This is a genomic window from Antrihabitans cavernicola, from assembly GCF_008297975.1.
GTDB classification, from domain to species: Bacteria; Actinomycetota; Actinomycetes; order Mycobacteriales; family Mycobacteriaceae; genus Antrihabitans; species Antrihabitans cavernicola.
The window spans coordinates 569,229-626,212 of sequence record NZ_VLNY01000002.1; the positions used below are offsets into that span (position 1 = coordinate 569,229).

A 56,984-nucleotide genomic window follows, 5' to 3' on the forward strand; every position below is an offset into this window, starting at 1 on the left:
CGGCACCATCGTGTTCGCCACCTACGCGGGCATCTACTTCTGGTTCCCGAAGATGACCGGACGCATGATGGACGAACGTCTGGGCAAGTGGCACTTCTGGCTCACGATGATCGGCTTCCACAGCACGTTCCTCGTCCAGCACTGGCTGGGTAACGAGGGCATGCCGCGTCGCTACGCCGACTACCTCCCGTCGGACGGCTTCACCTTCCTGAACTCGTTCTCGACAGTCGGTGCCTTCATCCTCGGCGCCTCGACGCTGCCGTTCATCTGGAACGTCTTCAAGAGCTTCCGGTACGGCGAGGTCGTCACGGTCGACGATCCGTGGGGCTACGGCAACTCCTTGGAGTGGGCAACCAGCTGCCCGCCGCCGCGGCACAACTTCTACGAGCTGCCCCGAATTCGTTCGGAGCGTCCGGCATTCGAGCTGCACTACCCGCACATGGTGGAGCGAATGCGAGCCGAAGCGCATGTGGGCTTCGGGTCGAGCAAGCACACCAGTGCCGTGCTCGAGGACGTTCGTCGCGCGCCGCTGACCGTCGGTGACGAAGGCGACCCGGGTACCGACTCCAAGCCGTAACAGCTGAGCGTGGACAGGCCCCGCCCGATCCGTCGGGCGGGGCCTTTCGCGTGAGAAGACGTATGCCTTGCCACAATGAATCAGCTTCCCCGCAACGATCGGAGTATTCGAGTGGGTCCGACTGACACCACCGTGCTCGTGACGGTGACCGGACAGGACAAGCCCGGCGTCACCTCAGTGCTGCTGGCCGCGCTGTCCCGGCACAAGGTCAGCCTCCTCGACGTGGAGCAGGTGGTGATCCGCGGACGACTCACACTGGGTGTGTTGGTCTCCTGCCCCAACGATCCCGAGGCCCTGCAGGAAGAGCTGGAAGAGGCGATGAACACCGTCGGCGTGCACGTCGACGTGGAGATCGGCGCCGACCCGGTTGGGCGGACACCGTTGTCCACGCACGCGGTGGTGGTGCTCGGAAGTCCGGTCACAGCCAAGGCCTTCAGTGCGATCTCGCGCACGCTGGCCAAGCAAGGCGCCAACATCGATTCCATCCGCGGTATCGCCGACTATCCGGTGACCGGCCTGGAGCTGTTGGTGACCGCAACCAGCACCGGCGCGGAAGCTGACGCGCTGCTTCGGACCGCGCTGGTCGAGGTGACGGTCGGCGAGCACATCGACGTTGCCGTCGAGCGGGCCGGCTTGGCCAGGCGCGCCAAACGACTGATCGTCTTCGATGTGGACTCGACCCTTATTCAGGGTGAGGTCATCGAAATGCTCGCAGCGCATGCGGGTGTCGAAGACGAGGTTCGCGAGGTCACCGAGGCGGCGATGCGCGGCGAGATCGACTTCACCGAGTCGCTGCACAGGCGGGTGGCGACCTTGGCGGGACTGGACGAATCCGTGCTCGACGAGGTGGGTGACAGTCTGCAACTCACCGCGGGTGCCAGAACCACCATCCGCACGTTGCGCCGACTCGGCTTCCATTGCGGTGTGGTCTCCGGCGGATTCCGTCAGGTGATCGACAAGCTGGCGCACGAACTCGAACTCGATTTCGTGCAGGCGAACACCCTCGAGGTGATCGACGGGAAGCTGACCGGCCGCGTCATCGGCGACATCGTCGACAGGCAGGCCAAGGCCACCGCGCTACGGCGATTCGCCGCAGAGGTCGGGGTGCCGATGGAGCAGACAGTTGCGGTCGGGGACGGCGCGAACGACATCGACATGCTCAACGCCGCCGGACTCGGCGTCGCGTTCAACGCTAAGCCCGCGCTGCGTGAGATCGCGGACATGGCGCTCTCGCACCCGTTCCTGGATGCGGTGCTCTTCATTCTCGGCGTCACTCGGCACGAGGTAGAGGCGGCCGACGCCGTGGACGGTCTGGTGAGCCGCGTCCCGTTGGAGCCTGCAGCCGGTGCCTGACGAGGGCTTTCTTGCCAGACACGGTGTGCTGGCGGCGGGCTACGGTGGTCGCGGTGACCCGGCAGATCCCGCAGCTGTGCTGGCCATGCCGATCGTGCTGCACCTGCCGAAAACCGATCCGCCACCACGCAGTGCGCTTCTGGAGGCCGCGGCCGCTGCCACGATTGCGCTGTGTCTCGACGAGCGAGTCGGGGTCGGCGGCGAGTGGCACGACGCGTTCGTGAACTGGACTGGCGCACGGATTCGCAAGGTGGCTCGGCGGGCTCGCGGGGCGCACTGGCGTGCTGCCTGCGAGGTGCCGGGCGTGACAGCCGAGATAGCAGGTGCCCAGGCGCGTGCGTTCGTGCCGGGTCCGGTGGGCGAACTCGATTCGCGTATCCACCGCCTGCAGATCGGTGGCACCGATCTGGAGCACGACGACCCGGGCCCGACACGGCCCGATCTGCCTGTCCTGTGGGTGAATTCGGCCCTGGACATGACTCTCGGCAAGGCTGCCGCTCAGGTCGGCCATGCGTCGATGCTGCTTGCGGGTGCGATGAACGTCGACGACGTGTTCACGTGGTCGCAGTCCGGATTCGATTGCTCGGTTCGCGACGCAGGCTCCGATCTGTGGCATCGCCTGGAAGGACTGGTTACCGAGCGTCGGGCCATCGCGGTACGCGATGCGGGCTTCACGGAAGTGGCACCGGGATCGATGACGGTCATCGCGGTGCCGGGCGAGCGACCGTGACCAGCGACGAGGTTCGCGAGCGATTCGCGAGCAGCCCGGTCGCGCGGTTGGCGACCGTAGGCGCCGACGGGCGACCGCATCTGGTGCCGGTGGTGTTCGCGCTCGTGGACGACACCGTATGCATGGCGGTGGATCACAAGCCGAAGACCACGCGCGCTCTGCGACGGCTCGACAACATCGCCGCGACCGGCCACGTGAGCCTGCTGGTGGACCATTACGAGGGTGACTGGTCGCAGCTGTGGTGGCTGCGGGTGGACGGCAATGCGCAGGTGGTCGACGCGGACTCGCCGGACGGCGTGACGGCCATCGACGCACTGGTCGCGAAGTATCCGCAGTACGACGATGCGCGACCGGAGGGTCCGGCGATCGTAGTGCGGGACCTGCAGTGGCATCACTGGCTGAGCAGGTAGCAGTCCAGTAGTTGTCGATTGGCTCTACATTGTGGTGCCAGTCAGGTCGACACTCGTACCATGCTGGTTCGTCGACTGATCGCGTTGTATGTGGGCCTGTGGCTCTACGGCACGTCCATGGCCGTGATGATTCGCGCCGGCTTGGGCCTCGACCCATGGGATGTCTTCCATCAGGGTGTCGCGTTGCATGTGCCGCTGACCTTCGGAACGGTCACCGCTCTGACCGGTCTGGCAGTGCTGCTGCTGTGGATTCCGCTGCGGCAGCGACCGGGGTTGGGCACCGTGAGCAACGTGATCGTGATCGGTGTTGCCGTGGATGTCGGTCTCGCCGTACTACCCGATCTGCACGGGCTGGTCTGGCGATTCGCTGCCATGATCGGTGCCGTCGTGCTCAATGCCATTGCGACGGTGCTGTACATCGGCGCTGGCATGGGTCCGGGGCCGCGCGACGGCCTGATGACCGGATTGGTCAAGCGCACCGGTCGCTCGGTTCGCCTGGTACGCACCGTGATCGAGATCGCGGTGTTGACAACCGGGTGGCTGCTCGGCGGTTCGGTGGGCGTGGGAACCCTCGTCTACGCCTTCGGCATCGGTCCGTTGATCCAGCTGTTCATTCCGCTTGCTTCGCGCTATCTGCCCGGATTCGACGACAATGCCCGCAGCGCTAGGAAAGTCGGGCCTGACAGCTCGATCACCGAGCGCGGCGGCAGTGCCGCCGAATTGGCCGGTGCGCCATCAGGTGTCGTCGAATCGAACGCCACTTCCAAAGTGCCGTCGAACCATTCGGGGCATGCGGTGGTAATGCCGACGGCGTCGCCGGAATGAAGGATCAGCAGCCAGTTGTCGTCCTGATCCGGGGTTTCGCCGGACGAGCGGACATCGGATTCGTCGATCCACGCCTGGAGGCTGCAGCGGGAGTTGTCGTTCCAGTCGTCGATGGTCATCTCGGTGCCGTCGGCGGCGAACCAGACGAGGTCGGGATGGCCGGTCGGGGTAGCGCGGCCGTCGAAGAACTCGGGCTGGCGTAGCGCGGGCGACGACTTTCGAAGTTGTAGCAGCCGAGTCACATAGGCGATCCGGTGCCAGTCGGCGTTCGGCCAATCGATGGCCCACGCGTCCGCTGCCGGCGTGTCGGTCGGGACGCAATACGCGTTGTTGTTCCCGCCCTGGGTGTGGCCGAGTTCGTCGCCCGCCAACAGCATCGGTGTCCCCGTCGACAGCAACAACGTGGCGAGCAGTGCCCGCACATGTCGTCCTCGTGCCTCCTCGATCGACGGGTCGTCGGTGGGCCCTTCGACACCGTGGTTCACCGAATAGTTGTTGTTCGTACCGTCTTTGCCGTCCTCGCCGTTGGCGTCGTTGTGCTTCTCGGCATACGACACGAGGTCGGCTACGGTGAACCCGTCGTGAGCGGTGATGAAGTTGACCGACGCCCACGGTCGACGGATGTCGCCGTAGATGTCCTCGGATCCAGCAAGGCGGGAAGCCAATTCGCGCACTTCGCGGCCGCCCGCCCAGAAGCGGCGAACATCGTCACGGAACTTGTCGTTCCATTCGGACCACTGCAAACCGAACTTGCCGACCTGATATCCCGCGGCCGTCGCGTCCCAAGGCTCGGCAATCAGCTTGCTGCGCTGCAACATCAGGTCGGTCGTGATCGCGGAGAGCAGAGGTGCTCGCGCATCGAACGGTCCGTCGCCGGTACGACCCAGCACGGACGCAAGATCGAAGCGAAAGCCGTCGACGCCCATCTCGGTGTACCAGTAGCGCAAGCTGTCGCACACCAGCCGGACAGCCGCAGGCGAGTGGGCATCGACGGTGTTACCGCACCCGGTGAGGTCGATGTCTCTACCGTCGCCATCGAGTGCGTAATAACCGCGGGCATCGAGTCCGCGCCAGCTGATCGAGGGCCCGTCGACAGCCCATTCGCAGGTGTGGTTGTAGACGACGTCGAGCAGCACCTCGATGCCCGCCGCGTGCAGTCGATCGACCATCGTGCGGAACTCGGCGATCTCCTCGCCCGGTCGGCTCGCGTAGCCGGGATGGGGTGCGAAGTACGCGGCGGTCGAGTAGCCCCAGTGGTTGCGCATGCCGCGGGCGGCGACGGGCGGCTCGGTCAGAAATGCCTGCACGGGAAGGAGTTCGACGGCAGTGATGCCGAGCGAGACCAGATGCTCGATCACCGGATCGGCGGCCAAGCCGAGGTAGGTGCCACGGTGTTCGGGAGCGACGGCGCTGTGCCGTGCCGTGTAGATGACCGTCTCGGCCCACGGGGTTTCCAGTTTGGCCGCGGCAGCGGTCGTGGGTTCGGTGACAACGGAGAGCGGTACGTGCCCGAGCGAGTCGACGGTCGACGCGGTACCGAACGGATCGTCGGCGTGAGCAAGGAGTGCGTTCGCGTCGCCGACCCCGCCGACGATCTGGCGAGCCCACGGATCGATGAGCAACTTGTTCGAGTTGAACCGCAGCCCGCGCTGCGGATCCCAATTGCCGTGAGCTCGGAAGCCGTAGCGCTGCCCGATCGATATCCCGTCGACGATTCCGTGCCAGATCCCGTAGGTCTGCTGCGGCAGATCCAACCGGCGCTCGGCGCCGTCGTGATCGATCAGACACAGCTCTACGCCCTGCGCATCGGGGGCGTGAACGGCGAATTGGTGCCCACCCGGCACCGTGGAAACGCCGAGGGGAAAAGGGGACCCCGGCCGCAGCCGGTCGGTTGCAACGCTCGGCGACGACACGAAGTCGATCCTGCCGTGAAACGTCGATCGATGTGCGACATCATGGTTACGTGCCGGAACCCGATCCCGATCTCCTCATCCACTTCACCGACGTCCTGATTCGGCGATCCGGGGTGACTCTGGTCGGTCCTGTTTCGTGGCAGGTGGAACTCGACGAGAAGTGGGTGGTGCTGGGGCCCAACGGCGCGGGCAAGACCTCGCTGTTGCGGATCGCGGCCGCCGAGGTGCACCCGACGTCCGGCACCGCTCACGTGCTCGGTGAGGTGCTCGGCAAGGCTGAGGTTGCCGAGCTCCGTCCGCGAATCGGGTTGACGTCGGCTGCGCTGGCGAGTCGTATCCCCGCCGACGAGAAGGTCAGCGATCTCGTGGTCTCCGCGGGATACGGGGTGCTCGGTCGGTGGCGTGAGCAGTACGACGCCGTCGACACCGATCGCGCCGTCGACACCTTGGAGAGCCTGGGCGCCGAGCATCTGGCGGATCGCAATTTCGGGACGCTGTCGGAAGGCGAGCGCAAACGTGTCCTGATCGCTCGTGCGCTCATGACCGATCCCGAGTTGCTGCTCCTGGACGAGCCTGCTGCAGGACTGGACCTCGGTGGCCGCGAGGAATTGGTCGCACGGTTGACCGACCTCGCCCAAGATCCCGATTCGCCTGCCACCGTGCTGGTGACTCATCACGTCGAGGAGATTCCGCCGGGCTTCACGCACTGTCTGCTGCTGAAGGAAGGCGGCGTCGTCGCACAGGGTCTGCTGGACGACGTGTTGACGAGCCAGAACCTGAGTTCTGCCTTCAGCCAGTCGATCGCGCTCACCAAGGACGACGGTCGCTATTTCGCGCGTCGCACCCGAGTTCCAGGGCGGCATCGGCACCGCTGACCCACCCGGCTACCGTCACTCGGGTGACCGAAATTCCGGTGAAGGATGCATCGACGGTAATGCTGCTGCGCGACGGAACCGCGGGGGTGGAAGTCTTCCTGCAACGTCGTGTCGGGGGCATGGAGTTCGCAGGTGGGATGACCGTGTTTCCCGGCGGCCGAGTCGACCTGACCGATGCCGACAGCGCCATCGAGTGGGCGGGTCCGCCGGTGAGCTGGTGGGCTGAGCGCTTCGCGACCGACGATGCGCGCGCGGTCGCGTCGGTGTGCGCGGCCGTGCGCGAAACCTTCGAGGAATGCGGCGTTCTCCTGGCAGGCCCGACATCCGACACGGTCGTCGCGGACACCTCGGACTACCGCGAAGCGCGCACGCAGTTGGAGAACCACGAGCTGACCTTCGCGAACTTCCTTGCGAGCGAGAAGTTGGTGCTGCGCGCCGATCTGCTGCGACCGTGGGCCAACTGGATAACCCCGGTCGGCGAGAAGCGTCGCTACGACACTCGTTTCTTCGCCGCGGTGGTTCCCCATGGGCAGATCGCGGACGGTGCTACGTCCGAAGCGGACACGGTGGTGTGGCAGACGCCCGCCGACGCGCTGGCTCAGTGGAAGTCAGGCGGCAACGTCCTGTTGCCACCGACCTGGACTCAGCTGACGTCCCTGTCCGGTTTCGCCACGACCGCCGACGTGCTCGCGGCCGAACCGGAGATCACGACGATCCTGCCGCTCATGCACAAGGTGGACGGGACGTTGCGCATCGATTTCCCCGATGACGAGGGCTATTACGAGGCGGGTCCGCATCCGTGGGCCTGACGCACGGGCGCTAGCCTGCCCTGATGGCTGAATTCGTTTCGCTCGAGGTGGCCGAGGACATCGGGACCATCCGCATCACCCGGCCGCCGGTGAACGCGCTGAACCTGCAATCGCATGCGGAATTGCGGACTGCCGCGCGAGCCGCATCGGAGAACGCCGACGTTGCAGCGGTGATCGTCTACGGCGGCGAAAAGGTGTTCGCAGCAGGCGACGACATCAAGGAACTCGCCGAGCTGGATCCGGCACAAGTGGCGTCGATGGCCGCCGACCTGCAAGCCGCGCTCGGCTGCATTGCCACCATTCCCAAGCCGACGGTTGCCGCGATCAGCAACTACGCGCTCGGCGGCGGCCTGGAAGTTGCGCTCGGCGCGGATCGTCGCATCGTGGGCGATAACGTGAAGCTGGGCCTGCCCGAAATTCTGCTCGGTGTGATCCCTGGTGGTGGCGGCACGCAGCGGCTCGCGCGGCTGATCGGACCGAGCAACGCGAAGGATCTGATCTTCACCGGTCGCTTCGTCGACGCCGACGAGGCGCTGCTGATCGGGCTGGTGGATCAAGTGGTGGCACCGGACGAGGTCTACAACGCCGCGCGAACGTGGGCCGAGCAATTCGTCGGTGGCCCCGCCAGAGCGCTGGCCGCGGCGAAGGTGTCGATCGATGTGGGCCTTGCAGGCGATCTGGTCACCGGGCTGGAACTCGAACAGCGGCAGTTCGCCGCTCTGTTCGAGACCGCGGACGCCGCGATCGGACTGCGCTCGTTTCTCGACAACGGGCCCGGTAAGGCCAAGTTTACCGGCGAGTAAGATAGCCGGAAATCATCGGTCCGCGCCCAGCGATGTCACCGGACCCTGAACACCCCTCAACCACTAGTAGGCTGCCCTCATGACTGCAAGCTCCAACGAGCCCTCCCGTCGCCTCGCTGCGGTGCCGGACGTGGACCCCGCGCCGAACCCGCATGCGACCCAGGAACAGGTCGAGGCTGCGCGTACGGACACCAAGCTGGCCCAGGTGCTCTACCACGACTGGGAAGCCGAGACCTACGACGACAAGTGGAACATCTCCTACGACGAGCGCTGCATCGATTACGCCCGCGGGCGCTTCGACCTCGTCGCGGGCGATCAGCCGCTGCCGTACGAGCGCGCGTTGGAATTGGGCTGCGGCACAGGATTCTTCCTCCTCAACCTGATGCAGGCGGGCGTTGCGAAGACCGGCTCGGTCACCGACCTCTCGCCGGGCATGGTGAAGGTTGCGCTGCGCAACGCCGAGCATCTGGCCCTCCCGGTGGACGGGCGGGTCGCCGATGCGGAGACCATCCCGTACGAGGACAACACCTTCGATCTGGTCGTCGGCCATGCCGTGCTGCACCACATCCCGGATGTCGAGCAGTCGCTGCGTGAGGTGCTGCGCGTGCTCAAGCCGGGTGGCCGTTTCGTCTTCGCGGGCGAGCCCACCACGGTCGGCGATTTCTACGCGCGCTGGCTCGGCCGGATCACATGGGAAGCCACCACCCGCGCGACCCGTTTGTCCGCGCTGAAGAGCTGGCGTCGGCCGCAGTCGGAGCTCGACGAGTCCTCGCGTGCTGCCGCGCTGGAAGCCATCGTCGATCTGCACACCTTCGATCCCGCCGATCTGGAGAAAATCGCGGAGTCGGCCGGTGCAGTCGAGGTCAAGGCTCGCACGGAAGAGTTCGCCGCCGCTCTGCTCGGCTGGCCGCTGCGCACCTTCGAGTACGCCGTGCCGCCGGAGAAGCTGGGCTTCAACTGGGCCCGGTTCGGATTCACCAGCTGGAAGCGCCTCACCTGGCTCGACGAGACCATCCTGCGGCACGTCGTTCCGCGCCGCTACTTCTACAACGCGATCATCACGGGTGTGAAGCCCAGCTAGCTTCTCGCGCTCCAGCCGTGAGCTACAGCTTCACCCTCGCCGATGTCGAATTCCTGACCGGCTCGGACGGCATCGGTACGCTCGCCGATGCCGACCGGCTCGAACTCTCACCGGGGTCCTTGCTGCGTGATCTCGGTCGTGCGCGTCAGCAGTTCGGCGACCGATCGACCGCCGTGGTCGAAACTGTGCTGCTACGACGACGATCAGCGGGCAAGATCGTCGGCGGCAGCAACTGGCTCTACACCGACGACGGGTTGCAACAGGCGACACCGTCGGCGGTCGCTCGCAATCGCGCACGCAGACTTGCCGGCCGTGCCGTCCACGACGTCACATGCTCCATCGGCGCCGAGCTGGCCGAATTGGTCGGTGCCGCAACGGAAGTGTTGGGTAGCGACCTCGACCCGGTGCGGCTGCGGATGGCCGCGCACAATGTTCCGGGCGCTGGATTGTTGCGTGCCGACGCGTTGCATCCGTCGTCGCGGGGCACCGTCGTCATCGCGGATCCGGCCCGTCGATCGGGCGGTAGGCGCACGCACGATCCGGCGCAGCTGCAGCCGCCTCTGCCCGATTTACTCGACGCTTACCGGGGTCGCGATCTCGCCGTGAAATGTGCTCCCGGACTCGATTTCGACAAGCTCGAATGGCCCGGTGAGATCGAAGTGGTGTCACTGGACGGTGGAGTCAAGGAAGCGTGTCTGTGGTCGTCGGGCCTGTCCGCCGGGATCGGCAGGCGCGCAAGCGTGCTCGCAAGTGATGGAACCGGGTGGGACATCACCGACGCCGAGCCTGACGATGTGCCCGAGCGCGCCCCGGGGGAGTGGATCGTCAATCCGGATGGCGCGGTGGTGCGGGCGGGTCTCGTTCGGCACTACGGCGCGAGACATGGTCTGTGGCAGCTGGATCCGCGGATCGCGTACCTCACCGGCGATCGCGTCCCGGACGGCGTGCGCGGATTCCGAATCCTGGAGCAGCTCAAGTACACCGAGAAACTGGTTCGGCAGGAGTTGGCGCGTCGTGATTGTGGGTCGCTCGAAATCTTGGTGCGCGGCGTCGACGTCGATCCGGCGACACTGCGGCCGCGACTCAAACTGCGAGGCACCCGGCGGCTGAGCCTGGTGATCACCCGAATCGGCCGCACCGCAGTGGCATTCGTGTGCGACGCGCGAACTACTTGAGGACGAACAGTTCGCCGATCAGGGTTGGGGTGACCACTTCACCCTTCGGACCGATCGACGTGCCGACTGTGAATCCCTTCGCGTCGGGCAGCACGTCCTGGTCGACGGTCGCGCCCGACGTTGTGTCGAACGTCAGCATCGCGAGATCGGGATTGTCGCCGGCGCCGCTGCGCACCACCGTGTAGCCGGTGGATCCGGCGGCTTGAGCGGGAACGCCGAGCTGCACCAGATCCATACGCTCCCAAGCGACTTCGGCCTTGTCTCCGGTATCGCGCAAGGCGATCAGGTGGGCATCCTTGCCGCCGGACGGGATGATCAGACCGTCCGCCGACACCGATGAACTGCCAAGCGGTGTGAAGCCCAGATCGTAGCTCCACTTGGTCTTTCCCGATGCGGCGTCCACGGCGAGCAGGTGTCCCTGGTTGTCAGTGACGTAGACGGTCTTACCGTCGTGCGACAGGCTTGGGCTCGACGCACTTCCGCCCGGGAGAATGTCCGAACTCCAGTTCTGTGTGATCGTCGGGTTGTCGCCGCGCGTGTACGTCAAACCGACAAGCGACGCTGTCGCTGCGCCAGTGCGCCAAACGGTGATGAAGAACTTGCCCGTCGCCGGATCGATCGCCGGCGTGTTGGCGACCGGGCAGCCGGCGGTGCCCGCGAAGCATTCGTTCAGGCCTTGTCCATCCGGAGCTACCGGCAGATTGGGATCGGCAAGGTAGTCGGGTGGCGGCATCAGGCTGAACGGCGGCACGATGCGATCACCGGTCTGCCTGCTGAACACGTCGACCTCGCCGAGCTGGCTCACCGACAGCACGTTGCCGTCGCCGGTGAACTGCGCCGAGATCGGCGTGCCGACCAACTGGGTGCGCCAGCGGAGTTGGCCGTGCTCGTTGAACGAGTTCATGCCACCGTCGTCGCCGACGTAGATGTTGGTCGCGCCGTCCACGATCGGGGTGGACGCCGCCGCCCCCGGCCCCAGTACCGCACAGAAGCGCTTTCGCCCGTTGTCCATCTGAAAGGAGAAGAGATTGCAGCCGCCGTTGGACTTCGTGGTCACGAACAGCTGCCCGCTCGCGGCGATCGTCGCGTACGTGGCGACAGGGCTGCCGATCGGCCGAGACCACGCCATCGAGAGATCCCGCGATCCGGTGACCGTGCTGGTGTCGCTGTTGTGTCCGTCCGAGTGCATCCCGGGCCAACCACCAGCGGAGAGGATGTCGGAATCGCTGTCGCCGGCGCCGCAGGCGGCAAGAACCAGCGTGGATACGGCCAGGAGAACCATTGCCGCCGACCTGCGGAAGCTGCGCTCGAGCGGCAACGATGTCTCCTTGTCTGATCTGAGCAGTCCTGGGCCGATGCTCGGCTCGACCCTATCCCGACCCCGGCGGGGTGTCGGCGACCACGCGGGCGAAAGTAGGCTCTCAGCCCATGACCAGCATGTGGGGCGCACCTTTGCGCACAAGGTGGCGCGGTTCGCGTCGTAACGACAGCGAGCAGGCCAAGTTCCTCACTCTGGAGTCGCTGCGCTGGGTGATCGACAACAAGGCGTACACGCTCTGGTACCTGATTCGGTACTACCGCCTGATGAAGTTCAAGCTCGCCAACCCGCATGTGGTGCTGCGCGGCATGGTGTTCCTCGGCCGCAATGTCGAAATCCACGCGACGCCCGATCTGGCCCGACTCGAGATCGGCCGGTGGGTCCACATCGGCGACGGCAACGCGATCCGCTGCCACGAAGGGTCGCTGCGGATCGGCGACAAGGTGGTGTTCGGTAAGGACAACGTGGTCAACACCTACCTCGACATCGAGATCGGCGCGTCGACGCTCGTCGCCGACTGGTGCTACATCTGCGATTTCGACCACAAGATGGACGACGTCACCATGCCCATCAAGGACCAGGGCATTCTCAAGGGCCCGGTCCGGATCGGGCCCGACACCTGGGTGGCGGCCAAGGTGACGATTCTGCGCGGCACCCGGATCGGTCGCGGTTGCGTGCTCGGCGCGCACGCGGTGGTCAAAGGAGAAGTTCCGGACTACAGCATCGCCGTCGGCGCACCCGCCAAAGTAGTGAAGAACCGCAAGGAGGCGTGGGAGGCCGGCGCTGCGGACCGTGCCAAGTACATTGCGGCACTGGAAGATATCGAGCGCAAGAAAGCAGCTCGCGCCGCGCAGCGATGACGAGAGTCGGTCAGGGGACCTTCGGCAGATTGTCCGGTACCAGTATGGCGATGCGTGAGAGGCTGGAACGAGAATGCTGAGAGAAGCCGCCGTCGTCGCACTACTCGTCCTGGTCGCTGGATGCGGCAGCGACAGTGAGTCTGCGCCACCGAAAACCCCAGCCGCTGAACCGGGCAAAGCCCCTGTCGTCACCGATGCGCTGCCAGGCCGGGTCGTCCGTGTGGGCGACGCGCCCGAGGGCATCGTGATCGGCACGTCCGGAATCGCTGCGGTCGGTGTACGCAACCCCGATGGTGTCGCTCTGGTCGATGCCGCCACGGGTGCGGTGCGGCAGACGGTGCGCACGCAGGGCGCACCACGACATCTCGCGCTTGCCGGACCCGACGGCCCGCTGCTGGTGCCACTCGAAGGCAGCAACGAGCTCTTGGATGTCGATCTGGCGACAGGCAAGGTGATCGCAACTGTCGGGGGAGTCGGGCACCAACCGCACGACGTCGCGCAGACGTCTGACGGCACCCGCGTCGTGACGAACGAACTGGGCGGCGGCATGGTGTTCGTTCGCAACAACGCTGTCGCGTCGTCGGTACCGCCGGGACCGCCGCAGCCCGGTGGTGTCGCTGCGGTCGGTCCCTATGCCGCCGTCGCCGACGTCCAGGGCAACGGTGTCTTCGTCTACGACGGCGCGGCGGGCAAGGAAGTGGCGCACGCGCCTGTCGGCAAGAAGCTGACGCACATCGTCACGATGGTGGATCGAACCGTCGCCGTTGCCGACACCGACGGCGGGGCGGTGTTCGTCGAAAGCGTCACCCCGGACGTTCGGCAGGTGGCTCGTATCGATGCTCCCGGCAACCCCTACGGATTGGCCTACAACGCGCGCCGGGGGCTTTTGCTGGTGACACTGACCGCGACCAATATGTTGCGGGTCATCGATGTGTCGAACCCGTCGGTGCCCAAGATCCTGGGCGACTTACCGACCGTTCGACAACCCAATTCGGTTGCGGTGGAGCCGAACACCGGAAACGTACTGGTCACCGGCAGCGATCCCGGCGGCGACAGTTCCCTGCAGATCATCGATGTGAACGAACTGCCGTCACGGTAGATCGCGCTCCGGCAGCGGTCGCTCTACCACTTCCGGTCGGTGCAGCGGATGGCGTACCCGGCGCTTGGCTGCGAGGTACACCTGAGCTGTTTCGCGGGCGACGACGTGCCAGTCGAAGTCGGCGGTCAGTCGCTCGCGCGCGGCCTTGGCGCGCACCTGGGCTGCTGCGGGATCGTCGAGCACCTCGCGTACCGCCGACGTCAATCCGGCAACGTCGCCCGGCAGGAACGACACGCCCGTCACGCCGTCGACCACGGCCTCGCCGAGCCCACCCGCTGTCGACGTGACCAGCGGGGTACCCGCAGCGGCGGCTTCCAACGCGATGATGCCGAAGGGCTCGTAGCGGCTCGGCAGCACGATCGCATCGGCGCCGTGCAGCCAGCCGAGCAGTTCGGTATGGCCGAGCGTTCCGACGAAGGAGACGGACCGAGCGACACGGTGCACGCGGGCCTGCTCGTAGAGCCAGTCGTACTGAGTGCCCTCGCCGGCGATGGTCAGCGTGGTGCCCGGGTGGCTGCGCCGAATCCTGGGCAGCGCCGCGATGGCGTCTTGGATGCCCTTTTCGTACTCGAGGCGCCCGACGAACAGCAGGCGCGGCGGACCGGAGCGGGGCTCGCGCTTGCGGTAGCGCCACGTGGTGACGTCGATTCCGTTGCGTATCACCGTGACTGGAGCAAGATCGGGGCCGTAGAGGCGCGTCACCTCGTCGTGCATGGATGCCGAGCAGGTGATCAGCGCGTCGGACTCGTTGGCCAGCCACCATTCCACCGAATGGACCTGGCGGTTGATCCGACCGGACACCCAGCCGCTGTGCCTCCCGGCCTCGGTGGCGTGCACGGTGGAGACCAGCGGTACGTCGTAGTGCTCGGCGAGCGCGATGGCCGGGTGCGCGACCAGCCAGTCGTGGGCGTGGACCACATCGGGCTGCCAGCCGGCACCGACGCCGGGCTTGCCGAGCGCCAGTCCCTCGCGGACCATGGCGTGCCCCATTGCCAACGTCCACGCCAGCATGTCTTCGCCGAAGAGGAAATGTGGCGGGTCCTCGGCAACCGCGACGACCAGAACACCGTCGGTGATGTGGGTGTGCGTCGGGTGAGTCGCTGAGTCGGTACCCGACGGCCGCCGCGACAGGACGACCACCTCGTGGCCACCCGCTGCCAGTTCCGTCGCCAGATGGTGGACATGGCGACCGAGCCCACCGACGACCACCGGCGGGTACTCCCACGACACCATCAAGATCTTCATGTGGCTCCCTGATCGGGCAGACGCCTACTCATGTCAAACGCCGCGCGTCGAGACCGGGAAAGAGCCCGTCCGCGTTGTTCCATCCTGCCGCCAGACGCTGTGCTCGCGCGACTTGACCGGCGGAAACGGCCTCGGCGATCTCGCGAACAGCGTGCGCATGCAGGTGTGCGCGGTCGCGTGCGTAGCCGGCAGCGGAGTCTTTGCTGACCATGAACGCCCAGTCGCTGGACACCGCCATCAGGGCTTCACGAAGGAGCTGATCGTTGACCCGATCGCGTAGTTCGACGCGGTTGGGGGCGTGGTTGGCCTTCCGCGCCTTGTCGACGGTCTCGAGGGCGGTCGCCACCACTTCGTCGTTGAGTTGCACCAGGTCGGCGACCTGTTTTCCTGCCCACACGCGCCAATCCTTGCCGGAGCCCCACGACGAATCGGCGAGGTCGACCGGTGTGCCGATGTACCCGTGATCGCGCGCGTCGGAGAGCGTGCCGACGGTGATGCCTGCCTCCGGCAGCGCGGTCAACAACTGCTCCAGCCACTGCGGGCCCTCGTGCCACCAATGGCCGAACAACTCGGTGTCGAAGGCGGCGACCACCAGCGCTGGTCTGCCGATGCGATCGGATTCGGTCCGCAGCCGCTTGCGAACGGTCTCGACGAAATCGTCGACATGTCTGCCGATCGCGGCGGCTGCGAGATCCGGATCGTATGGAGCCTTGTCCTCGCCGGACACGCTACGACCGGTGACGCGGGCAGGTTTGAGGCCGGTGTCGTGGTCGTAGGTGTGAAAGTCGCGGTAGGCGCCGTGGCCCGGGTAACCGGACTTCGGCGACCAGACGCGGTAGCTGGCCTGCAGATCACGACCGAATGCGACGACGTCCGACTCGCGGACGGTTCTACCCAGCGAGGTGTCGCCGCGCAGGGCGGGTCCGTCGACCATGAAGTGTCGGACGCCAGCAGCGTGGTACCCGATCTCCATGCCGGGGGTGAAGCCGCACTCCGGCGCCCAGATACCGGCGGGAGTGGTGCCCCAGCGGGCGTTGGCGTCGGCCAGACCCTCGGACAGCGAGAATGCACGCATTCGCGGATCGAGCAGTGGCTGGAACGGGTGCGCGAGTGGTCCACCGAGCAATTCGATGGTGTCCGCATCGATCAACGACCGCAGGATCGGCGAAGCACCGTGGCGCCAGTTCTGCTCGAAATCCTCGATCGCCGCCGACGACAAGCGGTGCTCGCGAGCGCCGAGCGCCCGGTGATCGGCGCTGGGCATCAGCGCGGCTTCGTGTGCCCGCAGCTGCCAGTTGCCGAGCCAGTGATGCATGCCCGCCAGACAGTGCGGATCGTCGAGCTGGGCGGCCAGCACCGGCGTGATGCCGAGACTCAGCTGGCGTGATTTACCTTGGTCGGCAAGTCGTTTCAGCACCCCGACCAGCGGCAGATAGGACGCTGCCCACGACTGGTAGAGCCACTCTTCGCCCACCGGCCAGCGGCCGTGATTCGCCAACCACGGCAGGTGCGAGTGCAGAACCAGGCTGAACATGCCTGGCTCGCGTTCGGTCACTCGCCGGACCCTTTCGCGGCGGTGTCTTTAGAAGCGACGGCCACCAGATCGAGGCTGGCGTCGATATCGGGTTCGCGCAGGTCGAAGTCGTCGGTGGTGACTGCGGCAACGTCTGCGGTGAGAGCTGCAGGCCACGGTTCACCGGCCAGTGCCCGCTCGATCTGGGCGTCGATGAACGAACCGCCGTGCTTGGTGTCGAGTGCCTGCAACGCCGGACCGTGGTGCACGCCGGTCATCAGGTCGACGGTGAAGCCCGCTTGCTCGAGCAACTCCGTCAGTTCGGCGGCGTTGAGCTCGCGCGTATGGAACGGATTGAGAGGTGTGTCACGCCCGGGGGAGAACGTGATGCGATTCGGTGTACTGATCAGCAGGTGGCCGCCCGGGCGCAACACGCGGAAGCATTCACGCAGAAATTGCAGTTGATCCCACAGATGTTCGATCACCTGGAAATTGACAACGACATCCACCGACGCGTCGTCGAGGGGCAGGTCGGCGAGGTTGCCCTGCCGCATCTGCACCCGGGGGTAGCGCGCGCGGACGTGCTCCACCGCACCCGCGTCGTAGTCCACGCCGACAACCGATCGTGCGACGTCGGCAATCATGTTGGCGCCGTAGCCTTCTCCGGATCCAGCTTCCAGAACGTCTTTGTTCGCGCAGCGGGTGAGCAGGTCGCGGTAGACCACCTCGTGCCTGCGGAACCAGTAGTTCTCCTCTGGAATGCCGGGCACGGTGCGCTCGCCGGTGAGGGGAAGTGGTTCGAGATCATCGACTCTCACCGACGGCTCGGCGCTGCTCACAGATGGTTCGGTCACGGCCCCGACGTTAGTGCCTGAGGTGCTTGACGTGGGTGGGCGGTCGGGCGCATAGTCGAACAGTGGGCAAGTTACTGGCGAGTAACTTCTCATGGGGTAATCTCTCGCACAGCTATACGGCGCCCCAGGCGTACCCATGATCACCAGTGCCACCCAGCGGCTCTGGAACACAGCGTTTAGAAACACCGCGGCGCTCACCTGAGCCTCGCATCCTGACGCAGCTACTACAGGAGGTCGACGAAGACCCATGCCGAACATCGTCGTTTTGATCAAGCAGGTCCCCGATACGTGGTCCGAGCGCAAGCTCACCGACGGCGACTACACCCTCGACCGTGAGGCTGCCGACGCGGTTCTCGACGAGATCAACGAGCGTGCGGTCGAAGAAGCATTGCTCATCAAGGAGGCCCAGGGCGGTGAGGTGACCGTGCTGTCCGCAGGTCCCGACCGCGCGACCGACGCCATCCGCAAGGCGCTCTCGATGGGCGCCGACAAGGCCGTGCACGTCAACGATCCGGCACTGCACGGCTCCGATGCCGTTCAGACCGCATGGACGCTGGCAGGCGCACTCGGCCAGATCGAAGGCGTCGAGCTGATCATCGCCGGCAACGAGGCCACCGACGGTCGCATCGGCGCGATCCCGGCGATCATCGCCGAGTACCTGGGCATCCCGCAGCTCACGCATCTGCGCAAGCTGACCGTGGACGGCGACAAGGTCACCGGCGAGCGCGAGACCGACGAAGGTGTTTTCACCCTCGAGGCCGGACTCCCCGCGATCGTCAGCGTCAACGAGAAGATCAACGAGCCCCGCTTCCCCTCCTTCAAGGGCATCATGGCCGCGAAGAAGAAGGAAGTTCAGACGCTCACCCTCGCCGACATCGGCATCGATCCGGAGACCGTCGGCGTTGCGAACGCAGGCACCACCGTGACGAGCTCCACCCCCAAGCCGCCGCGCACCGCGGGCGAGCGGGCAACGGACGAGGGCGAGGGCGGCAACCAGATCGCTCAGTACCTCGTGTCGCAGAAGATCATCTGACCGGCGCCCCCCAGAGACTGAAACCGATACCGAGGAGAAGCAAGACATGGCAGAGGTTCTTGTGCTCGTAGAGCACGCAGAGGGTGCGCTCAAGAAGGTCAGCACCGAACTCATCACCGCCGCCCGCGCATTGGGCGAGCCGGCCGCAGTGGTCACCGGTCCCGCGGGCACCGCTGAAGCGCTGGCCGAGGCACTCGCCGCCGCGGGCGCCGAGAAGATCTACGTCGCCGAGTCCGACGACATCGAGGGTTACCTGGTGACCCCCAAGGTCGACGTGCTCGCGTCGCTGGTGGAATCCGCAAGCCCGGCCGCGGTCATCACCGCGGCCAGCGCCGAGGGCAAAGAGGTCTCCGGACGTCTTGCCGCCCGCATCGGCTCGGGCCTGCTCACCGACGTCATCGAGGTGAAGTCGGACGGCAGTGCCGTGCACTCCATCTTCGGTGGCGCGTTCACCGTCGATGCCAAGGCGAACGGTGACGTCCCCGTCATCTCGATTCGCCCGGGTGCAGTCGATGCCCAGCCGCAGGCCGGCGCGGGCGAGAAGGTGGCCGTCGAGGTGCCTGCTCAGGAAGACGGCGCCGTGAAGATCACCAACCGTGAGCCGATCGTCGGTGGCGACCGCCCCGAGCTCACCGAGGCGACGGTCGTCGTTTCCGGTGGTCGTGGTGTCGGCAGCGCGGACAAGTTCTCCGTCGTCGAAGAGCTCGCCGATTCGCTGGGTGCCGCAGTCGGCGCGTCGCGTGCGGCAGTCGACTCGGGTTACTACCCGGGCCAGTTCCAGGTCGGCCAGACCGGTAAGACGGTCTCGCCGCAGCTCTACATCGCGCTCGGCATCTCCGGTGCCATCCAGCACCGGGCGGGCATGCAGACGTCGAAGACCATCGTCGCGGTGAACAAGGACGAGGAAGCCCCGATCTTCGAGATCGCGGACTTCGGCATCGTCGGCGACCTGTTCAACGTCGCGCCGCAGCTCACCGAAGCGGTCAAGAAGCACAAGGGATAGCACCTATCCCCGCAGACGGCCCCGTTCCCATCGTGGGAGCGGGGCCGTCTGCCGTCTCAGGCGACGACCGCCGCAGCAGTCTCGCCGTCGGCAGGCGCCTTCGGTGTGGACCTCGGTAGGAAGAACGCGGGGATGAGGGTCAGCAGAACGAGGACGAACGACACCACGTAGGTGTGGGCGAATGCCGTTGCGGCACTTTCGCGAATCTGCTCGAGCACCTGCGGGGGCACGTTGGCGGGAGGACCCCCAGTGGGTGAACCGCCCGCTCCCTCGTGCGTAAGAAAGTTCGTCAGCACCACCGATATCGCCGCGGCGCCGATGGAGAAGCCGGTCTGGTTGACGATGTTCATCAGTGTCGATCCGCGTGCGACCTGTGCGTGCGACAGCGTCTGTATGGCAGCCGTCATCGTCGGCATCATGGTGGCGCCCATACCGAGGCCCATCACGAACAACGATCCCTCGATCAGCAGGAACGACGTGTCGGAGCCGATGCGGGTGAACGTCGACAGGCCGATCGCGATTACGGTGACACCGGTCAGCACGATCTTGCCAGGGCCGATCTTGTCGACCAGTCGGCCTGCGATCGGCATGGTGATCATCGCGCCCAATCCCTGTGCGGCATTGAGCAATCCGGAGTGCAGGGTCGACTCGCCACGTACCTGCTGCAGGTAGAGCTGCAGCAGCAGCTGGGCGCCGAAGAAGGCGGCGGCGAACAGGACCATCGTCAGCACCGCGTATCGAAGTGCGCTGTTGCGGAACAGGTGCACGTCGATGAGCGGATGCTCGATGCGTAGCGCGTGGACGACGAAGGCGGCCATCAACACCACGCCGAGGATCGCAGGGATCAGCACCTTCGCGGCCATGACGGTGCCCTCGCCCGGGATCGACGAGACGCCGAACAGGAAGAGCGCCAAACCCGGTGACGCCAAGAGCATCCCGACGACGTCGAACGATTCGGACGGCTCCGGTTTGTCCTTCGGCAACACGATGAACGCGAGTACCAGCGCGATCGCACCGATCGGCACGTTGATCAGGAAGATCCAGTGCCAGCTGAAGCTCTCGATGAGCCAGCCGCCGAGGATCGGTCCGCCGATCGGGCCGAGCAGCATCGGCACGCCCATGATCGCCATGACGCGCCCGATCCGCTGCGGACCGGCCGCGTGGGTCAGGATCGTCATGCCGAGCGGCATCAGCATGCCGCCGCCGAGACCCTGGATGACGCGGAAGGCGATGAGCGACTCGATGTTCCATGCCGTGCTGCACAGCACCGAGCCGAAGACGAAGAACGCCATCGCGAGCATGTAGAGCCGCTTGGTGCCGAACCGATCGGCGGCCCAGCCGGTCACCGGGATGACCGTCGCAAGAGCGAGGGTGTAGCCGGTCATCGTCCATGCGGCGATGGCGGGCGTGGTGTGGAACTCGATCTGGAACGTTCGCAGGGCAACGTTGACGACGGTGACGTCGAGAATCGACATGATCGCGCCGAGCACCACAACGCCCGCGACTCGCAACACCGCGGGATCGAGCTTGTCGGAAGCGGATTCGGTATCCGGAGGTCTGGTCACCGCTTAAGCCTGGCACTCGAAAAGGGCTTTGACCAGACCATGTCCGGTAGGTCCGTTTCTCGCACGTTTGCGACGCTCGACTGCACTGGCTCGGGCGAGCATCATCGACCCATGACACCACTGCAGCGCTATATCGCCGAAGAGATCGCCGTCGATCACGCCGACGGGATCTTCACGCGGCGCGAAGCGATTCGTCGGCTCGGGTTGTTGGGGATTGGAGTGGCGGCGGCGAGTTCGTTGCTCGCGGCGTGCTCGTCGGATTCCGGCACCACCGCGGCGTCGACGACCGCTGCCGCGACACGCACCGACGGACCGCCCCCGGGGATGACGGGCGCCGTCGCATCCGAGCCTGTGACGTTTGCCGGACCGGAGGGTCGCACGTTGCAGGGTGCTTGGGCGGCCGCCGCCGAGCCGCGTGGATCTGTCCTGGTGATCCACGAGAACAAGGGCCTTACAGACCACATCCGTTCCGTCGCAGGGCGATTCGCAGGTGCGGGCTACTCGGCGATCGCTGTCGATCTGCTGTCGGAGGAGGGCGGCACCGCCAAGTTCACCGATCCGGCGGAAGCGACCGCCGCGCTCGCGAAAATTCCGGCAGACCGCTTCGTCGCCGATATGAAAGCGACCGTGGACGAGTTGGAGCGCCGGGTGCCTGGCAAGAAAGCCGCTGCGATCGGCTTTTGCTTCGGCGGCGGGCTGGTCTGGCAATTGCTCGCGTCCGGTGAACCGCGACTTGCGGCCGCGTCGCCGTTCTACGGGCCACTGCCGGAGAATGCCGATTTCGGCGGCTCCAAAGCGGCGGTGCTCGCGGTCTACGCGGCGCTGGACACCCGGGTCAGCGCATCCCGTGACGCTGCCACCGCGGCCTTGGTCAAGGCGGGACTGGACCACCAAGTGGTCACCGAGCCCGGCGCGGACCATGCGTTCTTCAACGACACCGGCCCGCGCTACAACCCGACAGCCGCCAACGACGTCTGGAAGAAGGTCCTGGACTGGTTCGGGCGCTACGTCGGATGACGCTGGTGGTAGCCGTTGACGGACCGAGCGGATCGGGGAAGACGACGTTCGCCGCCGAACTCGCGGCCGCATTGGACGGCGACGTAGTCGTGCTGCACATGGACGATCTGTACGCCGGTTGGGACGGGCTGGTCGACGGCGTTGCGGTGTTGGCGTCGGACGTGTTGGAGCCAGTCGCAGCGGGGGAGCGGGCGTCGTATCGGCCGTGGGATTGGGAATCGGGTGTTCGTGGCTCGGCGGTGGTGGTGCCTGCGGTGTCGGTGCTGATGGTCGAAGGTGTCGGGTCGAGTGCGCTGCCCGCCGGGAAGTTCGCCGATTACGTCGTCTGGCTCGAAGCCGGGAGCGAGGTGCGCTATCAGCGCGCGATCGCCAGGGACGGCGAAACCTTTGCAGCGCAGTGGGATCGGTGGGCAGAGCAGGAACGTGCACTCTTCGATGCCGACGATACGAGGGCGCGGGCGGATCTGATCGTGCTCACGGACTGACGCGGACCATTTCGCCTGCTGCGGGCACAATTGCACCCGCACGGCACTAAACGGCCCGCCGAAAGCCGCCAACGGGCTTGCATGAAGCTGCTCGGCGGCGGGCGAACGCTCGCTCGAAGCGTGCCCGCACTTCCGCCGGGCGGGTCAAGTCGGCCCAGTTCCACCGCACCATCTCCCAACCCATATCGCGCAGGCTGTCTTCGCGGAGCTTCTCCAGGTACACGGCGTCGCCCGGCTGTTGGCCCGCGCGTAAGTATTTTCCGTACTTGACCTTGCCGTCGAATTCGCCGATCACCCCGTGGCCCTCGAAGAAGAAGTCGCTGCGCCCGATCTGTTGGCCGTCGCCGTCGAAGAACGACGTTTGCAGTTCCGGCGCCGGTTGCCGTGCAATCAGTCCGACGCAGCGCAGCATCACCGGAAACGACGGCCTGCTCGAAGGTGGCTGTTCGCGCAAAGTCCACGACTGCCCGCGCAAGGCCCACCAGTGGCACGTCGTCGACGGTCTGCACGTCGTCGACGGGTCCGCTGTGCACATGCAATTGACGGGTCTTGTAACCGCCTGCGGATCGATTGCGCGTGACATGAACTCGGTCCAACGGTGCGGCCCACACTGTGACGCCGTCCATCACCAGTGCGCTGTGATGGTTCACGACCGCCTCCGGTGACAGTGCGGGGAGCATCGCTACGACGAGTGCTCGATGCCGGGCGATGTCGTCGAGCGTCGCAACGACTTCGGGCGGCACGTAGTAGCCGGGCCGCAACGCTGTCCAGCCGTCGCGGGTGCACAGCGCTCGCAGCTCGGCATCGGTGAAACCGGAGGCGAGGGCGTCGCCGCGACGTATCGGTTCGCTCATGCACCTCATCGTCGCCGACGGTCCGTACCCGACACCCTCGAAAAGCGGCTGCCTGTGGATAACTTTCGGAGGTTTGCAGCGTCCCCAGCAGGCGATATCGCGTGCTGCGGGCGAAATTGTGCCCGCAGCGCAATGTTTCGCCCGCAGCATCGTTGCAGGTGAAACCAGCCCGCCACCTGCGTTAACCGAACCTGCATCGACACGACACCCAACGGTTCCCCCAGCGCTTTACTGGCTGGTTAAACAACCCGCATGACACCTTTGTCGGTACTGAGTCCCCCCAGTGATGTCACCGCACGGCCCCGGTATTCGCTGATCGTGTCGTCCGACCGGGAACACCGGTTGGCGGCACAGCGGCTGCGCTACAACGTGTTCACCTCCGAACCGGGATTCGCCATTCCGGCCGACCCCAACGGCCTCGACGCCGACCGGTTCGACGATTTTTGCGACCACCTCCTTGTCCGGGACGAAGTGACGGAGGAATTCGTCGGCTGCTACCGGATGCTGCCGCCCGACGGCGCTGCCGCTGCGGGCGGCTACTACACCGCCACCGAGTTCGACGTCTCCGCGCTGGACCCCGTCGGCAACCGCATCGTCGAGATGGGGCGCGCCTGCGTGCTGCCCGAACATCGCAACGGTTCGACGCTGACGCTGATGTGGGCCGGAATCCTGCACTACATCCAGCTGACCGGCTACGAGTGGGTGATGGGCTGCGTGTCCGTCCCCATGCAGGAAAGTCCCGAAGACCGGATCGGCTCCCACGTACGCGGTGTCCGCGACATGCTGATGAAGCGGCACGCGACGCCGGAGACGCAACGAGTGCGGCCGTACAACCCGGTGATCGTGGACGGGATGGCGCTCGACGACATCGCAGCACCGGAGAAGGTCAAGGTGCCGCCGCTGCTGCGCGGCTACCTGCGTCTCGGCGCCACGATCTGCGGCGAGCCCGCACACGACCCCGACTTCGGCGTCGCCGACTTCGTTGCCCTCCTGGGTCTGCACGAGATCAACCAGCGCTACCTCGAGCGTCTGCAACAGGCAGCGGCCACGCTGGAGGGTGATCTCGGATGACCACCGCGACTGCACCGCTTCCGGAGCTCGTCGCAACCACCCACGACTGGATGCCGTCGAGCCCTTGCGGCACCGGCTGCATCGACACCGACGCCGATACGGTCAGCAACACCGAGTTCGCGATGCGTCTCGCAACGGTAGTCGCGCTGATGGCGACCTTTCCCGTTGCCAACACCGTCGCCAAACGCGGATGGCGCAATGCTGTGCAGCGTCGCTACGCCCGAGCCCTGCTCGGCTGTTGTGGGGTGGAGCTGCGGATCGTCGACAACCGCGGCACGGATACTCCGGGTATCACGTTCGCCGAACCCGGCGACGGAGTGCTCGTGGTGTGCGGCCACGTCGGCTGGACGGACATTCTGGTGCTGGCGGCAGTGCAGCCGGTGAGCTTCGTCGCCCGCGCCGACCTGATCGACTGGCCCATCCTCGGCTCGCTGGCCCGGCGGATGCGGGTCATCCCGATCGATCGGGCAAACCTTCGGAAGCTGCCCGCGGTGGTCGCGCAGATCGCCGATCGGATCTCGGCGGGCGAGCGCATTGCGGCGTTCCCGGAGGGCACCACCTGGTGTGGACGGGCGTACGGCAATCTGCGGCCCGCGCTGTTCCAGGCGGCCATCGACACCGACACCGCCGTTCAGCCCGTCAGGCTGCAGTACATCGGCGCTGACGGCGCCCTGTCGACGACACCGGCCTTCGTCGGCGACGAGACTATGGCGCAATCCCTGCTGCGGATGCTGTGGTCCACCGGTACGACGGCCGAAGTTGTGCTCGCCCCCGTGGAGCAGCCGGGAACCGATCGGCGCGATCTGGCCGCTCGCTGTGAGCGTGCAGTCCGTGGCCACGTCCACCTCGACTTCGCCGAGCACGGCGTTCTCGAGCCCGGACAGCGCAACACGGTCCGGCAGCCTGCCGAACCGGTGCCGGAGTCCTGCATAGCCTGAGTGGAGCGGAAACAAGGCTGCGTCGCAGCGGGCTATCCTTGTCGAGTTATGACTTCGGCTAGCACCGGCTCCGCCCACAACGGCGCAGCCTCTCCGGTCTACCTCGATCACGCGGCAACCACACCGATGCTGCCTGCGGCAATCGAGGCGATGACCGCTGTCTTCGGCACCGTCGGCAACGCATCGTCGCTGCACGGTTCCGGTCGGGCAGCGCGACGGCGGGTGGAGGAAGCCCGCGAAAGCATCGCCGCGAACCTCGGCGCCCGTCCGTCCGAGGTGATCTTCACCTCAGGTGGGACCGAAAGCGACAACCTCGCCGTCAAGGGCATCTACTGGGCCCGACGTGATGCCGACTCCCGCCGCCGCCGGATCTTCGCCAGCGCGGTAGAGCACCACGCAGTGCTCGATGCGGTGGAGTGGCTGGTCCAGCACGAGGGCGCCGAGGTGACCTGGCTGCCGGTCGACGACAACGGCGCGGTTCATCCGGAGACGCTGCGTGCCGAGCTGGCCGTCCATGCCGACGAGGCCGCGTTGGTCACCATCATGTGGGCCAACAACGAGGTCGGCACCATCATGCCGATCGCGGAGCTCGCCCAGGTGGCCCGCGACTTCGATGTTCCGATTCACAGCGACGCGGTGCAGGCTGCGGCGCAGTTGTCCATCGACTTCGCCGCGAGCGGGCTTTCGGCTGCGAGCATCGCGGCACACAAGTTCGGCGGCCCGCTCGGCGTAGGCGCATTGCTGATCGGCAGGCAGGTTCCGTGCGTGCCGCTGCTGCACGGCGGCGGTCACGAGCGCGATCTCCGGTCCGGCACACCCGACACGGCAGCCGTCGTCGGGATGGCCGCCGCATTGCGGGTGACCGTCGAGGATTTGGATTCTCGCGCACTGCATCTCGCCGGTTTGCGCGATCAGCTGATCGACGGCGTGCGTGCCGTTGCTCCCGACGCCGTGTTGAACGGGCCGGTTGGCGATGCCCGGCTGCCGGGCAATGCGCACTTCACCTTTCCCGGCTGTGAGGGTGACTCTCTTCTGATGCTGCTCGACGCGGCGAGCATCGAATGCTCCACAGGATCCGCGTGCACGGCAGGCGTCGCGAGGCCGAGTCACGTGCTGATCGCCATGGGTGTCGAACCGGGTGCCGCGCGGGGCTCGCTGCGATTCTCGTTGGGCGCCAGCTCTACTCGCGCCGACATCGACGCGTTGATGGCAGTTCTGCCCCAGGTTGTCGACCGTGCCAAGGCGGCCGGGCTTGCCGGCGCCGGAGCGAAGGGCGGCCGCTGATGCGCGTACTTGCCGCAATGAGTGGTGGCGTCGACTCCGCGGTTGCCGCCGCACGCGCGGTTGCCGCCGGGCACGACGTGGTCGGCGTGCATCTCGCGCTCTCCAGCGCACCCGGCACCCTGCGTACCGGTTCTCGCGGTTGCTGCTCCAAAGAAGACGCCGGCGATGCGCGGCGTGCCGCCGACATGCTCGGAATACCTTTCTACGTATGGGATTTCGCGGATCGGTTCAAGGAAGACGTGATCGACGATTTCGTCGAATCGTACGCGGCGGGCGAAACCCCCAACCCGTGCCTGCGCTGCAACGAGAAGATCAAGTTTTCGGCTCTGTCCGACCGCGCGATCGCGTTGGGATTCGACGCCGTCGCGACCGGACACTATGCCCAGCTACAGGACGGCGTGCTGCGACGCGCGGTCGATGCCGACAAGGATCAGTCCTACGTGTTGGCCGTGCTCACCGCAGATCAGTTGTCGCGGGCCATGTTTCCGATCGGCGACACCCCGAAGTCGCAGATTCGTGCCGAAGCCGCCGAGCGCGGACTTGCCGTCGCGGACAAGCCGGACAGTCACGACATCTGCTTCATCCCCTCCGGTGACACTCGCGCGTTCCTCGGCGCAAAGATCGGCGTCCGACCCGGCAAGGTAATAGACGCCGACTCCGGCGTCGAGTTGGCCGATCACGACGGCGTTCACGGTTTCACCATCGGTCAGCGCAAGGGCCTCGGTGTGCAAGGACCTGCGGCGGACGGTCAGCCGCGGTACGTCACGGCGATCGAGCCCGAAACCGGCACTGTGCGTGTGGGTTCCGCGGAACGGCTGCAGGTGTGGTCAGTGGGTGCGGACCGTGCGATCTGGACATCCGGTTCGGTGCCGGACGGACCGATCGAATGCGTCGTGCAGGTACGCGCGCACGGCGGCCTCGCCGAAGCAGTTGCCGAAGCAGTCGGTGACGGTATCGAGGTGAAGCTGCGCGAGCCGTTGACGGGTGTCGCGAAAGGGCAGGCCATAGTGCTCTATCTGCCGCATGCGTCGGGCGATCAGGTTCTCGGCAGCGGCACCATCGCGCGCACCGGCAACCAGTGGTGACGCTGCCTGACGCACTCGTCGGCGTGGCAACCGGCGTCGGATCGTGGCCTGGCACCGATCCGCGCGAGGCAGCGGAAATCGTTGTCGGCGAGCTCGGTCGGCTGCCGCACCTTGTCGAGCTGCCCGCCCGCGGCGTCGGAGCGGACATGATCGGTAGGGCGAGCGCGCTGCTCGTCGAATTGCCGTTCGACACCACCACTCGGGGGTATCGCATCACCGCTCGTCCCGGTGTCGCGGCCAAGCGGGCGAACGAGTTGCTCCGACGTGACCTCGATGCGCTCGAAGAAGTCTGGGAGACACAGGGTCTCAGCGGAACCGGCACCGTCAAGGTGCAATCCTGCGGACCATTGACGTTGGCGGCCGAGGTAGAGCTGGTCAACGGGCATCGCGCCATCACCGATGCCGGTGCGCTGCGCGATTTCGCCGATTCGCTCGCGGAGGGACTGACCAGGCACGTCGCCGAAGTGCGTCGTCGCCTCGGTGCCGACGTGGTCGTGCAGCTCGACGAGCCGCTACTCGGCAAGGTGCTCGCCGGATCATTGCGAGGCGTGACAGGAATGGAACGCGTCCCTGCGATGCCCGCGCCCGAGGCGCAGTCGCTGCTCGACGGTGTGATCACCGGGATCGGTGCTCCCGTCGTAGTGCACTCCTGCGCAAAGGCGCCGCCGCTGGATTTCCTACAACGCAGCTCCGCCATCGCGGTGAGTATCGATGCAACCCTGTTGACCGCCAGGGATCTCGACGGTGTCGGCGAACTGCTGCAGGCAGGACAAGGGTTGCTGCTGGGGTTGGTGCCGTCGATCGCGCCGTCGAAGCCGCCGACCTGGCGTGATGTCGCGGAACCTGCGTTGGCATTGCTCGACCGGCTCGGCTTTCCGCGCTCGATCCTGCGTTCTCAGATCGCCGTAACGCCGACCTGCGGGCTGGCCGGCGCATCGGATGCGTGGGCGCGCACCGCCGTGCGGTTGGCCGCAGAAACTGCGCGCGCGTTCTCGGAGGAGCCGGAGTCGATCGCGCGGCTCGGCCAGGACTAAACCTCGGCTGCCCGAGCTTCGGGCTGGAAGCCGGAGCACAAGAGCTCGAGCGCCTGGATCCGCTCACCTGCCGTGGCGAAGACGTGCTGCTCGACGACTCGCCCCGCTCCGTCTGCCGACATCATTCGGATCCGCCAACGCAGATACATGCGGTTGCCGACCTGACCGATGCCTGCGTCCAGCACCTCGTATCCGTCGTCCCCGCCGAACCAGGTCTGGAACCGTTTCGTCGTGTCGTTGGCGCCGGTCAACTCGAACGGTCCGGGCGGAATCAGCGCGCGGAAACGAACTTCGGGATCCAGGCACGAGGCCAGCGCCGCAAAGTCGCGCTGTGCAAGAGCGTTGATCAGTAAGCCGGCAACGGGCCATGCCGCAGTGTCGCCAGCGGTCGCTATAGCAAGTGAAGTAGTCATAGAAGACGTTCTACGGCGGCGTCGATACCGTCACATCTGTCAATTGCCCGAGTTATCGGGAACCAGGCCGTGCCGCATCGCGAACATCGCTGCCGCACCTCTCGTACTGACGTCGATCTTGGTGTAGATGTGCTCGATGTGGCTGCCTACCGTTCGCGGTGTGATCGACAGATGCGCAGCGATTCGCTTGTTGGGCCAGCCGCGCACCAGCAGCACAAGGACCTCGACCTCACGTCGCGTCAGTCCGGCGATCATGTCGGGTCGGCGACCGAGATGGTGGCCGGCGGCGGCGAGGACGGCTCGGACTGCGGCGGCGTCCAGTCGTCCCGCCGTAACCTCGTCGGCGAGTATCTGCTCGCGGTCGATCCGGCCGAAAGCTGCACGGTGCGGGCGCTCTTCGCTCAACGCCTGGTACACATCGGCTGCTGCGAGTAGCCGCGCGGCAACCGGGATCATCGCGCCGGTCAGTCCACGCGGATAGCCCGACCCGTCCATGCGTTCGTGACACATTCCCGCAAGGGCGCCGATCTCGGCGAGCCGCGGCTGCCGAGACAGAACGCGTTCGGTCAGATACGGCACCGTCCGTACGCGTTCTCGTTCGATAATCGAGAGGGCGCCGGGCTTGTCCCAGATGCCGGTCGAGACGCCGATCACGCCGATTCGGCTGATCAACGCCGCCCTCTCGACTGTCTCGACCTCGTGCGGGCGCAGTCCTAGGACGCCCGCGGCTTCGGCGGCCAGCGCGGCGGTCGCTCGCGAATGTCCAAGGAACCACGTCGATTTCAGATCGGCATAGTCCGCGAAGATCGTCAGAACGTCTTTGAGTTCGGGTCCGTCCAGGCGACGATCGAGTGCGGAACAACCATCGATGACGACGCTCCACGCATCGACCCCGTCCACGTCGCCGAGGATTCGATCGGCATCACGGACACACACGTCGACCAGCGCTGGGTCGAACTCGGTGCCGCTGCGCTGGCGGAGCATCGCAAGAGCAGACTCCACACCACCGATTCGGCAGTACACCTCGGCGTCGTCGGCGATCTGGACCACCCGCATGACCGGCTCTATCTCCTCGCCCCGCAGTTTCGCTGGGACGCCTTTGCCATCCCAACGCTCGAATGCGTGCGGTAGGGCGCGGCGCACGTCGTCCTGCAACCCGAGGCGACCGGCGATGTCGCTTGTCGTTTGACAGTGCGCGACAAACGAGTTCGCCGCATCTCGGATTCCGCTCGTGAGCAATCGCCCGACCATCGTGATCCGCCGCAGCGGCGGTTCACCGACCGCCAGATGATCCAGCAGGAAACGGAGCATCGGTAGCCCGGTTCTGTCCACTTGGTAACTGTCCGAACGGACTTGGCGGTCGTCGCCGTACCACTGGGACAACTCGAACGAATCGGCGACGCAGCCCACCCAGGCGAGCAACGAAACATAGAAGGTAGCGGCCTGCGCATCCGTCGACATGTCTGCTGCTGCTGCCAAGCGCGTGGCGATGACCGTCTGTCTCAAGACGTGTTCCTGTGGGACACCCAAACCGAGGTCGGTCGCCAGCGACAGCGATGCGATCATTTCCGCCAGCCGAACGTCCGACCTCGCGCTCTGCGCCATGACTACCAAGCGTACGACCGACTCGGTCGGCGCGATACGCAGTCCATTCTTCGTGTCGGCCGCCTGAGCTAGTCTTCGATGGTGCAGCAGAACGAGTCGGACACCCCGCAGGCACCGGCATCGAGTGCCGATCGCGAACAGTGGCAGCAACTTGCCGAAACCGTCCGCGACCACCAATTCCGCTACTACGTGCGCGATTCGCCTCTCATCACCGACGGCGAATTCGACGCGCTGCTGAACCAACTGATCGCACTCGAAGACGCACATCCCGATCTGCGTACCCCTGATTCGCCGACGCAGCTGGTGGGTGGTGGCTTCGCGACCGAATTCACCGCTGTCGATCATCTGGAGCGAATGCTCAGCTTGGACAACGTCTTCGACGAAGACGAGCTGCGCACGTGGGCCAAGCGGGTGGAGCTGGAAGTTCTGGGTCGCTCCGCAGGCTCCGCTCCCGCGACTGGCCCGGATCTGCACTACCTCTGCGAAGTCAAGATCGACGGCGTCGCACTGAATCTGGTCTACGAGAACGGCAAACTCGTCCGCGGTGCCACCCGTGGTGACGGTCGCACCGGCGAGGACGTGACGCTGAACGCGAAGACGATCTCCGACATCCCCACCCAGCTGACCGGCACCGACGAATTTCCGATCCCGACCCTCCTCGAGGTCCGCGGCGAGGTCTACTTCCGGCTCGAAGACTTCGAGATCCTGAACGCCGCGATCGTCGCCGAAGGTAAACCGCCGTACGCGAATCCGCGCAACACGGCAGCCGGGTCGTTGCGGCAGAAGGATCCATCGGTCACGTCGCGGCGCAATCTGCACATGTACTGCCACGGCTTCGGGCGAATCGAAGGTTTCACCGCCGCTTCGCAATTCGAGGCGTACCAGGCCTTGGAAGCCTGGGGTCTGCCCGTGTCGCCGTACACCAAGAGGGTCAAGGGCGTCGAGGCGGCAATCGATCGGGTTCGGTACTGGAGCGAGCATCGCCACGACATCGAGCACGAGCTCGACGGTCAGGTCATCAAGATCGACGAGACGGCGCTGCAACGGCGGCTCGGGTCGACGTCGCGTGCGCCGCGCTGGGCGATCGCCTACAAGTACCCGCCCGAAGAGGTCACTACGCGGCTGCTCGACATCCTGGTCGGCGTCGGTCGCACCGGCCGAGTCACGCCCTTCGCGTCGATGGAGCCGGTGACGGTGGCGGGCTCGACGGTCTCGCGTGCCACGCTGCACAACGCGTCCGAGGTCAAGCGCAAGGGTGTGCTGATCGGCGACATGATCACCATCCGCAAAGCGGGAGATGTGATCCCGGAGGTGCTCGCGCCGGTCGTCGACGCGCGGACCGGTGACGAGCGCGAGTTCGTGATGCCGACCGAGTGCCCGGAATGCGGGACCACGTTGGCGCCGTCCAAAGAAGGCGATGCCGATATCCGGTGCCCGAATACTCGCAGTTGCCCAGCACAGTTGCGCGAGCGGATCTTCTACATCGCCAGCCGATCGTCGTTCGACATCGAGGCACTCGGATACGAGGCTGCCGTCGATCTGCTGAAGGCCGACGTTCTCGTCGACGAGGGCGGACTGTTCGCGCTCACCGAAGAAGACCTGCTGCGCACGTCGCTGTTCACCACCAAGGCAGGATCGTTGTCCGCGAACGGAAAACGCCTGCTGGACAACCTGGATGCGGCAAAGGATCGACCGCTTTGGCGGGTGCTGGTCGGTCTGTCGATTCGGCATGTCGGGCCGACGGCGGCGCGGGCGTTGGCGACCCAGTTCGGCAGCCTCGACGTTATCGTCGCCGCCTCCGAAGAGGAGTTGGCCGCCGCCGAGGGTGTCGGTCCGACGATCGCCACCGCAGTCGTGGAGTGGTTCGCAGTCGATTGGCATCGGGACATCATCGAAAAGTGGCGTGCCGCAGGCGTTCGCATGGAGGACGAGCGCGACGAGTCGGTCGAGCGCAATCTCGAGGGTTTGTCGATCGTGGTCACCGGATCGTTGGAGAACTACTCGCGAGACCAGGCGAAGGAGTTCATCGTCGCTCGGGGCGGCAAGGCCGCCAGCTCGGTATCGAAGAAGACGGCCTATGTGGTGGTCGGAGAGTCACCGGGTTCCAAGCACGACAAGGCAATCGAATTGGGCGTGCCGGTTCTGGACGAAGAGGGCTTTCGGAAGCTGCTCGAAGGCGGACCGGACGCAGTCGCAATCACCGAATAGGGGCGGGGCATGACCGATGTACTGATTGCGGGAGCCGGACCGACGGGACTGGCCCTGGCGTTGGATCTGGCTCGTCGGGGAGTGGACGTTCGCATCGTCGACAAAGCCGCAGAGCCCTTCGCCGGTTCGCGCGGCAAGGGGCTGACTGCACGCACCCAAGAGGTGTTCGACGATTTCGGCCTCGTGGACACCCTGTGCGACGCGGGGTTTCGCTATCTCCGGCATCGTGTCCATGTTCGAGGTGAGGTGATCAACGACTCCGCGCCCGACGCGGAGCGGGTCGCCACACCGGATCGGCCGTACCCGAGCGGTCTGATCATTCCGCAGTGGCGGACAGAGCAGATTCTTCGCGACGGGCTGAACGAGGCCGGTATCGAGGTCGAACAGTCCAGTGGCGTAGTCGATTTCGCCCAGAACGATGGATCGGTGGTCGTAAACCTCGAAACCGGTGGACGAGTAGAGGCCGCGTACCTCGTCGGTTGCGACGGCGGCAGAAGTACGATCCGCAAGGCGTTGGACATCGACCTGGTCGGCGACAGCGGTCCGCAGGGCATGCTGCTCGGCGACGTCGAAGTCGAGGGCCTGGAGCCGGACGCCTGGTACCAGTGGTCGCATCCCGAGCGTGGATTCGTGGCGTTGTGTCCCTTCCGTAACGTCTCGTCGTGGCAGTTTCAGGGAGTTCCGTTCACGGACTTCGGTCCCGACATGGAATTGCCGGAGCCGTCGTTGGAGCGCTTCCAACGGATCGTCGACGACATCACGGTCACCGCGGGTATCCGGCTGTCGAATCCGACGTGGTTGTCCACCTGGCGGGTCAACGTGCGCATCGTCGATCGGATGCGCACGGGACGCGTGTTCCTCGCAGGCGATGCGGCGCACATCCATCCGCCTGCGGGTGGGCTCGGCATGAACACCGGTATTCAGGATGCGTACAACCTGGGCTGGAAACTCGCCGCCGTCATCGGCGGGATGCCGGACGCACTGCTGGACACCTACGACGCCGAGCGGTTGCCGATCGCGCAGTGGACGCTGGGCTTCAGCACCGCCGGGCTCGAGCGGGTGGCCGCCGACATGGTCAGCGACAAGCCGAAAGGTATCGCGGTGGGTGCGGCGGACGCTCAGCAGTTGCAGCTGGGGTATCGCTCGAGTTCGCTGTCCGATGCTTCGACCTGGCGTGGCGACGGCGTCCAAGCGGGGGACAGGGCCCCAGACGCGCCGTGCAGGCTGCCGAACGGCGAGCCTGTCCGAATTTTCGACGTTCTTCGCGGACCGCACTTCACGGTGCTGGGGTTCGGGAAGTCTGCGATCGCCGCTGCGGCACATCTCGGCGAACGCTACTCGGGTGCTCACCTCAGCTGCGCAGTAGTCGATCACGAAGCCGGAGCGGGCATCGACGTCATCGATCACGACGGGCACGCGCGTGGTGGTTACGGGATTGCGGGCGACGCCGTGGTGGTCGTGCGGCCCGATGGCTACATCGGGCAGATCGTGGACGTCGCAGACGCAGCGCGGGCCGCGGACTACCTGGACAAGTTGTTGCCGCGCAAGTAATCCTACGGCGCGACCGAACTCCAGTCGGCGAAGCCGGACGGATCGTGCCGACCGAAGCATCCGTGCTCGAACATCCCTACTCCGTGCACGCCATCGCAATCAGCGATCGTGGGATACTCGTTGACGCCGTAAGGAATTCGGCCTGCCACGGCAGGATCCGTCAGGTCGTAGACGGTACGCGACACCCACCCTCGGCCGCGCCATTGCCCGTGCGACCAGTCCGGGTCGCCGCCGTAGCCGCCGCCGACGTGCAGGGCCATGCCGTCCCGCGTCGTCAACGCGATCGTCACCGGCGTACCGGTTCGATCGGTCAGATGTATGGTGGCCGCGTCCGGGCGCCGCGTGCCCGATCGGTAGTCGATGTCGATGCGCGGCCAACCGAGTTGCTCGATCCGCCCGTCGTCCCAGATCCGCGTTGCGTCGTTGAGTATGCGGAAACCGTCGGGGTTTTCCTGGGCGATGACGATGATCGAGAATCCTTCGAACCGAAGCGGCAGGTAGAGCCACCAGAAGCCCTCGGTCGGGGCTTCCGCGGTACGGCCCGCTGGATCCGGGTCGCCGACCGGTCGAATACCCCACGAACGATCGCGCGTTCCCATCCAGCGATCGGGCGTCACCGAAACGTCCTCGCCGTCGACTGCGATGGTTCCACTCCAGGCGCCGGTCTGCGCAAATCTGCTGGCATCGAGAATCGGACGGGTCGAGGACATCATCAGATGCGGCGGTTCCTGCACCGCCGCGCAGGTGGCCTCCCAGGTGAGATCGAATCCGAGCCCGCCGTCGTCGCCGCCGCAGACAACCCTGAGCCTGCAAAGTGGCTCGACCACCTCGATTCGATAGTCGCCGACGGCGAGGTCGAGTGATCGGTGCTCGAGTGCGTCGGAGAAACGCACAGCCCATTGCCGGTCGCCTTTACGCGCGATGGCGAATGCGTCTACTACGCCAAGGTTCGGGTAGACGCCGAAACCGCTAACCAGAAACAGATCTCCGTCAGGATTGATCGCGTTGAGGTAGGACCGATCGTAGAAGTTCTTGTCGCTGGTATCGACCTGCGCCATCGACAGCGGAGTCTGGTGAATAGGGTATTCATCGAGTGGCGCTGGCACTTTGGCGTCTCCTTGATCGAAGGTGTTGCTGCACAGATTGATTCGCTAGGCTGAGCACAATTCGTGGAAAGGGATCGAGATGTCGGAGTCGAGCACGCCGAAGCATCGCCTCGGCCCGCAGCGAAATCCCGAGATCGATGCCGCCGTGCTGGCGGCGACCCGAGCGTTGCTGATCGAAAACGGCTACGCGGGAGTGTCGATCGACGCTATTGCCAAGCGTGCCAACGTGGGTCGGCCAACGATCTATCGCCGCTGGCCGTCGAAAGCTCACATCGTGCACGAGGCGGTCTATCCAGTTCTCGACTTCGAAAGCGCCCCCGATTTCGAACTCGACGGCACAGTTGCCGAGGACGTCACGCGGCTGATCGAGGGTGCCGTTGCGCTGTTCGGCGATCCCGCGACTCGTGCGGCCGCTCCGGGTCTGATGTACGAGAGTCGGACCGACGACGACCTTCGCAAGGTGCTGGTCACGGATCAACTCGAACGCATCCGGGCAGCGCTCGCGCTGAGAATTCAACAGGCCACCGACAGTGGTGAACTCCGTGCGGGCGTCGATGCGGACGCCGTGCTCGACATCGTGGCGGGCGCATCCATCTTCGCGCTGTCGGTCCGCGATGTCGCGGACTCCCAACGTCTTGCAGCGTCGCTCGTCGATGTCGTTCTGCACGGCATCTTGGCGCCGGACCCATAGGGTCATTCGCCGAATCCGGCGTCGACGCCGCTCCAGTACGTTCCCGCGAGCATTGCCTCGACGGCCTTGCGGTGCATGATCAGATCGTTGGGGTCCGCCGGCGCTTGCGCCAGACCGAATGCGACTGCGCGACTTTGGATTCTGAACATGATGATCGCGTGTCGCAACGCGGCGTAGCAGGTGTAGAAGTCGAGTTGCGTCGGTCGGTGTGAACTCAGTTCCCGGTAGCGTTTCACCACGTCGTCGCGACGCAGAAAATCCGGCAAGCCGGGCAGGCCAGCCAACGCTGCGATGTCTTCGAAGAACCTGTGCAGGTAGATCATCCAACCGAGGTCCATCTCGCGCGGTCCGAAGGACGCCATCTCCCAGTCGAGGACCGCAGCGGGTTCGAAATTGCTGTAGATGATGTTCCCGATGCGGGCATCGCCCCAGCACAGCACCGCCGGACCGGCGGGCGTCGGCCAATGTGACTCGATCCAGTCGAAGCCGCGCTCGATCAGCGACGATCGTGGCCCGTCGCCGATCACCCAGGCGTAATAGCGGCGCTGGGCGGCAACATGATCGCGCAGGGCTTGGTCGGCGGTCAGCTTCATACCGTCCGTGTGCTCGTCGAGTAGAAACGAAAAGCATTGTTGCGGTTCGGGGATGGCGTGCAGCTGGGCCAACACACGTACCGAGGTGTCTTGCAGGCGCGCGCGGTCGGTCGAGTTCGCCTGGCTCAGCCAGGAGTCGAAGTTGTAGGGCATCGCGTCGGGTGGAACGTCGCCGTCGACGCGCTCCATGACGAAGAATTCGGCCCCGAGTGCGGCGGACGACGGCTCACACCAGTAAGCGGCAGGGACCGGGACGGCAGAGTGGGAGCCGACCGCCCTGATCACCTGGAACTGTCGACCGAGGTTGTAGGACGGAAAGACTGGCAGTGTCGTGTTCGCGGGGGCGATTCGAGCAACCAGCCTGTGGGTGCTTCGCGTCTCGTCGGTGGACCACTCGGCGTCGAACAGAGTGGACCACTCGGCGTCGAACAGAGTGGACCACTCGGCGTCGAACAGAGTGGACCACTCGGCGTCGAACAGAATCGTGTCGTTGGACATCCCGCTCGCGGTCGGCACCGTCACGGCGTCGACGGTGGGCTCGGCGCTTGCACCGAGCTTGGCGGTGAGCCACTGCTGCAACTGGACGCGGACCACCTCCGGATCGCGTCTGGAGTCGGCGGGGTGCCCCACCTGCTCGAGGTCTGCGTTCGTATCGATCGGTCCAGTCATGTGGCCGCGCCATCCTTCGTCCAATTGTCGTTACAATGTGTAACGGCAATCCTCGAACAAATGTAGACCGCAAACTCCCGTCCGCACAAGGTGCGCGCCGTGCCGGACGGATATCCTGGCACCATGTCGACAAGTCGCAGCTACGGGGGACGACTGGTCGTCGATCGTAAGGCGGAACGCCGCAGCCGATTCCTCGATGCCGGCCTGGAAATCTTCAGTGGCAAGGGGTATGCGAAGAGTTCGATCACGGACATCTGTGCGGCCGCGGGTCTGTCTCGTCGGCAGTTCTACGAAGAATTCGGCAGCCGCGAGGATCTGTTGTTCGCCGTGTACGACTGGATACAACTCGACGCCAGAGAGGCGGTCACCGCTGCCGTTCTCGGCGAACCGTCGCGAGAATTGCGTCGCGTCGCCGCGGCGGCGATGTCGGCCTACGTTCGGTCGGTCGGGACCGATCCGCGTCGCGCCGAAGTATCGTTCGTGCAGATCATCGGCGTCAGCGATCACATGGAGCAGCACCGCATCGATGGTCGCGAGCAGTGGACTGAGTTCTTTCACAGCATCGCCGCGACGATCGTCGGGCCGTCGTACGTCCCGCCCGGCGGCTACACGCTGGCGGCGACGGCGTTCATTGCCGCCCTCACTGCTCTTGTGCATCGGTGGAGCGTGACGACGCCGCGACCACCCGTCGACGACGTGGTCGAGCCGATGACGGTCATTCTCGTAGCGTTGCTTTCCCAGAGCGGCTAGGGCCTCGGAACCAATTTCTTGACCTCGAGTGGACTTCAGGTTTCACCATGGAGTTCCAGTCCACACGAGGAGTTCACGTGACCTATCACCACACGACTTTCACCCCTACCGCATTGATCACCGGCGCATCGGCCGGGCTCGGTCGTGCACTCACACACGCGCTCTTCGACATCGGCTGGCACGTGATCGCCACCGCACGGCACGTCGATCGACTCGACCGACTGCGCGGCGATCACGTGACCACCGTGGTCGGAGACGTCACCGATCCCGCCCACCGCGCAGAGCTGGCTACGATCCTCACCGCGAACGGCGGCCTGGACTTGCTGGTCAACAATGCGAGCACCCTCGGGCCGAGCCCGATGCCGCATCTTGCGCAGTATCCGCTGGACCAGCTTGCTGCGGTCTACGACGTCAACGTGGTTGCCCCGCTTGCGCTTCTACAACTGGCCCTGCCCGCACTGCGGTCCCGCGACGGAGTGGCCGTCAACATCACTTCCGACGCCGCGGTGATGCCCTACGAGGGCTGGGGAGGGTACGGATCGTCGAAGGCGGCGCTCGATCACCTGACTGCGATCTTGGCCGCCGAGGAGTCCGATGTGCCGATCTACTCCTTCGATCCCGGCGACATGCGCACCGACATGCATCAGGCCGCGTTTCCAGGGCAGGACATATCCGATCGCCCAGAACCGGAAACTGTTGTGCCATCACTGCTTCGGCTGATCGAATCGCGGCCGCCGAGCGGTCGCTACGTCGGCGCTCAACTCGAGGCGGAGGTGACATCATGACCGTATCCCTGTTGGATCACACTTTCGTGTTGCCGCCGGACCGCGAGGCATCCGGGCCGCCCGAGTCGCGTGGTCTTGCTCGCGACGAGGTTCGGCTGCTGGTGTCGGATCGACGATCGTCGACCCACGCGCACTTTCGCGAGCTACCGCGCTATCTGCGGCCCGGCGACCTGGTGGTCGTGAACAATTCGGCGACCCTCTCCGCGGCGGTCGATGGTCGAATCGGCACCACCGCAACGGTTCTCCATTTCGCGACCTGGCTCGACGACGGATCGTGGGTGGTAGAGGTGCGATCGACGGACGGCAGGCCGTCCGACTGGTCGACGTTGCACCCCGGCATGGTGATTGCGCTACCTGCGGGCGCGTCGGCGACGTTGATCCAGCCGTGGCTGCGGTCGGGGCGGCGACTCTGGGCTGCTCGTCTCGACGGCATGGGCGGATCGGTGATCGACTGGCTGCAGAGTCACGGCCGACCGATCAGCTACTCGTACGTGTCGCAACGTTGGTCGGCGTCGTACTACACAACGGCGTTCGGTCGCGAGTTGGGCAGCGCGGAGATGCCAAGCGCCGGAAGGCCGTTCACGGATCGACTGATCACCGACCTCATTGCAGGCGGTATCGACGTCGCACCCATCACCCTGCACACCGGGGTGTCGTCACCCGAGATCGGTGAGCCGCCGAGCCCCGAGCGTTTCGTGGTTCCGGAATCGACCGCGCGCCGGGTGAATGCCGCACGGTCGGCGGGTGGTCGGGTGGTGGCGATCGGGACCACCGTGACGCGAGCACTGGAGACAACCGCGACGCCGGACGGCCGCGCCCACGCTGGTGCGGGCTGGACCAACCTGGTGCTCGGACCGCAACGACCGACCCGCGTGGTCGATGGACTCGTCACCGGTTGGCATGCTCCCGGCGCATCGCATCTGCAGTTGTTGGAAGCCGTCGTGGGAGCAGACGCAGTGCATGCCGCATACGACGCCGCGCTCGCAGGCGGTTACCTCTGGCACGAATTCGGGGACAGCGCACTGCTGCTGCGGTAATCGGTATCGTCGAACGGTGACCGCCCACGCCCTGGTAATCCGTGATGCCACCACCGCCGACTTCGATGCGATCACCCGATTGACCATCGATGTCTACGTGGGCGGGGGATTCGTCGGGGCGAGCGATCCGTACGCCAGCACGCTGGCCGATACCGCAACGCGCGCAAGGGATTCGCAGTTGGTGGTTGCCGAACACCAGGGACGACGGTCGGGACCCTCACCGTTGCGCGAGCGGGGACCACCTACGCCGAGCTTGCACGACCGGGGGAGATGGAGTTTCGGATGCTCGGGGTCGCCGACTCGGCGCGAGGGCTGGGGGTCGGAACCGCGTTGGTACAGCACGTGATCGACCTTGCGGTGGCCGAAGGCTGCACCGCGGTGGCGATATCCACGTCGTCGACGATGGTCGAAGCGCGGAGAATCTATGACCGACTCGGATTCGTCCATGTGCCGGAACGTGATTGGGAAGTGGTGGCGGGGCTGATCCTGACCGCGTTGGTGTACCCGATCAGCCCAACACCGTCGCGATGATGCCCGTCAGATAGCCAAGCCGAGCGATTTCGGACGGTCGGAATTCCGGTCCGCCCGGCCGGCCGAGCATCAGCACCTTGCCCGACTGACCCAGGGGTGCGGCAGCGAGTTTGGTGTCCATGTCGCGCCAGATCTGCGGCACCCAATCGGCTTCGTCGTCCAAGGCGGCGGACTTCGCGAGCGGCAACCATGGCACGTCGGTGGCGTGAGTCTCGGGTGCACCCGAGCTGCCGACGACTCGGTACGCGCCGTGCGGTCCGATAGCCACGATGGTGCTCCAGCCGACGCGAAGGACCCGGGGTGCACCGTCGACCAACACCTGCAACCGATCGTCGCGGGCGGTGGCGACCTGATCGATCAGTTCCAGTTCGCGATGCGTGTCGAGGATGCCTGCGTACGGGCGAATGGAGTCGACGCTGACGTCGTCGAGTGCCTCGGCAGCGGTGATCAGCGTGTCGGGCAGTGAGCCCGGCTCCACGTCGACCACCAGGTCGTCGACTGCGTAGCCGTCACCGCGATCGACCACGTCGAGCGACAGAATGTCGGCACCGACACTGCCCAATGCCAGCGCCAACTGGCCGAGGCTGCCTGGTCGATCGGGGAGCTGTACCCGAAGCAGGAATGACACGAGCGTCCCTTCTTCCGTGCGGACGAGGGACATGCCTGCGTCCCCCGACGACCGCAATCCTTGCACTCGCCGCCGACTGTTTCGAGTCGAAGGTTGCCTGGGTGACCGATCAGACAGCCGCTGCAAGGCGATACCGCTGGTGATCGCGCCGATCGGTCGATCGCTAGGCTGTTCGGGACCGGCGCAATCGAACGAAAGGGGCCTACGCGGTGCCTGCCATCTCCCGTGACGAGGTCGCCCACCTCGCCCGGCTTTCCCGGCTCGCTCTTGCCGATGACGAACTGGATCAGTTCGCAGGGCAGCTCGATTCGATCCTGAACCACGTCAAGGCCGTTTCCGAGGTGGCTGCTGACGACGTTCCCCCCACCGCGAACCCCAATCCGGTCACCAATGTGACGCGACCAGACGTCGTCGTGCCGGGTCTGACGCCGGAGCAGGCGCTATCCGGCGCTCCCGCCGTCGAGCAGGATCGGTTCGCCGTTCCGCAGATTCTGGGGGAGGGCGAATGAGCCTGACTACGCAATCGGCAGCGGAGCTCGCCGCGCGTATCCACACGCGCGAGGTCTCCTCCGTCGAAGTCACCCAGGCGCACCTGGATCGCATCGCCGAGGTCGATTCCGACATCCACGCCTACCTGCACATCGGTGGCGAGCAGGCGCTGGCCGCCGCCCGCGACGTGGACGAATCGCTTGCCGCGGGCAACGCGCCGGCGTCCGCGCTGGCCGGGGTACCGCTGGCGCTCAAGGACGTGTTCACCACCACGGACATGCCCACCACCTGCGGCTCCAAGATATTGGAGGGCTGGGTGTCGCCGTACGACGCGACGGTCACCTCCAAGCTGCGCCAGGCAGGCATTCCGATTCTCGGCAAGACCAACATGGACGAGTTCGCCATGGGCTCGTCGACCGAGAACTCCGCATACGGCCCCACCAAGAACCCGTGGGACCACACCCGAATCCCCGGCGGCTCCGGTGGTGGCTCGGCCGCCGCACTGGCATCGCATCAGGCTCCGTTGGCGATCGGCACCGATACCGGCGGTTCGATCCGCCAGCCTGCCGCGGTGACCGCGACTGTCGGCACCAAGCCCACCTACGGCACGGTCTCGCGCTTCGGACTGGTGGCCTGCGCGTCGTCGCTGGATCAGGGCGGTCCGTGCGGTCGTAGCGTTCTCGACACCGCGCTGCTGCACGAAGTGATCGCGGGCCACGATCCCCGCGACTCCACGTCGGTCGACGCTGTCATCCCGCCGCTCGTCGCGGCCGCTCGCGAAGGCGCGCACGGTGATTTGAAGGGCGTTCGAGTCGGGGTCGTGAAGGAACTGCACTCCGACAGCTACCAGCCAGGTGTGCTGGCGTCGTTCGACGCAGCGGTGTCGCAGCTGACGGAGTTGGGTGCCGAGGTGGTCGAGGTGTCGTGCCCGCACTTCGAACATGCGCTCGCGGCCTACTACCTGATCTTGCCGAGCGAGGTGTCGTCGAACCTCGCGCGCTTCGACGCGATGCGGTACGGCATGCGTGTCGACGACGGCAATATGAGCGCCGAGCAGGTCATGGCAGCAACTCGCGCTGCCGGGTTCGGTCCGGAAGTCAAGCGCCGCATCATGATCGGAACCTACGCGCTGTCGGCCGGCTACTACGACGCCTACTACGGTCAGGCGCTAAAGGTCCGCACTCTGATTTCTCGGGACTTCGACAAGGCGTACGAGCAGGTCGACGTGCTGGTATCGCCGACCAGTCCTTTCACGCCATGGAAGCTGGGCGACAAGGTCGACGATCCGCTGGCGATGTACCTGTCCGACCTGTGCACCCTACCGACCAACCTGGCCGGCCATTGTGCGATGTCGGTGCCGTCGGGTCTCTCGAAGGACGACGGTCTGCCGGTCGGCTTGCAGATCATGGCACCACGGTTGGCTGACGACCGGCTCTACCGCGTCGGTGCTGCCTACGAGGCAGCGCGCGGCGAGGTGCGCTGACGCGCAGGTGAGTGGTTTGTTGGTCTAGGGACCAATTAATCGCTCACCTGCGGGGAGCGCTTGGACAGCCACTTTCCGGTCTCGATGCGGATGCGCCCACGACGCGCGTTGCGGGCTGCGTTCTCGGTTCCGGGGGCGTGCTCGGTGTGCCAGCGATCTGCCTCGTCGATCACGGCCGCCAGTTCCGGTTCCGACAGGGCGCCGAACACGTCGGCCGACGGTGGCCCGAGCAGCGCAATTCCACGCTGCCGCACGATGTCTCGATCCAGCGCGTACCAAAAGGTGCCGTCCTCGGGTGGTCGATCCGACGGTGTCGACGTCGAGCGAAACGCCATTCTCGGCCCGTCGTTGAGTTCGAGCTCGAACGCCGGATCGGTTCGGCCGATCGCTACGACCTCGCGTCGGTAGATCACCAACTCCAACCCCCGCGTGGGGCAGGGGAGAGCGCTGTTCCGGAGCCGATCGATGACGGCGGCCTTGGTGGCGTGGTCGAGCGACGCGTCCACGACCAGCATCACGTCGATGTCGCTGAGATCCTGCAGGTATCCACCAGTCGCCAGCGAACCGGTCACGTAGACGCCGACCAGATTGTCGGGCAACGTCGTTCGTGCTCTGTCGACCAGCGCATCGAGGTAGCGGTGCACCGCCGAGTCGGCGGGGACATCGAGTTGCTCAGCCATTGCACCGAGACTAGGCGCAACCACGCCGATTCTCGTGTGGCATCGCCGTTCCCTGCTCGACCCCGTAGCGATGACCGTGACCGGCAGGCGCGTTGAGCGCACCCAGCAGGTCGACGGTGGTCTGTAGGAAACTCACGACCGGAATCCATTGCGGCTCCGGAGCGTCGATACGGGTACCGGCGAGGTCCGGCGGCTGCACCAGCAACCGCGGCGACCAGCGAACGACCGGATCGGACGAGTTGGCGAGGATCGTCGCGTCTCGGCGGTCGACGGCACCCGCCGGCGGACCGGCCCACAATGCGCCGCAGGTGGATTCGGTGACGGCGGCTGTGCTGTGGAACGCCGCACTGCCACCGACCGAACCGAGGCTCTGTCCGTAGATGAACAGATCGGGCCGGTGTTGCGGCGGCAATTCGGAAAGCCGCTGCGCGACAGCGGTGAAGAGCGCCTTCGCCGATTCTTCTGCGGCGGCACGGCCGAAGACGAATGTCGCCCAACTGGGTGCGTAGGAATACTGCATACCGACCAAGGCGACGTCGTCGTGGAAGCGGCGCTCGAACCCGGCGACGGCGTTCGCGTCGACCCAGCCGGATCCGGTCGGAACTGCCACCACGACTGCGGATTTCGAGAGTCCGCCTGCCCGTTCGAGCTCACGAACGGCCAGGTTGACGCGCGAGTGCAGGTCGGGCGCGGAGTCGAGTCCGACGTAGGCGCGCACGCTTGTCGTGTCGGATTCGGTGGATACGAACTTGCGACCCTCCGATCCCAAGGTGCTCCACGACACGTACGACTCTGCACTGCCCGAGCGCGTGGTCGACAAGGGCTGCGACAGCGCAGTGTCGACAACCCCGTTGGCCGCTCGATACGCCGTGGTTCGCCAGCCCACCACTGCGGGAACGACGATCACCTGCAACGCGATCCCGGCCACGATGCTCACACCGATACCGCGAACGAGGCCGAGCCGTCCTGCGGCCCAACCGATTCCAGTCGTGATCCCGTACAGTGCGATGGCTACGAATGCGGCACCCGCCGCGGTTTGTACCCAATAGAGCAAGCCGATCGGCTGCATTCCCATCACTGCCCGCAAGCCGTCTTGCCACCGGGTCGCCGCGAGTATCGACCAGGCCACCGTGACTGCTGCGATGAATGCCGTTGCAGACCTGAGTTTTTCGGGGCCCGGCCCGATTCCGACACGTCGCAACAGCGATGCGACGCCGAGCCCGACCGCCGTAAACAGTCCGGTGAGCACCGCCTGCATCGTCGGCGTGCGAGGCAGCAATGACGGGGAGAGCGACGCGACGATCGTCGCGGTGAGCACGACCGAGGTCGTAACGCGCGGTACCGCGACCGCCCTGACCGCGGCGAGTGGTCTTGTCGCAACATCGAATACGGTGCTCATGCCTGCACCGCTGCGCCGGCGGACTCGATTCGCCTGCCACGCCCGATCGCCAATGCTCCGATCAGCAGGGTGATGCCGAGCGCGCCCGCGATCAGGTACTTGTCGGCGTGTTCGGGGTCGGGACTGCGATAGCCCTGGCGAAAGGAGTTGGCGTCGACGAATCCTGCCGCGATCTCGGCCATCGCGAAGCAGCCCGACCGTGCCACGATGTTCTCGCGGGTTTCGCACGCGTCGTGCATCCGGCGATGCAACTGCGCGTCGAAGTTTTGGCGGGCCCAGCTACCCAGCGGTGCGCCGGTTCGCTCGGCGTAACGGAGCACGTCGTAGCCGAGGTCGTGTGCCTTGCACGCAGTCTCGAACTCGTAGGGCAGCGTGACGGGCGAGGAGCAGTCGCCATGCGGGTTGACCAGCATGCCGCCCTCGGTGACCGGGGTGTATCCCATCGTCGCGCGAAAGTCGTTCGGAATCACCGGATCATCCGAGTCGGCCAGTGTTTCGGCTGCCACGGTGGCGGCCGATGTCGCCGAGGCATTAGCGCCGGCGTGTGCTGTGGGAGCGAGTATCGCGGTGGTCGTGAAGACCGTTGTGGCCAGCAGTGCGAGGGAAGAGGTATTACGAACCCGTGATGTCGTTGCGTGCATACCGAAAAGCTATGAATCACCCGCGCGCCGTCACATCACCCTGCGGGACGGTATCCCGGGTGGCCGTGGGGTTTGCCCACGGTGCGTGCTAATACCGTGGTCCACGCGGAAACTCACTCTCCGGTATGAGGACATTCGGTAAGGGTGGTTCCTACTCTCGACGTGTGAGAAGAACCGGTCGTGCTGTCACGCGGGCAGCGAGTGGTGTCACCACCATTGCCAAGCCGCACCTGAGAAGGGTGACAGGTAGCCAGTGGTGGGATGTGGTGATCGTGTTGATCACGGCGATCCTGTTCACGGTCGCGTGGCCGACTTTGCACGTGACGCACCAGGTCCCCGGTGGAGTCCAGCCGATCGTCGCGGCTCTTGCGGCGTTTCCGTTCATCTTGATTCGTGTGAATCCTGCTCTGGGTTGGGCGATTTCAGCGATCTCCGCGCTGGTGATTCCGGTGGCGTTCGACAATCAGCCGTACAACGAACTGCCCTGGCAGGTAGTGCACTTCCTGGTGTTCCTCCCGCTGCTGTTCGCGGTGAGCCTGCGAGCAGCGATGCCCGTTGTCGGTGTCGCCTGGGTGTCCTCTGTGCTGCTGTTCCTCGCCGACTTGCCGCCCGATATGCGCGCGGGTTGGGCCGTCGGCCTGACGGCTCTTGTCGCATTCGGATTGCTGATCCGGTGGTTGGTGCTGTCGCGACGCCAGTTGGCGAAGCAGGAGGAGGTCAGCGAGCTCGAACGGGCGCGGCGCACCATTCTGGAGGAGAAGGCGCGTATCGCGCGCGATCTGCATGATGTTGTGGCACATCATATGTCGCTCGTCGTAGTGCAAGCGCAGACAGCGCGGTACCGGGTTGCGAACGTGTCCCCGGAAGCTTGCGCCGAATTCGACTCGATCGGGGCAACGGCGCGGGAGGCACTCAACGAGATCCGCGGGATGCTCGGCGTCCTACGTAGCGACGGTCAGAGCGCCGAGCACGCGCCGCAACCGGGCGTCGAGAACGTTCACGAGTTGCTGGAAGGCACACGACGTGCCGGTGTTCCGGTCGTCTGGAACATCAGCGGCGACCAGGATGCGCTCTCGCCCGCCACCGGCCTCGCGATCTACCGCATACTGCAGGAATCGTTGTCCAACGCGTCCCGCCACGCCCCAGGTGCCCCCGTCGAAGTGACTGTCGACTACGGCCATTCACTGATCTCGGTCGGTGTGTTCAACGGCCCAGGTCAGAGCTCGGCGCGGGTGCCAATCACGGCGGAGAACGGCGGACACGGACTCGATGGGATGCGAGATCGTGCACTGTCGGTCGGCGGGCTGCTGACGGCGATGCCGAGAGCGGACGGCGGATTCGTCGTGAGCGCGCAGCTCCCTGCCGTCGTCGCCGGCCTCGGTGAGCTGACCGACCGCACGGCATAGGGTGATCGGGTGGCGATCACCGTACTGATAGCGGACGACCAGGCGATGGTGCGGCAGGGCTTCGGGGCATTGTTGGGCGCGCAACACGACATCAGCGTCGTGGGCGATGCTGCCAACGGGAAAGTTGCTGTCGCAGAAGTGAAACGGCTCCGACCCGACGTCGTGCTGATGGATGTCCGGATGCCGGAGATGAACGGACTCGATGCCGCACGCGAAATCTTGTCGGCCAATCTGACGCCGCCGGTGCGGGTGCTGATGCTGACCACCTTCGACATCGACGACTACGTCTACGAGGCATTGAGCATCGGCGCCAGCGGCTTCATGCTCAAGGACGCGCCTGCCGAGGAGTTGGTGCGTGCGGTCCGGGTAGTCGCAGATGGTCAGGCCCTGTTGGCGCCGACGGTGACGCGTCGGCTGATCGCCGATGTGACCAAGCGGCGCGCGACACCTCGGGTGAAGCCGACGGCGCTCGGGTCGTTGACGCCGCGCGAACGCGAAGTGCTCGAGCTGATCGCGAAGGGCCTGTCGAACACCGAGATCGCGTCGACGCTGTTCGTCGCAGAGCAGACGGTGAAAACCCACGTCGGCAAGGTGCTGGCCAAGCTGGATCTGCGCGACCGCGCACAAGCGGTGGTGCTCGCCTACGAGAGTGGGCTGGTCACGCCGGGTTGAGCGACACCAGGTGAAACCGGGCAAGATGTGGGGCATGCGTATCGGAGTGCTCACCGGCGGCGGCGATTGCCCAGGTCTCAATGCGGTGATTCGTGCGGTGGTGCGGACTGCCAACGGTCGCTACGGAGACTCGATCGTGGGGTTCAACGACGGCTGGCGCGGGCTGCTCGAGGATCGCAAGGTGCAGCTGCAGAACGACGACCGCAACGATCGGCTGCTCACCAAGGGCGGCACCATGTTGGGCACCGCGCGCACCAATCCCGAGAAGCTGCGCGCCGGCATCGATCAGATCAAGCAGACCCTCGACGACAACGGGATCGACGTGTTGATTCCGATCGGCGGCGAGGGCACGCTGACTGCGGCGCACTGGCTGTCGGAGGAGGGTGTCCCGGTGGTCGGGGTGCCGAAGACCATCGACAACGACATCGATTGCACGGACGTGACGTTCGGCTTCGACACCGCGCTCACGATCGCGACCGAAGCCATCGACCGCCTGCACAGCACAGCGGAATCGCATCAGCGCGTGATGCTGGTCGAGGTGATGGGCCGCCACGCGGGCTGGATCGCGCTGCATGCCGGGCTCGCGTCCGGTGCGCACATGACGTTGATTCCCGAGCAGCCGTTCGACGTCGACGAGGTGTGCAATCTGGTGAAGCGGCGGTTCCAGAGTGGCATGTCGCATTTCATCTGCGTGGTCGCCGAGGGTGCGCATCCGGCACCGGATTCGATGACGCTGCGCGAGGGTGGCATCGACGAGTACGGACACGAACGGTTCACCGGCGTCGCGCAGCAATTGGGTGTCGAGATCGAGCGGCGCATCAACAAGGAAGTCCGGACGACGGTGCTGGGCCACGTGCAGCGCGGCGGCACACCGACGCCGTTCGATCGTGTGCTTGCGACGCGATTCGGCGTCAACGCGGTCGATGCAGCGCACGCCGGGCATTTCGGAAACATGGTTTCGCTGCGTGGCACCGAGATCGGCCTCGTTCCGCTGGAAGAGGCGGTGCGCCAGCTCAAGCGGGTTCCGCAGTCGCGCTACGACGATGCGGCGGCGTTCTTCGGGTAGGTGCTTGCGGCACAGGTGAGTGGTTTGGGGGTCCAGGGGCCACTTAAACGCTCACCTGGGGCAGCGCCCCATAATGGACGCATGACTGCCGCCACAACGACGGAGCTCCTCGACTACGACGACGTCCTCGCCAAGTACAAGCCCGTACTCGGACTGGAAGTACACGTCGAGCTGGGCACCGCCACCAAGATGTTCTGCCCGTGCCGCACGGAATTCGGGGCCGAGCCGAACACCCAGGTGTGCCCGGTGTGCCTCGGTCTGCCCGGCAGTCTGCCGGTGGTCAACGAGAAGGCCGTCGAGTCGGCGATTCGTATCGGGCTGGCCCTGAACTGTTCGGTCACCCCGTGGGGCCGTTTCGCGCGGAAGAACTACTTCTACCCGGACCAGCCGAAGAACTATCAGATCAGCCAGTACGACGAGCCGATCGTGCACGACGGCTACCTCGATGTCGTGCTCGACGACGGCAGCACCTTCCGCGTCGAGATCGAGCGCGCCCACATGGAAGAGGACACCGGCAAGTCGCTGCACGTCGGCGGAGCGACCGGGCGTATCCATGGCGCAAGCCACTCGCTGCTCGACTACAACCGCGCAGGCGTTCCGCTGGTCGAGATCGTCACCAAGCCGATCGAGGGTGCCGGTGAGCGCGCACCCGAGGTCGCCCGCGCGTACGTCACAGCGCTGCGCGATCTGCTGAGGGCGCTCGATGTCTCCGACGTCCGGATGGATCAGGGATCGGTGCGCTGCGACGCCAACGTGTCGCTGATGCTCGAGGACGCGACCGAGTTCGGCACTCGCACCGAGACCAAGAACGTCAACTCGCTGAAGAGCATCGAGGTGGCCGTCCGCTACGAGATGCGCCGACAGGCCGCCGTGCTGGAGTCGGGCGGCGAGGTCACGCTCGAAACGCGGCACTTCCAGGAGGCGGACGGCACCACCTCGGCGGGACGACCGAAGGAGTCCGCGGAGGACTACCGGTACTTCCCAGAGCCCGATCTGGAACCAGTTGCGCCGAGCTCGGAATGGGTCGAGGAACTCAGGAAGACCATCCCCGAACTGCCGTGGTTGGTGCGCAAGCGCATTCAGCAGGACTGGGGGCTGTCTGACGAAGTCATGCGCGACCTGGTCAACGCCGGTGCGATCGATCTGATCATCGCAACGGTCGACGCCGGTGCGCCGTCCGAGGCTGCCCGCTCCTGGTGGGTTGCGTACCTGTCGGAGAAGGCGAACGAGCGCGCCGTCGAGCTCGACGCGCTGCCGATCACGCCTGCGCAGGTCGCCGAGGTGATCGCGCTGGTCGATGCGAAGACGATCAACAACAAGACCGCCAGGCAGGTCATCGACTTCGTGCTCGACGGCGAAGGCGAGCCAGGCGCGATCGTAGAGGCGAAGGGTCTCGGCATGGTCAGCGACGAAGGCGCCCTCAAGACCGCCGTCGCGGAAGCGCTGGCCGCCAACCCGGATATCGCCGACAAGATCCGCAGCGGCAAGATTCAGGCTGCCGGCAAGATCGTCGGCGACGTCATGAAGGCGACCCGCGGCCAGGCCGACGCAGCCCGCGTTCGGGAATTGGTGCTCGAAGCCTGCACATAAGCCGCGCGGCGCTGGCAAAGTCTGTCTGCATGATCTACGACAACATCGTCGTCGGCGCAGGCTCGGCAGGCTGTGTGGTGGCGTCCCGGCTCAGCGAAGATCCGAACCGAAACGTGCTGCTGATCGAGGCCGGCGGATCGAACCGTCGACTCGACGTGCGTGCTCCCGCGGCGTTTTCCGCGCAGTTCCACTCGAAGGTCGACTGGGACTACTTCTGTGAGCCGGAAGAGGGACTGGACGGGCGAAGCCTGCACGAGCCGCGCGCCAAGATGATGGGCGGCTGCTCGTCGATGAACGCGATGCTCTACATCCGAGGCAATCGAATCGACTACGAAGACTGGGTCGAGAAAGGTGCCAAGGGCTGGTCGTACGACGAGGTGCTGCCGCACTTTGTGAAATCCGAGAACAACAAGCGAATCAACGACCGCTGTCACGGCACACGTGGGCCGCTCGATGTCACCGCGATTCCGTCGCCGGACCAGCTGGCCGCAGAATTCATCTCCGCAGCACAGGCTTCCGGTATTGCATCCAACGACGACTTCAACGGGGCCGAGCAAGACGGCGTCGGCATGCCGCAGGTCACCCAACGCAACGGCACCAGGTGGGACACCGCAACGGCGTTCATCACGCCCGCGCGCAAGCGTGCGAACCTGACGGTGCTCACGGGTGCGTTGGTGCACCGAGTGATCGTCGAAGGTGGCCGCGCGGTCGGCGTCGAGCTGTCGAGCAAAGGCAAGACGACCACCGTCCGTGCTAGCGGCGACATCGTCGTCAGCGGCGGCGCATTCGGCACGGTCGAGATTCTGCAGCGATCCGGGATCGGTCCCGCCGATCATCTGCGTTCACTCGGCATCGCCCCGGTCGTCGACCTGCCCGCCGTCGGCGCCAACTTGATGGAACACCCGCTCATCGGCGTCTACTTCGAGCTCACCGGCGCCGCCCGTGGAATGTTCGATGTGCCAGGCCCTTTCGATGCGCCCAAGCCGAAGTACCTCTATCAGTGGCTGCGGCACAAGACCGGTCCGCTCAGCTCCAACGTCGCGGAGGCGATCGCACACGTCCGCAGCGACAGTTCGCTCCCGGCCCCAGATCTGCAGCTGCTGATGATCCCCGGCTACTTCTACGGCGACGGCACCACCAAGCACCCGGTACCGGCATTCACGTTGGGCGCCTCGATGATTGCGCCGAAGAGTCGGGGCAGCGTCATGATTCGCTCGTCGGATCCCCGTCGTAAGGCGGCGGTGAAACTCAACTTCTTCGATGATCCCGACGACTTGCAGGCCATGGTCCGCAGCATAAGGATCCTGCGTGAGATCGCCACGACGGCACCGCTGAGCAGCCACGTCGCCCGCGAGTTCCTGCCTGGTCCGGAGCTGACCGACGACGCAAGCTTGAGCGACTTCGTTCGTCGCGAGGTCTTGCACACGTTCCATCCGTCGTGCACCGCACGGATCGGTGGTCCCGACGACGGTGCGGTCGATCCAGAGTTGCGCGTTTACGGGGTGGACGGATTGCGCGTCGCCGATACGTCCGTGTTTCCGACGATCATTCGTGGCAACACCAATGCGCCGGCGATCATGGTCGGCGAACGATGCGCCGATTTCATTCGGAACCCGTCGGCCTAATTTCCTTAAGGCTCTAGTCGGAACCGCCGCCGCCTGCAGGAACCGGAATCTTCACGACGCGATCGTCGTTGGGGCCGGGCTGACCGCCGGTCTTGTTGACCGTGCTCGCCCACAGCGTGCCGTCGGGTCCGAGTCCGGCGCCGCCGAGCTGTCCGTACTTGTCCTGCGCGACCAGACTCGGAGCCGCGGTGACGGCACCGGTACCGGGATCGACCGGGACGATTGCCACAGCTTTGGCTCCGGTCAACGAAATTGCGACCGCACCCGCGCTCACCGCGCATCCGGCGACGCCTGGACGGTCCGGCCATGTCCACGCCGGTGAGACGACCACGCCGTTCTTGTCGACCTTCTGCAACCGATCTTCGGTCGCGGTGCGATCGGTGACCCAGATGTTGCCGCCGGGTTCGGTGCACACGTCGCCCGCAACACCGATGCCGCTCAGCGCGACCTGCGGAGTTTTGGGATCTGGACCGACGTTCGGGTTGACGCGGAGCAATTTGCCCGACAGAGACGCGGGATCGTTTGCGGCATCGGGATTTCCGGCGTCGCCGGTCAACACCAGCATTTCGTTGGGGTTGGCGAAATCGATGGAGCCGCCGTTTCCCGTCGCCCCCTTCGGGATGCCGGTCAGCACATCTTTGGGAACATCGCCTTGCGCAATACGGACGACTCGGTTGTCGCTGCCGGTGGTGATGTAGGCGTAGATGAGTCCGTCTTCACCGAAGGTGGGGGACAACGCGAGGTCGAGCAAGCCGCCGTCAGACGACGCGTCGACGTCGAGCTTCGCGATTTCCACGGGCGGCTTTTCGGGCGCGACCTGCAGGATCCGACCCGTCCGACGTTCGGCGACAAGTGCGGATTGACCGTCCGGCATCACGACCAGACCGCCCGTCGTATCGAGGCAGGTCGCGACCACGTTCGGATCGGGATCGATGCACGGGCCGGTCGGTCGCTTCGGGGGTGTGCTGGACGTGGGCGGCGGCTTCGGGCCGTTCGGATTGAGATCGCCGCCGCTGTTGAAGCTCGGCGCAGGGCTGAACGGGCTGGATGCGGAATCGTCGAATCGGGCGCAGCCGGTGGCGATCAGGGTCGCGAAGGCCATCGCAAGGACGCCGATCGTGCGCGTGCGCTTGCCCGAAACAGCCGTCGTCATGATTGAGACGTTACGGAAGGCTGGTCGCTGACGCTCTGAAGGGGTCGTCTGGCATCCTTGGCGAAACGACGTCTGAAGCGAGGTCGACCGAGTGACTGATCACCCGATCACCGAAGCTGCGCTACTGCGGGCCGCCGGCGCGTCCAGGTTCGCGCGCGGCGAAGACTATGTGCAGTACGTACACCGTCTGCGGATCCTGGGGGAGTCGGCAAGCGCCTCGATCCAGGCCAAACGGGTCTACCTGGTGGAACTGGAGTGGTCGAGCGCCCGCCTCGCCGGGAGCTGCACCTGCCCGGACGACGTTCCCGGCGGTTTCTGCAAGCACGTTGTGGCGGTTGGGCTCGCAGTCCTGGACGCGAGCCCTTCCCTTGCGTCGCAACCTGCCGAGCCGTCCGAATCGCCGCTGGCACCGTATCTCGACGGTATGTCGGAGGTCGAACTCCGCACCCTGGTTACCGAACTCGCCGGATTGAATCCGGAGATCGACCGACTACTTCAAGTACGCGCCTCCGCTGCCGGCAAGGACCCCGGTGTTGCCGCAGCAAACCTGAGTCGGCAGGTCGTAGACGCTCTGCGCACCCGAGGCTTCGTCGACTACCGCCGCTCCTTCGATGTCGCGAACGAGGCTGATGCGTTGCTCGACGAGTTGGAAGGCCATCTCGACGGCGGTGCTGCGGATGTCGTCCGGCCTGGATTGCTGAAGGCTGTAACCAGACTGCGGGCGATTACGTTGCAAGCCGACGATTCGTCGGGTTCGATCGGAAACGCCTGCCAGCGTGCCGCCGATCTCTATGCGCGAGCGTGCCGCGAAGGCGAGCCGGATCGGGTCGCGCTGGCGAAGTGGCTCGCGAAGTTCAGAGACGACTCGCCCGGTTGGCCTGAGACGACTCTGCCGGACTTCGCCGCAGCGTTCGACGAGCGAGCGTTCACGACTTATCGCAAGGCGGTAGCGCGCATTGACGCGAAGTATCCCTCCGATACCGACGGATACAGCCGCTTCGAAGTTGATCGAATGCTGTTGGAGCTGGCGGATCATGACGGCGATGTCGATCGGGCGGTCGAGATTTTGTCGTATAGATCTGATCGCGTGGACTTCGCTGGAATCGTCGACCGGTTGCGTGCCGCCGAGCGAGTAGACGATGCCTTCGCTTGGGTCGAGCGAGCGGTCGTCGCCGGGCGGATCTCGTCGTCGCACTCAACCGCTCGGATGTACTGGTTGTCTCCCGAAGAGGCGGCGGAGGAATACGTCGCTCGTGGACGCACGGAGGATGCGCTGGACATCCAGCGGAACGAGTTCGCTCGACGGTCGGAGCCCGCGCGGTTTCGAGCGCTGATGGAGCTGGCCGAACGGGTGGGTTCGCCCGAGGTTGAGCGCGAGCGGGCCTACGCCACCCTCGCGACGCTTGCGCGGCAGCCGTTCGGGAGCGGTGCCGCGCGCATCCGGATCGCTATCGGCGAGGACGACCTCGAAACCGCGTGGAGCGTGGCAGAAGAATTCGGCGCCGCCGATTCTTGGCAAGAACTCGCAGGTGCGTTGGCCAAGAAATACCCGGGCCGTGCCGCCACGCTCTACAAACCCCGCATCGATCAAGCCCTGACGGTTACGGACAGCAAGCGCTATGCCGGGATCGCGGACATGCTCCGGCAGATGCGTGACCTTTCGAAGCGGGCAGGCGGTTCCGCGGAGTTCGCCGACTATCTCGACGGGATCCGGGCGCAATACGCGCGGCGGCCGGCGTTGATGGCTCAGTTGGCTCGTCGCGGTCTGTAGCCGTCGGCGCGTCGTTCCTTCAAATTCACGGTCTGGGTGAATTGCCCACCTAGGCTGGCCCGCGTGACAGACAAGCAGCACAATCCGGCCGGTTCCGAGCATCTCGGTGCATCGAACGACGTTCCGACGGGGCGCTCCGCATCGAGTCCCTTCGATCAGCCCACCGAGAAGTTCCCCACGTCACCGGGGAAATCGGTGCCGCGTACCGACGACGATTTCGAGCCTGCCGCCACCGAGCAGCTTCCTGCTTACACGCCATCCGATTCGCCGGGTGCCTACTCGGCGGTCACCCCTGCGGTGTCTCCGCGCTACGACACGGGATCGTCGTCGACGATCGCCGAGCCTGTCCCCGTCCCGCCCGCGAGCTCATCGTCTTCGTCGCGTAAGTGGAATGTCGACGACGACGAACCGCGCGGACGCGGCACCCTGGATCTCGGTCTGCTGATTCTGCGCCTCGCTGTCGGCGGATTGTTCGTGTTCCACGGCCTGATGAAATTGACCGGCTGGTGGGGCGGGCCGGGCCTCGACGGCATGAAAGACGCCATGGCGCAGAGCGGTTGGGAACAACCGCAGTGGACGGCGATCATGGTCACCGTCGGAGAGCTTGCCGGCGGTGGTTTGCTGATCCTGGGGTTGGCGACGCCGCTGGCAGCGGGCGCGGTGCTCGCCGTGATCATCGACGCGTGGTTGATGCGCCAGGGAGCGCAACCGGGCTTGCAGTTCACAGCGCCCAACGGTCCGGAATACGAGACGCTGCTCCTCGCCGGATCAGCTGCGCTGATCCTCACCGGCCCCGGCAAGATCGCACTCGACGGTGGTCGCGGTTGGGCGACCAGGCCTGCATTGGGTTCGCTGGTCTGCTTGGTTCTCGCCATTGCTGCCGCCGTATGCACCTGGGTATTCCTGCATGGTGGTAATCCGTTCGTCTGAGTTTCTGCACGCGCAGGTTGTGTGCGTAGCGCGCCGGTTGTAACGGGTGCGACGCGTAGGCAACTTGCGCGTTCTTTCTGAGGTAGCGGTTAGCAACATAGATTGCTAGCATTCTAACGTGGCTGATGACGAGGTAAAGCAGTTCAACGTGTACCTGCCGATCGGACTGATCAAGCAGGTGAAGCATCACGCCATCGAAGAGGGGCTCTCGCTCTCGGCGTTGGTGGCCGATGCGCTGCGTGCCTACCTCGTTGACGCCGACCGAAGGCAGCAATCGAACGAGAAGGAGATCTGACATGTCGACAGAGGGCATCGAACCGCGGGGGATCGAAGCGGTATTTCTGGAAACCCACAATTGGGGCAAGGCGGCGAAGTTCTTCCAGTCGCTAGGGTTCGAGTTGGAATTCGAGACCGACCACAGCTCCGGGCAGCTTCGCAACGGCGACGGACCGTACGTCTTCATCGCCGAGGTCCCGGAAAGCAAGGAGACCGCGATGCAGATCGTGTTGAAGGTTCCGGCCGAAACCCTCGATCCGTCCGTCGAGGTGGTTACCCCGTTCGACAACACGCACTACGGAACACGGGAAGCGACAGTCCGCGATCCAGACGGGCGGACGTGGAGCCTCCAAGCTCCGGCGGGGAGCTGACCGGCATGCAGGCACAGGCTGACAGCACCGCTGAGCGGACCGCGCTGTGGCGGGCG

Annotated in this window: 54 protein-coding genes and 2 pseudogenes (2 of these 56 cut by a window edge); 40 read left to right on the top strand and 16 right to left on the bottom strand. The window is 65.6% G+C overall.

Translation table 11 applies throughout. The features are described 5' to 3' along the window. The 5 genes and pseudogenes from ctaD to yczE all read left to right on the top strand — a co-directional run. Positions 1–577, top strand: the 3' end of a protein-coding gene (ctaD, locus tag FOY51_RS06410) for an aa3-type cytochrome oxidase subunit I (RefSeq protein WP_187776199.1). 1,211 nt of this gene lie to the left of the window's left edge; only the last 577 of its 1,788 coding nucleotides appear in the window; the start codon falls outside the window, past its left edge; the stop codon is at positions 575–577. A gap of 111 nt (positions 578–688) precedes the next feature. After that, positions 689–1,930, top strand: coding sequence for a phosphoserine phosphatase SerB (gene serB / locus FOY51_RS06415; RefSeq protein WP_149429334.1), 1,242 nt, complete (start codon positions 689–691; stop codon positions 1,928–1,930). After that, a complete protein-coding gene (locus FOY51_RS06420; RefSeq protein ID WP_371830416.1) occupies positions 1,914–2,660 on the top strand; it encodes an aminoacyl-tRNA hydrolase in 747 nt (248 codons plus the stop codon). The genes serB and FOY51_RS06420 overlap by 17 nt, the downstream gene beginning before the upstream one ends. Next, complete coding sequence (locus FOY51_RS06425; RefSeq protein ID WP_149429335.1) at positions 2,657–3,070, top strand: TIGR03668 family PPOX class F420-dependent oxidoreductase; 414 nt, start codon at positions 2,657–2,659, stop codon at positions 3,068–3,070. Before FOY51_RS06420 ends, FOY51_RS06425 begins: the two co-directional genes overlap by 4 nt. Before the next feature lie 60 nt (positions 3,071–3,130). After that, positions 3,131–3,676, top strand: a pseudogene (gene yczE, locus FOY51_RS28180) (membrane protein YczE); the annotation flags it as partial. A 23-nt stretch (positions 3,677–3,699) separates the two neighbouring features. Here the strand turns inward: yczE and glgX are convergent. Continuing rightward, entirely contained in the window at positions 3,700–5,808 is a 2,109-nt protein-coding gene (gene glgX / locus FOY51_RS06435) for a glycogen debranching protein GlgX (RefSeq protein ID WP_235916149.1), read from the bottom strand. Between the two features lie 50 nt (positions 5,809–5,858). Here glgX and FOY51_RS06440 point away from each other — a divergent pair, with 50 nt between their 5' ends. From FOY51_RS06440 to FOY51_RS06460, 5 genes are all read left to right on the top strand, one after another. Next, complete coding sequence (locus tag FOY51_RS06440) at positions 5,859–6,683, top strand: ABC transporter ATP-binding protein (RefSeq protein WP_149429337.1); 825 nt, start codon at positions 5,859–5,861, stop codon at positions 6,681–6,683. A gap of 59 nt (positions 6,684–6,742) precedes the next feature. Further along, positions 6,743–7,492, top strand: coding sequence for an NUDIX hydrolase (locus FOY51_RS06445; protein WP_235916180.1), 750 nt, complete (start codon positions 6,743–6,745; stop codon positions 7,490–7,492). 23 nt (positions 7,493–7,515) lie between these two features. Further along, on the top strand, positions 7,516–8,295 hold the full coding sequence (locus tag FOY51_RS06450) for an enoyl-CoA hydratase/isomerase family protein (protein WP_149429339.1): 780 nt from the start codon (positions 7,516–7,518) through the stop codon (positions 8,293–8,295). Positions 8,296–8,374: 79 nt separating this feature from the next. Beyond that, positions 8,375–9,376: a class I SAM-dependent methyltransferase gene (locus FOY51_RS06455; RefSeq protein ID WP_149429340.1), complete on the top strand. Its 1,002-nt coding sequence runs from the start codon at positions 8,375–8,377 to the stop codon at positions 9,374–9,376. 17 nt (positions 9,377–9,393) lie between these two features. Next, positions 9,394–10,551 (top strand): THUMP-like domain-containing protein, encoded by a 1,158-nt coding sequence (locus FOY51_RS06460; RefSeq protein ID WP_149429341.1) that lies wholly within the window; start codon positions 9,394–9,396, stop codon positions 10,549–10,551. Here the strand turns inward: FOY51_RS06460 and FOY51_RS06465 are convergent. Beyond that, positions 10,544–11,833 (bottom strand): outer membrane protein assembly factor BamB family protein, encoded by a 1,290-nt coding sequence (locus tag FOY51_RS06465; RefSeq protein WP_149429537.1) that lies wholly within the window; start codon positions 11,831–11,833, stop codon positions 10,544–10,546. The genes FOY51_RS06460 and FOY51_RS06465 overlap by 8 nt on opposite strands. A gap of 146 nt (positions 11,834–11,979) precedes the next feature. On the opposite strand from FOY51_RS06465, the gene FOY51_RS06470 reads away from it, so the two are divergent. Both FOY51_RS06470 and FOY51_RS06475 read left to right on the top strand, forming a co-directional pair. Next, positions 11,980–12,729, top strand: a complete 750-nt coding sequence (locus FOY51_RS06470) for an acyltransferase (protein WP_149429342.1) — start codon at positions 11,980–11,982, stop codon at positions 12,727–12,729. Between the two features lie 73 nt (positions 12,730–12,802). Beyond that, the gene (locus FOY51_RS06475; protein WP_149429343.1) at positions 12,803–13,828 is read left to right on the top strand and encodes a YncE family protein; all 1,026 of its coding nucleotides are present in this window, start codon (positions 12,803–12,805) and stop codon (positions 13,826–13,828) included. Here the strand turns inward: FOY51_RS06475 and FOY51_RS06480 are convergent. Genes FOY51_RS06480 through FOY51_RS06490 form a run of 3 tightly spaced genes read right to left on the bottom strand, consistent with a single transcriptional unit; the run spans position 13,820 to position 17,533 of the window. Then, on the bottom strand, positions 13,820–15,073 hold the full coding sequence (locus FOY51_RS06480) for a glycosyltransferase family 4 protein (RefSeq protein WP_149429344.1): 1,254 nt from the start codon (positions 15,071–15,073) through the stop codon (positions 13,820–13,822). The genes FOY51_RS06475 and FOY51_RS06480 overlap by 9 nt on opposite strands. Positions 15,074–15,101: 28 nt before the next feature. Continuing rightward, positions 15,102–16,607 (bottom strand): 1,4-alpha-glucan branching protein domain-containing protein, encoded by a 1,506-nt coding sequence (locus FOY51_RS06485; protein ID WP_149429538.1) that lies wholly within the window; start codon positions 16,605–16,607, stop codon positions 15,102–15,104. 17 nt (positions 16,608–16,624) lie between these two features. Beyond that, on the bottom strand, positions 16,625–17,533 hold the full coding sequence (locus FOY51_RS06490) for a class I SAM-dependent methyltransferase (RefSeq protein ID WP_149429345.1): 909 nt from the start codon (positions 17,531–17,533) through the stop codon (positions 16,625–16,627). 154 nt (positions 17,534–17,687) lie between these two features. Here FOY51_RS06490 and FOY51_RS06495 point away from each other — a divergent pair, with 154 nt between their 5' ends. Together FOY51_RS06495 and FOY51_RS06500 are read left to right on the top strand one after the other, a co-directional pair. Then, positions 17,688–18,473: an electron transfer flavoprotein subunit beta/FixA family protein gene (locus FOY51_RS06495; protein WP_149429346.1), complete on the top strand. Its 786-nt coding sequence runs from the start codon at positions 17,688–17,690 to the stop codon at positions 18,471–18,473. 46 nt (positions 18,474–18,519) lie between these two features. Beyond that, positions 18,520–19,476: an electron transfer flavoprotein subunit alpha/FixB family protein gene (locus FOY51_RS06500; protein WP_149429347.1), complete on the top strand. Its 957-nt coding sequence runs from the start codon at positions 18,520–18,522 to the stop codon at positions 19,474–19,476. A gap of 56 nt (positions 19,477–19,532) precedes the next feature. Here the strand turns inward: FOY51_RS06500 and FOY51_RS06505 are convergent, their stop codons facing one another. Then, entirely contained in the window at positions 19,533–21,041 is a 1,509-nt protein-coding gene (locus FOY51_RS06505) for a DHA2 family efflux MFS transporter permease subunit (RefSeq protein WP_149429348.1), read from the bottom strand. Between the two features lie 111 nt (positions 21,042–21,152). Between FOY51_RS06505 and FOY51_RS06510 the strand changes: the two genes are divergently transcribed. Both FOY51_RS06510 and FOY51_RS06515 read left to right on the top strand, forming a co-directional pair. Then, entirely contained in the window at positions 21,153–22,058 is a 906-nt protein-coding gene (locus FOY51_RS06510; protein WP_149429349.1) for a dienelactone hydrolase family protein, read from the top strand. Beyond that, positions 22,055–22,543, top strand: a complete 489-nt coding sequence (locus tag FOY51_RS06515) for a nucleoside/nucleotide kinase family protein (protein WP_149429350.1) — start codon at positions 22,055–22,057, stop codon at positions 22,541–22,543. Before FOY51_RS06510 ends, FOY51_RS06515 begins: the two co-directional genes overlap by 4 nt. 46 nt (positions 22,544–22,589) lie before the next feature. Here the strand turns inward: FOY51_RS06515 and FOY51_RS06520 are convergent, their stop codons facing one another. Further along, positions 22,590–23,078: a hypothetical protein gene (locus FOY51_RS06520; RefSeq protein WP_149429351.1), complete on the bottom strand. Its 489-nt coding sequence runs from the start codon at positions 23,076–23,078 to the stop codon at positions 22,590–22,592. 571 nt (positions 23,079–23,649) lie between these two features. Here FOY51_RS06520 and FOY51_RS06525 point away from each other — a divergent pair. The 5 genes from FOY51_RS06525 to FOY51_RS06545 are packed head-to-tail and all read left to right on the top strand — an operon-like array spanning position 23,650 to position 28,809. Further along, a complete protein-coding gene (locus FOY51_RS06525; protein ID WP_149429352.1) occupies positions 23,650–24,468 on the top strand; it encodes a GNAT family N-acetyltransferase in 819 nt (272 codons plus the stop codon). Then, positions 24,465–25,406, top strand: coding sequence for a lysophospholipid acyltransferase family protein (locus FOY51_RS06530; protein ID WP_235916151.1), 942 nt, complete (start codon positions 24,465–24,467; stop codon positions 25,404–25,406). Before FOY51_RS06525 ends, FOY51_RS06530 begins: the two co-directional genes overlap by 4 nt. Before the next feature lie 48 nt (positions 25,407–25,454). Further along, positions 25,455–26,690, top strand: coding sequence for a cysteine desulfurase family protein (locus FOY51_RS06535; RefSeq protein WP_149429353.1), 1,236 nt, complete (start codon positions 25,455–25,457; stop codon positions 26,688–26,690). Next, positions 26,690–27,775, top strand: coding sequence for a tRNA 2-thiouridine(34) synthase MnmA (gene mnmA / locus FOY51_RS06540; RefSeq protein WP_149429354.1), 1,086 nt, complete (start codon positions 26,690–26,692; stop codon positions 27,773–27,775). The genes FOY51_RS06535 and mnmA overlap by 1 nt, the downstream gene beginning before the upstream one ends. After that, complete coding sequence (locus tag FOY51_RS06545; protein ID WP_371830410.1) at positions 27,772–28,809, top strand: methionine synthase; 1,038 nt, start codon at positions 27,772–27,774, stop codon at positions 28,807–28,809. The genes mnmA and FOY51_RS06545 overlap by 4 nt, the downstream gene beginning before the upstream one ends. On the opposite strand, the gene FOY51_RS06550 is transcribed toward FOY51_RS06545, so the two are convergent. Beyond that, entirely contained in the window at positions 28,806–29,222 is a 417-nt protein-coding gene (locus tag FOY51_RS06550) for a nuclear transport factor 2 family protein (RefSeq protein WP_149429355.1), read from the bottom strand. The genes FOY51_RS06545 and FOY51_RS06550 overlap by 4 nt on opposite strands. Before the next feature lie 39 nt (positions 29,223–29,261). Next, positions 29,262–30,827: an HD domain-containing phosphohydrolase gene (locus FOY51_RS06555; RefSeq protein ID WP_149429356.1), complete on the bottom strand. Its 1,566-nt coding sequence runs from the start codon at positions 30,825–30,827 to the stop codon at positions 29,262–29,264. Positions 30,828–30,908: 81 nt separating this feature from the next. Between FOY51_RS06555 and ligA the strand changes: the two genes are divergently transcribed. Continuing rightward, on the top strand, positions 30,909–33,035 hold the full coding sequence (gene ligA, locus FOY51_RS06560; protein WP_235916152.1) for an NAD-dependent DNA ligase LigA: 2,127 nt from the start codon (positions 30,909–30,911) through the stop codon (positions 33,033–33,035). Between the two features lie 9 nt (positions 33,036–33,044). Next, the gene (locus FOY51_RS06565) at positions 33,045–34,586 is read left to right on the top strand and encodes an FAD-dependent monooxygenase (RefSeq protein ID WP_149429358.1); all 1,542 of its coding nucleotides are present in this window, start codon (positions 33,045–33,047) and stop codon (positions 34,584–34,586) included. Between the two features lie 2 nt (positions 34,587–34,588). On the opposite strand, the gene FOY51_RS06570 is transcribed toward FOY51_RS06565, so the two are convergent. After that, positions 34,589–35,644 (bottom strand): Rv3169 family protein, encoded by a 1,056-nt coding sequence (locus tag FOY51_RS06570; protein ID WP_235916153.1) that lies wholly within the window; start codon positions 35,642–35,644, stop codon positions 34,589–34,591. A 127-nt stretch (positions 35,645–35,771) separates the two neighbouring features. Between FOY51_RS06570 and FOY51_RS06575 the strand changes: the two genes are divergently transcribed. Beyond that, a complete protein-coding gene (locus FOY51_RS06575) occupies positions 35,772–36,383 on the top strand; it encodes a TetR/AcrR family transcriptional regulator (protein ID WP_149429360.1) in 612 nt (203 codons plus the stop codon). A gap of 2 nt (positions 36,384–36,385) precedes the next feature. Here FOY51_RS06575 and FOY51_RS06580 read toward each other — a convergent pair whose 3' ends face one another. Continuing rightward, the gene (locus FOY51_RS06580) at positions 36,386–37,645 is read right to left on the bottom strand and encodes a phosphotransferase family protein (RefSeq protein WP_149429361.1); all 1,260 of its coding nucleotides are present in this window, start codon (positions 37,643–37,645) and stop codon (positions 36,386–36,388) included. Positions 37,646–37,768: 123 nt separating this feature from the next. On the opposite strand from FOY51_RS06580, the gene FOY51_RS06585 reads away from it, so the two are divergent. From FOY51_RS06585 to FOY51_RS06600, 4 genes and pseudogenes are all read left to right on the top strand, one after another. Further along, complete coding sequence (locus FOY51_RS06585) at positions 37,769–38,395, top strand: TetR/AcrR family transcriptional regulator (protein ID WP_149429362.1); 627 nt, start codon at positions 37,769–37,771, stop codon at positions 38,393–38,395. 77 nt (positions 38,396–38,472) lie between these two features. Next, positions 38,473–39,180, top strand: coding sequence for an SDR family NAD(P)-dependent oxidoreductase (locus FOY51_RS06590; RefSeq protein WP_235916154.1), 708 nt, complete (start codon positions 38,473–38,475; stop codon positions 39,178–39,180). Then, positions 39,177–40,217 (top strand): S-adenosylmethionine:tRNA ribosyltransferase-isomerase, encoded by a 1,041-nt coding sequence (locus FOY51_RS06595; RefSeq protein ID WP_149429364.1) that lies wholly within the window; start codon positions 39,177–39,179, stop codon positions 40,215–40,217. Before FOY51_RS06590 ends, FOY51_RS06595 begins: the two co-directional genes overlap by 4 nt. Positions 40,218–40,248: 31 nt before the next feature. Next, positions 40,249–40,748: pseudogene (locus FOY51_RS06600) on the top strand (GNAT family N-acetyltransferase). On the opposite strand, the gene FOY51_RS06605 reads toward FOY51_RS06600, so the two are convergent. Further along, positions 40,726–41,376, bottom strand: coding sequence for an ACT domain-containing protein (locus FOY51_RS06605; protein WP_149429365.1), 651 nt, complete (start codon positions 41,374–41,376; stop codon positions 40,726–40,728). The pseudogene FOY51_RS06600 and the gene FOY51_RS06605 overlap by 23 nt on opposite strands. 209 nt (positions 41,377–41,585) lie before the next feature. On the opposite strand from FOY51_RS06605, the gene gatC reads away from it, so the two are divergent. Together gatC and gatA are read left to right on the top strand one after the other, a co-directional pair. After that, complete coding sequence (gatC, locus tag FOY51_RS06610; RefSeq protein ID WP_149429366.1) at positions 41,586–41,885, top strand: Asp-tRNA(Asn)/Glu-tRNA(Gln) amidotransferase subunit GatC; 300 nt, start codon at positions 41,586–41,588, stop codon at positions 41,883–41,885. Continuing rightward, positions 41,882–43,348, top strand: coding sequence for an Asp-tRNA(Asn)/Glu-tRNA(Gln) amidotransferase subunit GatA (gatA, locus tag FOY51_RS06615; RefSeq protein WP_149429367.1), 1,467 nt, complete (start codon positions 41,882–41,884; stop codon positions 43,346–43,348). Before gatC ends, gatA begins: the two co-directional genes overlap by 4 nt. A gap of 35 nt (positions 43,349–43,383) precedes the next feature. Here the strand turns inward: gatA and FOY51_RS06620 are convergent, their stop codons facing one another. From FOY51_RS06620 to FOY51_RS06630, 3 genes are read right to left on the bottom strand one after another with little or no spacing between them, the layout of a single operon-like run. Next, positions 43,384–44,028 (bottom strand): nucleotidyltransferase domain-containing protein, encoded by a 645-nt coding sequence (locus FOY51_RS06620; RefSeq protein ID WP_149429368.1) that lies wholly within the window; start codon positions 44,026–44,028, stop codon positions 43,384–43,386. 10 nt (positions 44,029–44,038) lie between these two features. Then, complete coding sequence (locus FOY51_RS06625) at positions 44,039–45,427, bottom strand: alpha/beta-hydrolase family protein (RefSeq protein ID WP_149429369.1); 1,389 nt, start codon at positions 45,425–45,427, stop codon at positions 44,039–44,041. Next, on the bottom strand, positions 45,424–46,068 hold the full coding sequence (locus FOY51_RS06630; RefSeq protein ID WP_149429370.1) for a hypothetical protein: 645 nt from the start codon (positions 46,066–46,068) through the stop codon (positions 45,424–45,426). The genes FOY51_RS06625 and FOY51_RS06630 overlap by 4 nt, the downstream gene beginning before the upstream one ends. 125 nt (positions 46,069–46,193) lie before the next feature. Here FOY51_RS06630 and FOY51_RS06635 point away from each other — a divergent pair, with 125 nt between their 5' ends. The 5 genes from FOY51_RS06635 (at position 46,194) to FOY51_RS06655 (ending at position 52,427) form a co-directional block, all read left to right on the top strand. Then, positions 46,194–47,474, top strand: coding sequence for a sensor histidine kinase (locus FOY51_RS06635; RefSeq protein WP_149429371.1), 1,281 nt, complete (start codon positions 46,194–46,196; stop codon positions 47,472–47,474). A 9-nt stretch (positions 47,475–47,483) separates the two neighbouring features. Continuing rightward, positions 47,484–48,146: a response regulator gene (locus tag FOY51_RS06640; RefSeq protein ID WP_149429372.1), complete on the top strand. Its 663-nt coding sequence runs from the start codon at positions 47,484–47,486 to the stop codon at positions 48,144–48,146. 34 nt (positions 48,147–48,180) lie between these two features. Then, complete coding sequence (locus FOY51_RS06645; RefSeq protein ID WP_149429373.1) at positions 48,181–49,212, top strand: ATP-dependent 6-phosphofructokinase; 1,032 nt, start codon at positions 48,181–48,183, stop codon at positions 49,210–49,212. 81 nt (positions 49,213–49,293) lie between these two features. Next, the gene (gene gatB, locus FOY51_RS06650) at positions 49,294–50,802 is read left to right on the top strand and encodes an Asp-tRNA(Asn)/Glu-tRNA(Gln) amidotransferase subunit GatB (RefSeq protein ID WP_149429374.1); all 1,509 of its coding nucleotides are present in this window, start codon (positions 49,294–49,296) and stop codon (positions 50,800–50,802) included. A 29-nt stretch (positions 50,803–50,831) separates the two neighbouring features. Beyond that, positions 50,832–52,427 carry a GMC family oxidoreductase gene (locus FOY51_RS06655; RefSeq protein ID WP_149429375.1) on the top strand — a complete coding sequence of 532 codons (1,596 nt, stop codon included), beginning with the start codon at positions 50,832–50,834 and terminating at the stop codon, positions 52,425–52,427. Between the two features lie 13 nt (positions 52,428–52,440). Here FOY51_RS06655 and FOY51_RS06660 read toward each other — a convergent pair whose 3' ends face one another. Beyond that, entirely contained in the window at positions 52,441–53,580 is a 1,140-nt protein-coding gene (locus FOY51_RS06660) for a PQQ-dependent sugar dehydrogenase (RefSeq protein ID WP_149429376.1), read from the bottom strand. 91 nt (positions 53,581–53,671) lie between these two features. Here FOY51_RS06660 and FOY51_RS06665 point away from each other — a divergent pair, with 91 nt between their 5' ends. The 5 genes from FOY51_RS06665 to FOY51_RS06685 all read left to right on the top strand — a co-directional run. Further along, on the top strand, positions 53,672–55,351 hold the full coding sequence (locus tag FOY51_RS06665; protein ID WP_149429377.1) for an SWIM zinc finger family protein: 1,680 nt from the start codon (positions 53,672–53,674) through the stop codon (positions 55,349–55,351). Positions 55,352–55,414: 63 nt separating this feature from the next. Continuing rightward, on the top strand, positions 55,415–56,281 hold the full coding sequence (locus tag FOY51_RS06670; protein WP_149429378.1) for a DoxX family protein: 867 nt from the start codon (positions 55,415–55,417) through the stop codon (positions 56,279–56,281). A 118-nt stretch (positions 56,282–56,399) separates the two neighbouring features. Then, a complete protein-coding gene (locus FOY51_RS06675) occupies positions 56,400–56,576 on the top strand; it encodes a ribbon-helix-helix domain-containing protein (protein ID WP_149429379.1) in 177 nt (58 codons plus the stop codon). Positions 56,577–56,592: 16 nt separating this feature from the next. Beyond that, a complete protein-coding gene (locus tag FOY51_RS06680; RefSeq protein ID WP_371830417.1) occupies positions 56,593–56,928 on the top strand; it encodes a VOC family protein in 336 nt (111 codons plus the stop codon). Between the two features lie 5 nt (positions 56,929–56,933). Then, positions 56,934–56,984, top strand: the beginning of a protein-coding gene (locus FOY51_RS06685; protein WP_187776200.1) for a class I SAM-dependent methyltransferase. Its footprint extends 795 nt past the window's final position; 51 of the gene's 846 nt are visible here — the first part of the coding sequence; the start codon lies at positions 56,934–56,936; the stop codon falls past the right edge of the window.

Coding starts and splice junctions, on each gene's coding strand:
- FOY51_RS06470 (WP_149429342.1), top strand. CDS start 11,980: ATGACCAGCATGTGGGGCGCACCTTTGCGCACAAGGTGGCGCGGTTCG.
- FOY51_RS06515 (WP_149429350.1), top strand. CDS start 22,055: ATGACGCTGGTGGTAGCCGTTGACGGACCGAGCGGATCGGGGAAGACG.
- gatA (WP_149429367.1), top strand. CDS start 41,882: ATGAGCCTGACTACGCAATCGGCAGCGGAGCTCGCCGCGCGTATCCAC.
- FOY51_RS06495 (WP_149429346.1), top strand. CDS start 17,688: ATGCCGAACATCGTCGTTTTGATCAAGCAGGTCCCCGATACGTGGTCC.
- FOY51_RS06585 (WP_149429362.1), top strand. CDS start 37,769: ATGTCGACAAGTCGCAGCTACGGGGGACGACTGGTCGTCGATCGTAAG.
- FOY51_RS06660 (WP_149429376.1), bottom strand. CDS start 53,580: ATGACGACGGCTGTTTCGGGCAAGCGCACGCGCACGATCGGCGTCCTT.
- FOY51_RS06630 (WP_149429370.1), bottom strand. CDS start 46,068: ATGCACGCAACGACATCACGGGTTCGTAATACCTCTTCCCTCGCACTG.
- FOY51_RS06475 (WP_149429343.1), top strand. CDS start 12,803: ATGCTGAGAGAAGCCGCCGTCGTCGCACTACTCGTCCTGGTCGCTGGA.
- FOY51_RS06450 (WP_149429339.1), top strand. CDS start 7,516: ATGGCTGAATTCGTTTCGCTCGAGGTGGCCGAGGACATCGGGACCATC.
- FOY51_RS06445 (WP_235916180.1), top strand. CDS start 6,743: ATGCTGCTGCGCGACGGAACCGCGGGGGTGGAAGTCTTCCTGCAACGT.
- FOY51_RS06570 (WP_235916153.1), bottom strand. CDS start 35,644: ATGGCGCAGGTCGATACCAGCGACAAGAACTTCTACGATCGGTCCTAC.
- FOY51_RS06465 (WP_149429537.1), bottom strand. CDS start 11,833: ATGGTTCTCCTGGCCGTATCCACGCTGGTTCTTGCCGCCTGCGGCGCC.
- FOY51_RS06625 (WP_149429369.1), bottom strand. CDS start 45,427: ATGAGCACCGTATTCGATGTTGCGACAAGACCACTCGCCGCGGTCAGG.
- FOY51_RS06485 (WP_149429538.1), bottom strand. CDS start 16,607: ATGTTCAGCCTGGTTCTGCACTCGCACCTGCCGTGGTTGGCGAATCAC.
- FOY51_RS06535 (WP_149429353.1), top strand. CDS start 25,455: ATGACTTCGGCTAGCACCGGCTCCGCCCACAACGGCGCAGCCTCTCCG.
- mnmA (WP_149429354.1), top strand. CDS start 26,690: ATGCGCGTACTTGCCGCAATGAGTGGTGGCGTCGACTCCGCGGTTGCC.
- gatB (WP_149429374.1), top strand. CDS start 49,294: ATGACTGCCGCCACAACGACGGAGCTCCTCGACTACGACGACGTCCTC.
- FOY51_RS06635 (WP_149429371.1), top strand. CDS start 46,194: ATGAGGACATTCGGTAAGGGTGGTTCCTACTCTCGACGTGTGAGAAGA.
- FOY51_RS06480 (WP_149429344.1), bottom strand. CDS start 15,073: ATGAAGATCTTGATGGTGTCGTGGGAGTACCCGCCGGTGGTCGTCGGT.
- FOY51_RS06520 (WP_149429351.1), bottom strand. CDS start 23,078: ATGTGCACAGCGGACCCGTCGACGACGTGCAGACCGTCGACGACGTGC.
- FOY51_RS06455 (WP_149429340.1), top strand. CDS start 8,375: ATGACTGCAAGCTCCAACGAGCCCTCCCGTCGCCTCGCTGCGGTGCCG.
- FOY51_RS06530 (WP_235916151.1), top strand. CDS start 24,465: ATGACCACCGCGACTGCACCGCTTCCGGAGCTCGTCGCAACCACCCAC.
- FOY51_RS06500 (WP_149429347.1), top strand. CDS start 18,520: ATGGCAGAGGTTCTTGTGCTCGTAGAGCACGCAGAGGGTGCGCTCAAG.
- FOY51_RS06575 (WP_149429360.1), top strand. CDS start 35,772: ATGTCGGAGTCGAGCACGCCGAAGCATCGCCTCGGCCCGCAGCGAAAT.
- FOY51_RS06565 (WP_149429358.1), top strand. CDS start 33,045: ATGACCGATGTACTGATTGCGGGAGCCGGACCGACGGGACTGGCCCTG.
- FOY51_RS06510 (WP_149429349.1), top strand. CDS start 21,153: ATGACACCACTGCAGCGCTATATCGCCGAAGAGATCGCCGTCGATCAC.
- FOY51_RS06525 (WP_149429352.1), top strand. CDS start 23,650: ATGACACCTTTGTCGGTACTGAGTCCCCCCAGTGATGTCACCGCACGG.
- FOY51_RS06555 (WP_149429356.1), bottom strand. CDS start 30,827: ATGGCGCAGAGCGCGAGGTCGGACGTTCGGCTGGCGGAAATGATCGCA.
- FOY51_RS06645 (WP_149429373.1), top strand. CDS start 48,181: ATGCGTATCGGAGTGCTCACCGGCGGCGGCGATTGCCCAGGTCTCAAT.
- FOY51_RS06490 (WP_149429345.1), bottom strand. CDS start 17,533: ATGAGAAGTTACTCGCCAGTAACTTGCCCACTGTTCGACTATGCGCCC.
- FOY51_RS06580 (WP_149429361.1), bottom strand. CDS start 37,645: ATGACTGGACCGATCGATACGAACGCAGACCTCGAGCAGGTGGGGCAC.
- FOY51_RS06595 (WP_149429364.1), top strand. CDS start 39,177: ATGACCGTATCCCTGTTGGATCACACTTTCGTGTTGCCGCCGGACCGC.
- FOY51_RS06655 (WP_149429375.1), top strand. CDS start 50,832: ATGATCTACGACAACATCGTCGTCGGCGCAGGCTCGGCAGGCTGTGTG.
- FOY51_RS06620 (WP_149429368.1), bottom strand. CDS start 44,028: ATGGCTGAGCAACTCGATGTCCCCGCCGACTCGGCGGTGCACCGCTAC.
- FOY51_RS06550 (WP_149429355.1), bottom strand. CDS start 29,222: ATGACTACTTCACTTGCTATAGCGACCGCTGGCGACACTGCGGCATGG.